A 47,079-nucleotide genomic window follows, 5' to 3' on the forward strand; every position below is an offset into this window, starting at 1 on the left:
CTTTTGTATAATAAAATATATTATACAAGTTTTAACTTATACATATAGATTGGGGGAAGGAAGAATGAAGAGAAAGGCAACAACAATTGCTGCACTTGCGTTATCGACTAGTGTACTGGTTGCGGGATGTGGGAATGGGGAGAAGGCTTCGACAACGAAGAAAGAATCAAGTAAGGGAATGGCAGATAAACAAGTTTTAAATTTGCTAGAAACAGCTGAAATTCCTTCAATGGATACATCTAAATCAACAGATTCTGTATCTTTCCGTGTATTTGTAAATGCAATGGAAGGATTATATCGTCTAGATAAAGATAATAAACCAACTCCAGGTATGGCCAAAGACGTGAAGATTAGTGAAGATAAAAAGACATATACATTTGAATTACGTGATGCAAAATGGTCAAATGGTGATCCAGTTCGAGCACAAGATTTTGTATATGCATGGCAACGTACATTAGATAAAGCAATAGCAGCAGAATATGCATTTATTTTATTTGATGTGAAAAATGCACAGAAAGTAAATAAAGGAGAAGTACCGTCGGATCAATTAGGTGTTAAAGCGAAGGATGATAAAACGTTGGTAGTAGAATTAGAGCAACCAGCACCTTATTTCCTTGAGCTTACTTCGTTCCCTACATTCTTCCCATTAAATGAAAAGTATGTAAAAGGACAAGGGGATAAATACGGATTAGAAGCAGATAAATTATTGTACAATGGACCATTTACAATGAGTGAATGGAAACATGAACAAAGTTACCAGTTAAAGAAAAACCAAAATTATTGGGATAAAGATGCTGTAAAATTACAAGAAATTAATGTGGGTATAGTAAAAGAGACAAGTACTGGGGTGAATTTATATGATAGTGATCAAGCAGACCGTGTCATTTTAAGTTCTGAGTTTGTAGACAAATATAAAAAGAATAAACCAGATGAATTTAAAACGAAGCTAGACCCACGTATGTATTTCCTACGTTTTAATCAAAAAAATGCAACGTTTAAAAATCAAAAGGTTCGTGAGGCGATTGATTTAGCGTACGATAAAAAAGGAATTGCGGATGTAATTTTGAATGATGGATCATTGCCAGCGTATTTCTTAGTACCTGAAAAGTTTACGACAGGACCAGATGGAAAAGACTTCCGTACTGTAAATAAAAATTTCCGTGACAGTAAAGATAATGCTGCGAAAGCAAAAAAACTGTGGGAAGAAGCGAAGAAAGAACTTGGTCAAGATACAATTACAGTAGAATTACTAAATGATGATAACGGTAGTCGTAAAAAAGTGGGCGACTTTATTAAAGAAGAATTAGAGAAAAACTTACCTGGTATTAAAGTGAATTTGAAGCAACAACCATATAAGCAGAAGTTAGATTTAGAAAAGAAATTTGAATATGAATTCTCATTATCTGCATGGAGTCCAGATTATCCAGACCCAATGACATATATTGATATGTTCGTTACTGGAAGCTCATTTAATGAAATGGATTATTCAAATCCGAAGTACGATGATTTAGTAGCAAAATCAAAAGGAGAACTACTAAAAGATGACGCAGCACGCTGGAAAGCACTTGCAGAAGCTGAAAAAATCTTAATTGGTCAAGATGCTGCAATCTCTCCTACGTACCAACAAAGTACAGCTTACTTAGAGAAGACGTATGTAAATGGTATTGCTAACCATACGTTCGGTGGCGACTTTAGTTATAAATGGGCATATATTACAAAGAAATAGTATAATAAAAGATGAGTGAATTTTCGCTCATCTTTTATTTGTTTAGGGAGGAACGTGGAGTGTTGAAAGGAATCAATCATCTTTGTTTTTCAGTATCAAATTTAGAAAACGCTATTATGTTTTATGAAAGAGTGCTAGAAGGAGAACTATTAGTTAAAGGGAGAAAACTTGCATATTTCAATATATGTGGAGTATGGATAGCACTGAACGAAGAGGAACATATTCCCAGAAAGGAGATTCATCAATCTTATACGCACATTGCATTTTCTGTTGAACAAAAAGATTTTGAACGCCTGTTACATCGGTTAGAAGAAAATAATGTTCATATTTTACTAGGAAGAGAACGTAATGTGAGAGATTGTGAGTCTATATATTTTGTTGATCCTGACGGTCACAAGTTCGAGTTTCATTCAGGGACACTACAAGACCGTCTAAATTATTATAGGGAAGAAAAACCACATATGACATTTTACTAGGGAGGAAGAGTATTTGCATGCACTTGTAATCGGGGGAACAGGGATGTTAAAGCAAGTTTCTATGTGGCTTTGTGAGCAAGGATTCCATGTTTCTATTATTGGACGAGATGAAGTGAAATTAGAAAATGTGAAGGGAGCAAGTTCTGCACCAGAAAATATCACATGCCTTCCGTTAGATTATCATAATAATGACGATGTAAAGATAGCTATTAAAGGTACAATTGAGAGAAATGGTCCCATAACATTAGTTGTCGCATGGATACATTCAAGTGCAAAGTATGCGTTATCACTCATTTGTAAGGAGATAGAATTTTCGTCTGAAACATACAGTTTATTTCATATTTTAGGCAGTAAAGCATCGCGTATGACTGCAGAGAAAATAGGTGGTACGCTTTGTCGGTATCATAGAATTATATTAGGTTTTATTTTAGAAGATACATACGGAAGATGGCTTACTCATCAAGAAATATCAGATGGAGTAATTAATGGGATTGAAAGTAATTGCAATGAATGGATTGTGGGGCAAATAGAACCATGGGAATTACGACCAAATTGATAAGGGGGAATGAGAAATGAAAACAACTGTATATGTAACAAGGCACGGTGAAACAGAATGGAATGTAGCGAAGCGAATGCAAGGACGTAAAAATTCAGCTTTAACTGAAAATGGTATGTTACAAGCGAAACAATTAGGTGACCGGATGAAAGATTTAGCTATCCATGTGATCTATAGTAGTCCGAGTGAAAGAACACTTCATACTGCAAAGTTAATAAAGGGCGAACGTGATATACCGATAATAGCGGATGAGCATTTTTATGAAATTAACATGGGTATATGGGAAGGACAAACAATCGATGAGATAGAAAGGCAATACCCAGAAGAAATACAATTGTTTTGGTATGAGCCACATCTTTTTCAGTCAACATCAGGAGAAAATTTTGAGGCCGTTCATAAAAGAGTAATTGAGGGGATGCAGCTTCTTTTAGAAAAGCATAAAGGCGAAAATATACTAATTGTTTCCCATGCGGCAGCGGCAAAATTACTTGTTGGGCATTTCGCGGGTAGTGAAATAGAAAATGTGTGGGATGATCCATTTATGCATAGCGCTAGTCTTAGCGTAATAGAATTTGAAGAAGGTAATGGAAAAGTAAAACAATTTGCAGATATAAGTCATTTTCAATAAACGTAAAAAAGGCCGCAAAACGGCCTTTTTTTGTAGGCATAAAAACTAACAATTACGTTTTTTATACCAGAAGTGGTCGAATTTCTTATTTTTGCAACATGGGAACTTATGTCTACCGCTGCAATCATTCCATTTATGCCCGTCATCGTGACAGTCCTTACCATGATTACATGAATCATCGCAAGAGCGACCGTGTCCGTGAGGGAAGAATTCGCATTTTTTACAGAAACTTCGTTTTGTCCAGAAAAATTTCTTTTCAAAGCGTATGCATTTTGTAACGAAAGTACAATGTTTTCTGCGAGTACGTTTTGTAACTAAAACGCATTCTTTTCTGCGCGTCACCTTCGTAACGAACGTCCATTTTTGAACGCGCACACGAGTACATTTCGTAACAAATGTCCATTTTTTAACATGAGTACATTTTGTAATGAAAGTACAATGTTTCACGCGAGTACATCTTGTTCTTGGACATTTACGTCCTGTTGTACATTTACGCCCTGTTGTACATTTAAACCCTGTTGTACATTTATGATGAGAGAATTTATCATCATCGCACTCAAAAGCACTTGGATCTTGGTGTAAGAAATCCTCCATCCCAGCACTTTTGATTTCTTCAACAGCTTTTCTAATATCACGTTTCATAGAAATCCTCCTTATCGAGTATTAAATTGAAAAGGTATTCTTTTTCCTTAACATGATATGAGATACGGTTTCTTTCTGAACAGGACAAGAGTGTATTTTTATATAAATGGATGATAGCGGATGTATGGACAAGGCGTGGTGCATACATTGAATGAAGAGAACTGAGAAGGGATGAGAAAACATGCTGCTTTCATATGATTTTTTTGTTCATCCAATGTACTTAGTGGAATTGAAAAAAGACATTTGGTCAGATAGTCCAGTGCCAGCAAAATTAACTTATGGGAAAAAGAAGTATGACATTGATATTGTCTACCGTGGTGCTCATATTCGTGAATTTGAGAAAAAATCTTATCATGTTATGTTTTATAAACCGAAAAAATTTCAAGGTGCGAAAGAGTTTCATTTAAATTCTGAGTTTATGGATCCGTCTATCATACGAAATAAATTATCTCTAGATTTCTTTCATGATATTGGTGTACTTTCACCTAAGTCACAACATGTATTTATAAAAATTAATGGTCAAATTCAAGGGGTATATTTACAGTTAGAATCAGTTGATGAAAACTTTTTAAAAAGTAGAGGATTACCGAGTGGTTCTATTTATTATGCGATTGATGATGATGCGAATTTTTCTTTAATGAGTGAGCGAGATAAAGATGTTAAGACAGAGCTCTTTGCAGGATATGAATTTAAATATTCGAATGAAAATAGTGAAGAACAACTGAGTGAATTTGTATTTCAAGCAAATACTTTGTCGAGGGAAGATTATGAAAAAGAAATTGGGAAGTTTCTAGATGTAGATAAATATTTACGATGGTTAGCTGGAGTTATTTTTACGCAAAACTTTGATGGTTTCGTTCATAACTATGCACTATATCATAACGATGAAACAAATTTATTTGAAGTTATACCGTGGGATTATGATGCGACTTGGGGGCGAGATGTACAAGGGAGACCGCTTAATCATGAATATATTCGCATTCAAGGGTATAACACGTTAAGTGCAAGGCTGTTAGATATACCTGTATTTAGAAAGCAATATCGAAGTATTTTAGAAGAAATATTAGAAGATCAATTTACAGTTTCATTTATGAGGCCGAAAGTAGAAGGAATATGTGAATCGATTCGTCCGTATTTACTACAAGATCCATATATGAAAGAAAAATTAGAAACATTTGATCAAGAGGCTGATATGATCTATGAATATATAAATAAAAGAAGAAAGTATATACAAGACCACTTACATGAATTGGATTAATTTTGAAAGAGATTGGAACATTATCAATCTCTTTTTTTGTATAATAAAGATGTACGAAAAAAGTGAAATAGTATGTATTTGATAGAGAATGGGGTTGTGTAGAGATGACGATTAAATGGATTGATTGGGTAAAACAAATACAATCTATAGCCCAAGCGGGTTTAACGTATTCTAAGGATGCGTATGATATAGAACGTTTCCAACAATTACGAGACATTTCGATTTCGATGATGTCACATTACACAAAAACAGATTGGGAAGTAGTAGAGAAATTATTTGCAAGTGGGACGGGCTATCAAACACCAAAAGTTGATATACGAGCAGTTGTTTGTCAAAATGAAAAACTATTATTTGTGAAGGAAAAAAGTGATGGGAAATGGGCGTTGCCAGGTGGATGGGCTGATGTTGGTTATACGCCAACAGAAGTAGCAGCAAAAGAGGTTTTCGAAGAGACAGGATATGAAGTAGATCATTTTAAGTTACTAGCTATATTTGATAAGGAAAAACATCAACCATCGCCTTCAGCAACGCATGTATATAAGATTTTTATTGGTTGTGAGATTGTTGGTGGAGAAAAGAAACTAAGTATTGAAACAGAAGATATAGATTTTTTTAGTGAAAATGAAATACCTGATTTATCAATCGCTAGAAATACAGAATGGCAGATTAAAGAAATGTTTGCGTTTATGAAGGATCGAAATAAGGAAAAGATACTTGATTAATTAAATTAATCAAGTATCTTTTTAGGGTATATTGATGAAGGGCTGTACATATTCTTGTAACAAAAAAGAGTATAGTGTAGTCTTCTTTAAAATCTATGAGTTAGGCGAAGAGATTCACATGATTATATTGGCAGATGGCAATCTTTATGTGATAATGGGGGGTATGTGAAGAAAAAAGGAGATAGAAAAGAATATGTTAGCGAATATAATAGATCAGTTATTGCAATTCTTTGCAAGCTTAGGGTACTTTGGAGTAGCTCTTGCTTTAATGATTGAAGTAATCCCAAGTGAAATTGTACTTTCGTATGCTGGCTTTTTAGTAGCGGATGGTAAAATTAGTTTTGTGGGTGCAGTTATCGCCGGAACTATTGGTGGTACTTTAGCGCAAATCTTTTTATACTGGCTTGGATACTACGGAGGGCGTCCAGTTGTAGAGAAATATGGGAAATATCTACTTATTAATAAACACCATTTAGACATAGCGGAAGGTTGGTTTAAGCGTTACGGAGCAGGCGTAATATTTTCTGCACGCTTTATCCCAGTAGTACGTCATGCTATTTCTATTCCAGCAGGACTAGCTAAGATGCCATTAAAACTATTTACACTTTATACGGTTGTAGCGATCATTCCATGGTCAATTCTATTTATATACTTAGGTGAAAAACTTGGTGGAAATTGGCGTCATATTAAAGAGTATGCATCTGATTACACACATTACATAATTATAGGAGCTGTGCTCTTTATTGCACTATACTTCGGTTTAAAGTATTTGAAAAAGAAAAAAACAACACGTTAAAGTCAATGATGATTCATTGGCTTTTTTATTTGTTTCGGTTCTAAACAAAAGGAGTTGTCCATAATGTGTAATAATAAAGCGTAGCGGAGGAATGTAATGAAAGGGTCACCGTTTATACGTGGAACGATATTTTTAACGATGGCAACGATGATATCTAAAATGTTAGGGTTTATATATATTATACCATTTACAGCAATGGTTGGTACGAGCGGGTACGTTCTATACACATATGCATATCGTCCTTATACGATTATGCTGAGTATAGCGACGATGGGGTTACCGCTCGCTGTTTCAAAGATGGTATCAAAATATGATCAACTAAATGATTATCATACAGTTAAAAGAGTACTAAAGAGTGGTATCGTTTTTATGTTAATAATGGGAGTTGTATCATGTTTCACACTATATGTATTAGCCCCGCATTTAGCTGAACTTGTAGTTGATGGAAGTGATCAAACGGGGAATAGTGTAACTGCAGTCGCTACTAACATTCAAATTGTAAGTTTTGCGTTAATACTTGTACCAGTAATGAGTTTATTAAGAGGCTTCTTTCAAGGGTTTCAGTCGATGGGCCCTTCTGCATTAAGTGTAGTTGTAGAGCAATTCTTTCGGGTCTTAACCATATTGATAGGAAGTTTTGTCGTATTATATGTTTTAAAAGCGTCTGTTTCGCTAGCAGTTGGTATTTCAACGTTTGGTGCTTTCATGGGAGCGATAGGTGGATTAACTGTTTTAACTGCGTATTATGTAAGAAGGAGAAGGCATTTAAAGAAAAAAGAGATGGCAAGTATACCGCAAACGACGAAATCTTTCTTCTCGTTGTATAAGGAGCTCTTTACATATTCTATTCCTTTCGTCGTGGTTGGTTTAGCAATTCCTTTGTATCAGACTATTGATACATTTACAATTAATAAACTACTTATACAAATTGGATATATGCAAGGAGAAGCGGAAAAAATCAATGCGATAATTGGCCTTGTTCAAATGGTTGTACTTATCCCCGTTTCAGTTGCGACTGCTTTTAGTATGTCCCTCGTTCCAGAGATGACGAAAGCTTATACAGCAGGGAATACGAAGTTACTATATAAACATTTTACAAAGACGAATATATTAGTAGTAGGGATTACGGTACCAGCGGCGATTGGAATGATGGTGTTAGCAAAACCAATATATACGCTTTTGTTTAGTACTGGGAATGATCCGGAGATAGGAAGTGTTATTCTACAATATTATGCTCCTGCGTGTATACTATTTTCTCTCTTTACTGTAACGGCCGCCATGCTGCAAGGAATCAATCAACAACAGAAAACAGTATTAGGTTTAGTAATCGGAATTATTGTAAAGATAATATTAAATATTGTATTGCTTCCGTATTTCGATTATGTAAGTTTTATCATTTCAACTTACGCTGGTTATACGATTTCAGTTGGTTTTAACTTGTGGATGCTCTCTAAATATGTTATAAAAGCAACATAAGCTTTTAAGGCAGAGAATCCTCTGTCTTTTTCTACGTTTATAATATTTTTCACGTAAAAGCGTTTTCAAAATAATTTTTCTATTGAAATTTAAACGTATGTTTCATATGCTGAAAATAGCGGTTCAAAAACTGTTGTTTAAGTGAGGTAGATTCCCACATGTAAAAAGAATCGGGGTGATAGTATGTTAAATATGTATTTAACAGACCGAAACGGAAAACTACAAGAGATTGAGGAAATGCAAAAGGGTTGCTGGATTAATGTACTTCATCCAACTGAAGAGGAAATTCAGTATTTAGTACAAACTTTAAATGTAGACTTAGATTTCATTAAAGACCCTTTGGATGATGAAGAACGCTCTCGTATTGAAAAGGAAGACAATAATACCTTAATCATCGTCGATATTCCGACAGTTAGGCATGATGAAGAGGGGAATTCAATTTATGACACGATTCCAATAGGTATGATTGTAATGCCAGATTGTTTCGTTACAATTTGCTTAGAAGAGAATCCAATTTTTGAACGTTTTATTAATCAACGTATTAAAGAATTTTATACGTTTAAAAAAACACGCTTTGCACTGCAGCTCTTATATACAATTTCTACTTATTATTTAAGATACTTAAAGCAAATAAATCGAAAAACAATCGATTTAGAGCACCAATTAAATAAGTCGATGAAAAATAAAGAAATTTTCACATTGCTCGGCCTTGAAAAAAGTTTAGTTTATTTTACAACATCATTAAAGGCAAATAAAATTGTAATTCAAAAATTAATGCGAAACAGTACATTTTTGAAAATGTATGAAGACGATCAAGATTTACTAGAAGATGTATTAATTGAAAATAAGCAGGCTATTGAAATGGCGGAAATATATAGTCACATCTTAAGTGGAATGATGAATACATTCAGTTCGGTTATTTCTAACAATTTAAATAGTGTTATGAAACTGTTGACTTCTATTACAATCATTTTATCATTACCAACGATGGTTTCTAGTTTCTTTGGAATGAATGTAAAGGTTCCATTTGAAGGGGAAGCATATGGTTTTGTAATTGTACTTATAATATGTGTAACATTATCTTTCACTTTAGCATTTGTTTTTTGGAAGAAACGTTACTTTTAATGATAAGAAAGCTGCTCTAGCATAGTTGTCAAACTGCGCTAGAGCAGCTTTTTTTGCTATGAAATCTCAATTTTGGAACAGAATATAACTTGTGAAATGTAATGTGTATGAAGGTTATGAATTCCGTATAACCCTTGTTCAAATAATGAAATGGGGTTAAAATTACATATTGTTAATGAAAAGTTGGAGGAAATACATCATGGAATTGTTTGAATTACCGAAAGCATTCCTGCAAATGAATACAATCTTTATCTCAATATTAATCGAAGCACTTCCTTTTGTGCTAATTGGTGTATTTATTTCAGGATTCATTCAAATGTTTGTGACAGAAGATATGGTGGCAAAATGGATGCCTAAAAACCGATTTCTGTCCGTTTTATTAGCTACTTTTTTAGGTATGATGTTTCCTGGATGTGAATGTGGAATTGTTCCGATTGTAAGACGATTAATCGGAAAAGGGGTTCCACCCTATGCAGGAATTGCATTTATGTTAACTGGACCGATTATTAATCCCGTTGTATTATTTGCAACATATGTTGCTTTTGGAAGTAGTATGCACATGGTATGGTATCGTTCTATTGTAGCGATTATCGTAGCAATTATCGTTGGAATTATATTATCATTTATGTTTAAAGAACATCAATTAAGAGATGATCACTTCCCAGAAGTGAATCATAAGCGTCCGTTACGTAAAAAAATGTGGGATGTATGTACACATGCTGTTGAGGAATTCTTCTCAATGGGAAAATATTTAGTGCTAGGTGCGTTAATTGCAGCTGCGGTTCAAGTATTTGTACAAACTTCAACATTGCTTGCAATTGGACAAGGTCCGTTTTCTTCATCAGCTGTTATGATGGGACTTGCTTTCATTTTATCACTTTGTTCAGAGGCGGATGCATTTATTGCTTCTTCGTTCCAAAGTACATTTTCAACAGCGTCACTTGTCGCGTTCCTCGTATATGGACCGATGGTGGATATTAAAAATATGTTTATGATGCTTGCGACATTTAAAACAAAATTTGTAATTGTTGTGACGGTTACAGTTACACTTGTTGTTTATGCAAGCTCACTACTCATTTATGCGATGGGGTGGTAGGTTATGTTTCGAGCATATATATTACTAGGTTTTACAATTTTAATTGGACAGCTTCATATTTCCGGTAACATTACGAAGTATATAAATATGAAGTACGCCTATTTATCAAAAACTGCAGCTATTATTTTAGGTTTCTTAACGATTATACAAATTATTATCGTTTTCCAGAAAGAGCATCAAAAGGAAAAAGAGAAACAAGATTGTAGTTGTGATCACAGCCATTGTGGGCATGATCATTCAAAAGATGAAAATACATGGTGGAAAAAAGCATTTTCGTACACATTGTTCTGTTTCCCAATTATTTCAGGATTATTTTTCCCAATTGCAACATTAGATTCGGACATTGTTAAAGCGAAGGGATTCCATTTTCCTGTTGCACAAGCGGAAAGTAAAGATCCATTTATGACGAGACAATTCTTAAGACCAGATACGAGTATTTATTACGGAAAAGAAGGATATCGTGGTGTAATGGAAAAAGGGAAGAAAGAGTTTGTTACGAAAGACAATATTGCATTAAAAGATGAAGATTTCCTAAAGGGTATGGAGACAATTTACAATTATCCTGGTGAATTTACTGGTAAAACTTTATCATTTAAAGGCTTTGTTTTCCGCGATGACTCTTCTAAGAAAGAACAATATTTCTTATTCCGTTTCGGTATTATACATTGCGTAGCGGATTCTGGTGTATATGGTATGTTAGTAAAAAAACCAGAAGGTGTAGAGTGGAAAAACGATGATTGGATTCAAGTAGAAGGAGAAATTTCAACTGAATTTTATCAGCCGTTTCATGCGAATATTCCTGTTTTAGAAGTAACGAAATGGAATAAAGTTGAACAGCCGAAAGAACAATATGTATTTAGAGGAGCCGATTGATAAAATCGGTTCTTTTTTGTGGACTAAAAGTTCTAAAAATTGTTAATATTAAACGTGTAGTTCATGAGATGTAGTAAATGCTTGGATATTAGGGATATATAATTAAAGGGGTGATAACAATGACTGAAGTAAAGGGTAAAACAGCTAATGAATCAAGAGTTTTTAAAACGAGTCGAGTATTTCCAACGGATTTAAATGATCATAACACGCTATTTGGTGGAAAGATATTGGCGGAGATGGATATGGTTGCTTCAATTTCAGCAACGAGACACTCGAGAATGGAATGTGTCACAGCGTCTATGGATTGGGTAGATTTCTTATACCCAGTACGTTCTTCAGATTGTGTTAGTTATGAATCTTTCGTAATTTGGACGGGAAGAACTTCTATGGAGATATTTGTGAAAGTAGTAGCAGAAGATTTAATTTCAGGTGAAAAACGTGTAGCAGCAACTTCATTCGTTACTTTTGTTGCGCTTAGTAAGGAGAATAATCCAGTTCCTGTACCGCGTGTTATCCCTGAGACAGAAGAGGAGAAAGAATTGCATCGAATTGCTGTGTTACGTGCAGAACAGCGTCATATTCGTAAGGCGGAGAGTAAGAAGGTAGCTACACTGCTAACTTTTTGATGTAAAATACTTTCCTAGTGGTACTATTTTTGTAATGGGCTAGGGGATTTTATGAAATGAAAAGCGGACACCTAAAAATAGGTGTCCGCTTTTATAGTTTTTTCATCCCCATATCGTATTACAATAACTGCTTAGCAGAAGCAAGCAGCACCGACGATAATTAAGAGGATAAATAATACGACTAGTAGCGCAAATCCATTACCATGTGCGAAGCCCATTGTTATTTCCTCCTTTTATTTTAAGATACAACATACAATATGCAGATGAGCTCTTGTTTGATATGGACGTATATCATGCAATGACATATTTTTTGTATGATAATGTTTAAAAAAAGGAAAGATATAGGAATAACAGTAGTTAGAGAAAGGAACGTATCCATGAAGCACTTTTTAATTGTAATAATTTGTTTTATAGGTGTATTCATATGGATGAACGTTGATGTGGAAATGGGGAAGAAAATGGCTAGTGGATATGAATTAGAAAAAATTCGGTCAGGGGATTTTCAATTATATACGAACGGTGACGAGTTATATAGAAGTTTATTTGAGAATATAAATCGTGCAGAAAAGAATGTGTATATTCATTTTTATATTGTAGGTAAAGATGAGGTAAGCAAAGAATTCTTACAATTATTAGAGAAAAAAGCATCTAGCGGAGTAGATGTGAAATTGTCAGTAGACCGCATTGGCGGATATAAGCTTAAGAAAAAGATAATCAATCAATTAAAAGAAAAAGGCGTGAAGTTTACATTTAGTAAAAAACTTAAATTAAAAAACTTATTTTATTCTTTGCATCAACGTAATCATAGACGCATTGTTACTATAGATGGGAAAGTTTCGTACATTGGTGGCTTCAATATCGGAAAGGAATATCTTGGGCAGGATCCTAAATTTGGTCCGTGGCGTGATTATCATGTACGCATCGAAGGGAATGGAGCTACTGATATGGAACGGAAATTTGCGGAAGATTGGCAGGAAGATACGGGAGAAAAGGTCCCTATACGTCAAGAGTTACCTGTACAAGGAAATGTAAAATATCAATATGTATTTTCGAATGGGAAAGGTTTATGGCAGGAGTATGGAGCGCTTTTAAAGAAGGCAAAACATTCCTTAATTATCGCTACACCATATTTTGTACCGAGTAAAGAGATGGTAAAAGGACTGAAAGATGCATTAAATCGTGGTGTCCGTGTGAAAATTCTCGTTCCATTTAAAAGTGATGCCGTATTGTTAAAACAAGCTGCCTACCCTTATTTGAAAGACATGTTAGATGCTGGAGCGGAGATTTATCAATATCGAAATGGATTTTTTCATGGGAAAGTAACAATCATCGATGAGGAAATCGTTGATATCGGTACAGCAAATTTTGATAATAGAAGTTTTTACTTAAATAACGAATCTAACTGTTTCATATATGACAAGAAAGTCGTTGCTGACGTATGGAGTCGATTAAAAGGAGACTTTCATAAATCAAAACGATTTTCTGAAGAAGATTTTGAGAAAATTAGTAGCTGGGATTGGTTTCTAGCAAGAATATCAAATGTTATCGCATCATATTTATAGTATATAGATGAAAAATAGGAAGGGAGGAGCTTTAATGGATTGTATGAAAGAATTGATGACATATAGTTACACACTTATATATAAAGTTGGAGAGTACACGGGCAAGGTTCGAGATGAAGAATTAAAGGATATTTTACAGCATCATTTGCCGTATATGTTACAAGCATATAATGAACAAGTGAATTTTCAAGAAGGAGAAAATATACAGCATATAACTTGTAAACAAATGTGGCCGGAATTTACAGAAATGGATAGGGAAACAGATAATGAATATACAGGGGATATGGGGATTGCAATTTGTTATATTACACATCTGAAACGATTAGCATTAAAGTTTGCTCAAGTGGCAGTAGAAGTTGCGAACCCGGAGTTTCGTTCTTTTCTGGAAAATTGTTTTGTGAAAATGAATCGTTACGCATATAATGTTTGGCAATATGTTGTGAAGAAGGAATATAAGATTAAACATGTATATGAAAATGAAAAATTCGCGTGAAAAGCTAAGGTGGAATGAAAGGCGCCTTAGTTTTTTTATGTCTAATTAGAGGGGGGATTAAAGATCGGTTATGTTATCTGAAAATTTACAATAGTTTACTGTATCTTTACTATTTTTAAATCTTTCCTTTAAAAATAAAGAGTAATATGGGATTGTACATATTCTATCAAAGGGAGGAAACGCAAATGAACAAATGGGTTAAGTCATTAACTGCTATGGCACTTGCAAGTTCTTTATTAATGGTAGGTTGTAGTAAAGATGAGGATAAAAAGAAAGAGGATGACACAACAACAAAGCAAAATGAAAAGAAAGATAAAGAAACAAGCGGAACAGACAAGTCTTCTGATTCGAAAGAAAAGAAATAAAGTGAAACTTTAATCAGTGGGGGTTTTGTCCATCCCCACTGATTATTAGCCCTCACCAATCGGGCATTTACGGGCAGTTATCTCCCACCTAACTTCCTCGCATTCGCCGAATTTACTGCCCGTTAATGCGGGATAAATGGATAATAGAGCTTCCTCACATATACGAGGAAGCTTTTTTGTTGTATATTTGTATGTTTTACGGAAAAATAGAGAGAAAGAACTGAAGAGGGGATAGTATATGAAAGTATGTATATTAGGAGCGACAGGTAGAGTAGGATCACACATTATGAAATTGGCACTACAAGATTCATATGAAGTAACGGTATTAGTTCGTGATTTGAGTAGAGTAGAAACAGAGCATGAAAGGTTGCATGTTATTAAGGGAAATGTATTAAACGGAGACGATATAAAGGAAGCGATTAAAGGATGTGATATTGTAATTAGTGCTCTTGGAACTGATCGAAATGGGACGTTAGAGAAGAGTGTACCGATTATTATAAAACAAATGGAAGAAGAGGGCATAAAGAAAATTGTTACAATAGGAACGGCTGGTATTTTACAAGCGCGAATAAACCCAAGTATATATCGTTTCCAATCAAAAGAATCGAAAAGAAAAATGACAACAGCTGCGGAAGATCACTTAGCTGCTTATGAAGCGCTGAATAATAGTAAACTATGTTGGACTGTTGTTTGTCCGACGCATTTAATAGATGGTGATGTAACAGGTGTATATCGAACTGAAAAAGATATGTTGCCAACAGATGGATCGAAAATCACAGTTGGTGATACAGCTCATTTTACATGGAGTTTACGTAATAAAAGCTTATACGAGAAAAGCCGAGTAGGTATTTCATATTAAAAAACCATCCCAAAATAGGGATGGCTAAAAAATGATATAGCATACAAAGATGATAATCATAATGATTTGGAGAATGGCTTTGGCTACTGTACTACTTAAAAAACCGACTACAGTTGCAATTCCGACTAAAAGGGCGTCTTTTGGCGCCTTTTTATGCATTAGTTCCGTAATAAATACAGATAAGAACGGTATGATAATAAGACCAAATGGCGGGAAGAAGAACGATCCGACAATGATAGAAACCATACCAACACGTTCGCCCGATTTTGTACTTCCGTATTTTTTTAGGAAGTATCCATTTGCAATAAAGTCAGCAACGAAAATGAAGAGTGTAAAAATGACTTGAATAATCCAAAAAGATGTCGTCAACTCTCCGCCATTTATTCCAAAATGATAAATGAAATAGCCAGCCCATACGGCAAGGATGCCAGGAATAATGGGGTATATAAAGGCAAGAAATGAAACAATGAAACAAGCAATGATACAAATTGTTAGTAAAACAGTCACTTTATAACTCCTTTGTAGTATCTAATTTATGTACAGCAATTTTTTTAATCTGATGCCCATCAAGTTCTAATGCTTTGAATTGAAAACCAGCATATTCAACCGAATAGCCAGCCTCAATATTTAAATCGATTGCTTGAGAGAGAAGCCAACCACCAATTGTATCTAAATCACTTTCATCGATATGTAGGCCAAACATATCATTTACTTCAGAAATGAGTACTTTCCCATCTAAAACAGTAAGCTTAGGAGTACGCTTTTCAATCATCGGTGATTCGTCTGCGTCAAATTCATCTTGAATTTCTCCGATAATTTCTTCAAGAATATCCTCCATCGTTAAAAGGCCAGCAGTTCCACCGTATTCATCCATAACAATCGCCATTTGTACGCGGTTCTTTTGGAGGTGTATTAACGTTTTACGAATGGGAACTGTTTCAAATACAGTTAAAACTGGGTGTATGTACGATTCAAGTGGTTTATAATTTCCTTTTGTTTGATCGTGAAATATTTCTTTCGTATTTATCATCCCAATTATGTCGTCTTTATCTTTTTCAATAATAGGATAGCGTGTATACTTTTCAGTTGCGACGATATCCATATTTTCTTCTAACGTATTTTCAGTAGATAAGCAAATCATCTCGGTACGAGGAACCATGATTTCTTTCGCAACTCGATCATCAAATTCAAAAATATTATTAACATATTTATACTCGGTTTGATTGATTTCACCGCTTTTATAACTTTCACCTAAAATGAGTCGTAATTCTTCTTCAGAATGAGCAAGCTCATTTTCTTTCGCAGGCTCTAAACCGAGTGATTTTGTAAAAAATATAGCTGCACTATTGAGAAGCCAAATGAACGGATACATAATTTTATCAAATAAAATAAGTGGTTTTGCAAATTTTAATGTGATTACCTCTGCTTTTTGGATTGCGAAAGACTTAGGAACTAACTCGCCTAATACAACATGGAAAAAAGTAATCACACTAAAAGCAATAATAAAGGATAACGTGTTAGCCATTGTTCCAGTAATATTGATTTTTTCAAATAATGGTCGCAGTAAATGTTCCACAGTTGGTTCACCAAGCCAACCAAGTCCTAAAGAGGTGATAGTAATGCCAAGCTGACAAGCGGATAAATAAACGTCTAAGTTAGATAAAACGCTTCTTGCAGCCAATGCTTGCTTATTACCTTCATTTGCAAGCTGGTCAATTCGACTTTTTCGTACTTTTACGACAGCGAATTCTGAAGCAACGAAAAAACCAGAAATAAGGATAAGTATAAAGATGAGAAAAATATTTAATATGTCCAAGTGTGTTCTTTACTCCTAATTTGGAATAAAGATGTCACCTCCTGCAATTATGTTATACTTTTATAATAAATCCAAATGAAAAGATTAGTCAAAGAAAATGGGCAAATATTGGTAGGTTTCTATAGTAGTTTTTTAATTTGCTGTTATTTTGTCCTCTATATAATAGGAATAACCGTCTACTTTTAATTTAAGTAGACGGTTATTCTATGTTATGGTTTCGAAATACTTCTAGTTAAAGTATACGTGTTCTGTTTAGGGTAGTTTGTTGTCCATAAAGCTTGGAGAAACGATAAGATGCTATATGGAATATAAAGTAGTAATAAACCAATTGTGACAACTATAGGTGCATTTTTGCCAAATTGGACGATAAATTGTAATAGTCCATTTGTATGAAAAATACATTCCATAAAAACGAATGAAAGAATAATGGAACTCAAAATAGATTTATGATTGGAAGTAAGCGCAATAAATAACGTATCAACAAGGAAAGATGAATTTTTTATTTCGTATTCATTAGTAGTATTTAAGAACGGTAGCCATTTTTTAATTGCTTGCATAACGATTATCATAGAAGTGCTACATACGATGATAAAAGAGGAGAAGAAAGGAAACTTTATGAATTTCGCGATGTAGAGAAGTGATAATAGGACTAAACATTGTAATATCACAGTGCCAAAAGAATACGGTATCCAGCGAAATAAAGAACTACACTTTTTTAATGAGTTTGGTGCTTTTAAAAATAGATGGCCAATTCCTAGACTTATAAAGAAACCGATTACAAGAGTGAATGTGAAACGAACGATCGATAAAAAATATATTTCCCATATGTAGGGGAACAGTGGTGACGAATGGTTAGAGGTATGTATTATATTTTGTGTATGTATAAGCTGATTTGCTGAGAAAAGGATAGGTTCATGCATCCAATCAATTGTTGGAATTGAAATGGAAGAAGACTGCATTAGATTATGGAAAATGCTTACAAATCCAGTTAAGTAGGAATAATTATGTGTAATGAATAATGCTGGAAGAGGACTTATGACAAAAATAATCAAAACACCGGCTATAAATTTACATATATGTGAGCGCAATAAGGACATTCAATCACCTGCTCTTTGAATATTCAGAAAATTCTTATTCTTATTTTAGCTTTTTTCGGATGAAGTTACAACATATTTTTCTTTACGTATTGGTATATGGATAGTTTTAAATTATTTTTAGAAATTTATTATATGTGTGAGATATAAAGCAGAAGAAGGTGTATAACAGCACTAATACAAAAAGCATGAACATTTTAGCATTTTTACGCTTTTTGTATGGAATGAATGATAAAAAATGTAGGGAAAAGTCGAAAGAATTAAATTGATTTTTAAAATTGGAAGGTGATACCATAAAGTTAAACAGTGTTTAAATCATTGTTTAACTAATAAATTCTAGAGGGGGAGATAAGTTGAGGGGAAATGAAAACATATCAACGAAAGAAAAGATTTTAAATACAACATTGGAGTTAATTAAAAACGAAGGTTTCGAAAGTATAACGATAAGGAAAATTGCGGCATTGTCAGATGTAAATATTGCGCTTGTAAATTACCATTTTGGTTCAAAAGAAAAGTTGATTAGTGAGACGATTAAAGTCTTATTAATTAGCTTTCAAGGCACTTTTTCTATTTTAGATGATATTACAGTGCCAGCGAAAGAAAGATTAAAAATATTTTTATTTGATTATGTACTAGTAATTCGGCAATATCCTGAGTTAGTTAGGAAGATTATTGCAATGGGAACTACGGTATTTACATCTCAATACGAATATGGAGATTTTTTGAAGAGGCTAGGTTTTAGTAAAGTGAAGAATATTTTGAGTGAAATAACAAATGAAACGGATCAGGAAATTTTAATGATGATGACAGTGCAAATATTTGGATCTATTTTTCTTCCAGCATTAATGATGCCAATTCTTGAATCAGGGGCAGATATAAGAGTACTGCCTGTAGAAAAACAGATTGATTTCCTATTTGAACGCTATTTTTATAAAAATTGAGATAGTGGGTGATAGAGATGATTAGTTTTATTAGAAAGCATTGGTGTGATGTAGGGTTAGTTGTGGCTATTGTTGTCGTTGTTTGTTTAGTCGCGAATTTGGGAGAAATAAGTGAAATGAAAGTACTGTTAGCGTTAAGTTTTGTGGCCATTTTAGTGCATCAATTTGAAGAGTATCGTTGGCCAGGTTATTTCGCTGGTCTGTTTAATGTAGTTATATTTAAAAGTGATATACCAGATCGCTATCCATTAAATACGCAATCTGCTATGGTAATAAATATTTTGATTGCATATGTTTTTTATTTACTTCCGGTTTTCTTTCAAAATATAATATGGCTTGGGATGGCACCTATTTTAATGGGATTTTTTCAATTCATATGGCATGGTATTTTTGCGAATATAAAAGCTAAAACAATATACAATCCGGGATTAGGTGCGGTTGTATTACTACATGTTCCGATTGGTTATGCATATATGAGATATGTTCTTTTACACAATCTAGCTACAAATTTGGATTGGATATTAGGGCTGATCTATTTTCTAGTAGCTACCTATTTTTTAATTATAAAAGGAAATATGTTAATGAAAAGTAAGGAGACAAATCATTATTTTTCTAAAAAGCAATTAGGTCCGTACAATGATGCATTAAAGTGATCCAGAATTCAGAAGGGATTTTTGATGCTGAAGAGAGTACAAGTGTATGATTAATGAATAAATTATGACGGAAAAAAGAATAATTTTCAGAAAAATAAAATAATATATTTATTTTTTTCTGAAAATATAATATAGTTATGGCACAGAAAGTATTTTAGCATAAGGAGGCTTTTTTTATGAGGATTAAAGGGAATTATGTGCCAAAGAGGGAAGTTTTGTTTTGCTCAAGTTCAATTACGGTAGGGGAAACGCTGGAGCATTTAAATAAGACGGGGTATCGTTGTGTACCAGTTTTAGATGAAAAAAAAGAGAAGTTTTTAGGGAATGTATACAAAGTAGATATTTTAGAATATAAAGGTTCACTTGAAGATAATGTATTACAATTATTGAACGATAAGAATGGGTACGTGAGAGAAGACTCTTCCTTCTTTAAAGTATTTTTTACAATTAAAAAACTACCGTATTTATCAGTAGTTGATGAAAAAGGGGTCTTCCTTGGTATTTTAACTCATAAAAAAGTTTTTGAACTATTAGAAGATGCATGGGGAGTCCATTCTAGTAAATATTCTGTCATGATTGGAACACAAGATTATAATGGGGCCATTCAAAAATTATCGACAGTGCTAAAGAAATACACTGGTATTCAAAGCTTAATGACTTTTGATAATGATGCTTTATTAGTACGTAGAATAATGTTTACATTGGGAGAAGAGTTTGAAGATAGTGAATTAGAAACATTGCTAAAGGATTTAGAAGATCATGGATTTAGAGTTGTGTATGTTGAAGAGATGAATAATCCACGTGAAGTTGAAACGATAGAGTAACAAGTAAAAGCCATCTTATTTTTTGATGGCTTTCATTTTCTTTCGTATAAAAATATTCAAATATAATAAAATGTAAAAATCTTAAATTTCTAAAAAAATTTGTGTAATAGAATAAATAAAGGAGGTATGTGTGGATAATTTTGATTTTCAAAAAATTCTATTTAAAAATATGTTTTTATTTTTCAACCAAATATGTTACTATATGTGTGATAAAAACAAAGAGGTCTGACAACTAAACTCCACGTTATAACACTCTAATAACTTAAATATTCAAAAAAATCAAATTTATTATTTGGAGTAATTAAAAGGGGAATGGAGAAATTATGGAGAAAGACATTGCTTTGTAAGGGGCATATTTTATGATTATGAACAGAGAGGAGGATGCATAGCATATTGTGAGAATAGAGAAAAACAATGAAAAAGTGCTATGCAAATGAAAGAAATGAAGGGACGATTAAGGCCAGGTGATACGTTAGCAATCGGTTTAATGTTATTTGCATTATTTTTAGGAGCAGGAAATTTAATTTTTCCACCAGTTTTAGGTCAACAAGCAGGAGAAAATGTTTGGATTGCTACAATTGGATTCCTAGTAACAGGAGTCGGATTACCCCTATTAGCTGTCACAGCTGTCGCGTTTGTAGAGGGGGACTTGAAAGCGCTATCTTCTAGAGTTCACCCTATATTTGCGTTTATTTTTCCACTAGTTAGTTATTTAGCAATTGGACCATTCTTTGCGATCCCGCGTACTGGAGCTGTTTCGTTTGAAATGGGAATGAAGCCGTTTTTATCAGAAGCAATGGTTTCAGAATGGTACATGCTGTTCCTTTACACTATAGTTTTCTTCGGAGTAACGTGGTATTTATCATTAAATCCATCTAAATTAGTTGATTGGTTTGGAAAGTTCCTTACACCGTTGTTAGTATTAATAGTTGCTGTTATTGTCGGAAAGGCAATTATTGATCCGATTGGAACACCGGCTGCACCACTCGCTGCTTATAAAGAAAATGCTTTCTTTGGTGGGTTTATTCAAGGGTATTTAACGATGGATGCAATTAGTGCTCTTGTGTTTGGAATTGTTGTTGTACAAGTTATTCGCTCAAAAGGAATAAAAGAGAGCGGACAAATCGCAAAAATAACAGTCGTATCAGGAGTAATTGCTGTAATAGGTTTAACGTTAATATATTTATCACTTGCTTATCTAGGTTCAACAAGTACATCACTTGGTGTTTCAGAGAACGGTGGTCTTATATTAACGAATGTTGTAAATGAGTTGTATGGAACGAGTGGGAAAATTTTATTAGGGCTTGTTATTACACTTGCTTGTTTAACGACTTCGGTTGGATTAGCATCTGCCTGTGCTGGCTTCTTTACGAACTTATTCCCGAAATTTTCACATAAAACGATTGTAACAATAGTATGTGTATTTAGTTTAATTGTATCTAACTTAGGATTGACACAATTAATCGCAGTAACTTTACCAGTGTTAATGATCATTTATCCAGTTGCAATTGTATTAATCGTACTTTCATATTTCCATAAATGGATTGGAAAGCGTAATACAATTTATATTGGTGCAATATTAGGTGCATTGTCGATTAGTTTATTTAATGGTTTAGAAAGTGCGAACATCAAAATTGACGCAATTTCAAATGTACTACAAATGTTACCGTTATATAAAGAAGGAATAGGGTGGTTAATCCCATCATGTATTGGCGGAGTTCTCGGTTTCTTCTTCTATAAATCAAATGAATCAAGTGAATTACAAAAGAAAGGTGCCTAGGCGCCTTTCTTTTTTTTGAAGGAGATTTTTATGCTTTGTCTAAGTAATAATTGGGAGGATTGATAAAATGGCTAATTTTGAAGATTTTTTAACTTTGGATTTGCGTATTGGGACGGTAAGAAAGGCAGAGGAATTTAAAGAAGCAAGAATTCCTGCAATTAAGTTAGAAATCGCTTTTGGAGAGTTAGGGGTTAAGCAATCAAGTGCTCAAATTACGAAAAGATACAATCCAGAAGATTTAATCGGTCAACAAGTCGTTGCTATTGTGAATTTCCCACCAAAGCGTGTGGCAGGATTTAAATCGGAAGTACTTGTGCTTGGCGGAGTTCCTGAAGCTGACGATGTTGTTTTACTTCAGCCTAATATGGATCTACCGAATGGAACGAAAATTAGTTAGTGTGAAGGTAGGTGTTAATTTGGATATCGGACGAGAATATTTACAATGTGCAATTTCGAATTTCAAAACAACACAAAACCAAGGAGAACGAGTACTTTCTCAATTATCTTATGAACAGATAATGTGGTCTTCTCATGAGGAGACAAATAGTATTGCGATTATTATTAAGCATTTGCATGGTAATATGCGTTCAAGATGGACGGATTTTTTAACGTCCGATGGTGAAAAAACAGATCGTAATCGAGATGGTGAATTTGAAGGCGGCTACAATTCAAAACAAGAAGCTCTCGCTGCGTGGCAAGAAGGGTGGGAACATGTTTTTAAAACGATGAATACTATAACGCCGGAACACCTATTGAAGACAGTATACATTCGCGGAGAAGCACACACTGTAATGCAAGCGATCGAAAGGCAAATTTCTCATTATGCTTTACATATTGGTCAAATTATCTACATTGGTAAAATGTTAAAAGAAAATGAATGGGAGTGTTTAAGCATTCCTAGAGGTCAGTCTACTAGTTATTTAGAGAAAAAACGTTCAACGTAATAATAGGAAAAAAAACGATATAAAATAGGAAGCAAAAAAATAAGCCAAACGATAGATGGCTCCGTGAACATTAGAATGCTACCAGTAATAAGACCGTATATATTAAGAAGAAAACCCAAAAGTGTATTTATAGGAATAAAACGTGAGACAAATAATTGCTGATTTTTGAAACAAGTGTTGTGAAATAAATAAAAGCGAAAATGCCATGTAGAGGTAATAAGATCTTTCTTTCTCGCTATTCTTTTTTTACATTTATGACAGATGAATGGTGGCTGCATTTCGTTACACTCCATTTTTGGAATTCATTAGTTTCATAATAATGTGAGACAAAATTAAGTGCAAAATGTATATACCTATATATGCTCCTGCAAGTAGAAAAAGTGGATTTAGTAAAATTCCATGAATGCTTGTCATGAAAACTAAATTTTGTATTAAAACATCATATATATTAATAGAAATAATTGTCCCGAGTACATACAGTGCTAAGTATGCGAAAATATGTAGCACAATACGAATTTTAGGATGTAAACCAAGTAAATAAAAAGTAATTGATAGAGCGATTGGTAATGCTCCTATTAGTAGCTTCAATTCATTTCACCTCATTAACAATATAGCCGAAATTTAAGCGGTCTATTCTCTAGAGCTTGTACATAACTTGAAATAGAGAGGGTGATAGTATGAATCGAGGCTTTTTTTATGTGAAATTAACGAGTGTACGCAAGTTAATTTTATTTGTTATTACTACGGTATTGGCGACTTTTTTTCTTATTAGTATGATGGTTACTTCTATGAAAGAGACGAAGTCAACGTATTTATATAATTGGTTAAATGAGTTATCAATGAATGGTTACATGTACGTTATTGGGAAAGAGAATCATTATTTTACACAGGAGTACCGGAATTTGAATCAAGACTTTTCTATTTCTTCATTCCTTTTTTCGATGGCTACGAATATTCGTTTTGATGATGTACGTAGTTTTGTCGGGAAAGAACTTCCGGGATTTGGGAAATATGATACAGAAATCGTTATAGCAGGTGAAGGAACAAATTACTCCAACTTACCAATAGAATCGAGTGTTCCTCTTGAAGAAGTAGTGAAGGAACGGACTGGAGAAGCTGGACAAGTTCCTAAGCCTGATCCGAATAAAGAGAAGAAACAACCATCTCAAACGACGGGAAAAAGACAAGTTGCATTTATTTATCATACACATAGTTGGGAATCTTATTTGCCGTTACTGAACTTAACGAATGATCCAGATCCGAATAAAGCAACGAGTTCTGTAACGAATATTTCAATAGTTGGAGATCGTTTTCGGGAACAACTGGAAAGTGAAGGTATAGGTGCTACTAACGATAAGACTGATGTCGGCCAAAAGTTAATAAGTAAAGGATTAAACAGTAATAGTTCTTATAAAATGTCCCGAGAAATTGTACAACAAGCTATGACTGGAAATAAAGAACTCCAATACTTTTTTGATTTGCACCGTGATAGTGCACGCAAAAACGTCACGACAAAAACAATTGGAGATAAATCATATGCGAAGCTTGCTTTTGTAATTGGGAAAGGTAACAAAAACTATGAAAAAAACTTACAATTAGCAACGGCTTTACATGAGACAATTAGTAAGAAATATCCGGGAGTAAGCCGAGGTGTTATTCAAAAAGGCTTCCAAACAGGGAATGGTGTTTATAATCAAGACTTATCAGGACAGGCGATTTTAATTGAAGTTGGTGGCGTAGATAATACAGATGAAGAATTGAATCGATCAATTGATGCTCTTGCTAAAGCATTTGGAGAATATTTTTGGCAAGCTGAAAAAGTGAATGGATAAACGTAAGTGAGAAGCTTATGTTTATTTTTTTTGAGCATAAGTTATGGTCAATAAGACATGTCACAGTATAGACATAATTTCCTATCATTATAGCAATATCGAAATTTGTCTATTTATAGTAAGGAATTTAAAAAGGAATTTTCGGAATAGTGGAGAAAATCTTTTTACAAGGAAAATTTTTAACTAACAAAATGGATAGGGTGATCAAGGTGATTCGGGAGATTAGAGCAGAAGATGCAGCACTATTTTTACAATTAAGTAAGCAATTAGACGAAGAAACGAAATTTATGTTATACGAACCAGGAGAAAGAAAAACTACAGTAGAGCAACAAGAAAAGATGGTCCATCGTTTTATAGAAAATGAATATGCGACAATATTTGTAGCAGTTGAAGAAGAGAGAATAGTAGGGTTTATTTTAGTTAATGGAAATAATATTCAAAGAAAGAGACATGTGGCAGGCATTGTAATTGGTATTTTGCAAGAGTATAGTGGCCGAGGTATTGGAACGAGTTTGTTTAAAGAAGTAGAGAAGTGGGCAAGATTACATGATGTATGGCGTTTAGAATTAACGGTAATGGCCCACAATACAAGAGCTCAGGCACTATATAGCAAAATTGGATTTGCACAAGAAGGTGTCAAAAAATCTGCTCTTATCATCGATGGAAAAGGTATCGATGAGTATGAAATGGCCAAATTATTAAAATAAGAGGTCGTTATATGAAAAAAAGATGGGCACTACTTGGTACCGTAGCAATGATACTGATCATTGGAGTAGCAGGAATAAATTATAAGATGTACAAGGAGCAAGAGGCGCGGGAAGTAAATGTAAACAATATATTTCCGAAAGCTAAAGAAACGATTGCTAATATGGATGGGGATATCGCAGTCATTAGTAATCCAAATTCGATGCTTGTACTCGTGAATAAAAATAGGCGTTTACCAGATGGGTATAGACCGCCAGATTTAGTTGTTCCGAAAGTACGTTATTCTAGTGAAGGTGATCAGGAGAAGAAAAAGATGAGGAAAGAGGCAGCGGTGGCACTTGAGGAAATGATTCAGCAAGCCGATAATGAGCGGATTTTCCTTTTTGCAGTCTCTGGATTTAGATCTTTTGATCGACAAAAAGCATTAAATACAATGTATAAAAAACAAGATGGAGAAGCAAAGACAGCGATGTCTAGTGCAGTCCCTGGTACGAGTGAACATCAAACAGGACTAGCTATGGATATTACATCTCAATCTGCTAAATTTCAGTTAGAAACTGTTTTTGGGGAGACGAAAGAAGGAAAGTGGCTTTCTGAAAATGCCCATAAGTTTGGTTTTGTTATTCGATATACGAAAGAGAAAGAAGGGATTACCGGCTATCGTTATGAACCGTGGCATGTACGGTATGTTGGGAATCCGCAAGCTACATATTTATATGAAAACCAACTGACGCTTGAAGAAGTAACGCAGTAATGAATTGAGGGGAGAGGGCTAAGATGACGATGTTATATAAGAAAAAGGTACATGCATATATTACGAGAGAAAAAGAAGGGGTTATGCAACTACTCGTTTTTAAACATCGTGATATACGAGAGGCTGGTATCCAAGTGCCAGGTGGGACAGTATATGAAGGGGAAACGTTAGAGGCAGCAATTTTACGCGAAGTACAAGAAGAGTCAGGACTACGCCATTTTTGTATCGAACGCTTCCTTTCTGATTACATTATTTATATGAAAGAAAAAAAGGAATATCAAAAACGTCATTTTTTCCACATTTCATTATTAACAGATGTGAAAGATACGTGGGAACATATAGTAAGTGCCGGTGAGGAAGACAAAGGTTTAGTATTTTGTTATGAGTGGATTGATATTAACAAATGTCCTGAATTAGCGGGTAAACAAGGCGAGTTTTTACATTTGTTAGAAGAGGTATATGTAAAATAATAAAAAGAGTCTGAGGCGATATTGAATTCGTTTCAGACTCTTTTTATTTCTCTGGAAATTAAAGGTTTTTAAACTGGTAAGTTGAAGTCTTTTAAAGGGATTGTAGTTGTTTATGCGAGGAGCGGAGAAAATGAAAAAGTAATAGATATACGTCATATATAAAAGGGCTTATAAAAGGAGAATGAAAATGGAAATTCAGTTCAATACATTATTGCAAAAAGAATTAACAATTCATGATATACAAACTGCAATGGAAGAAGGAAAATTAACGTCGAAAGAATTAGTCATGTATTATCTTTATAGGATCGCAAAGTATGACCAAGATGGTCCGAAAATCAATTCTATTTTAGAAATAAATCCAGATGCTATCTTTATTGCAGAAGCGTTAGATCATGAAAGAAAGACAAAAGGTGTGAGAGGTCCATTACATGGTATACCAGTTTTGCTGAAGGACAATATTGAAACGAATGATTCTATGCATACAAGTGCAGGGACAATTGCCCTAGAACAAAATATAAGTAGTGAAGATGCATTTCTCGTTACAAAACTGCGTGAAGCAGGTGCAATTATAATAGGGAAAGCAAATATGACAGAGTTGGCAAACGGAATGTCTTTTGAAATGTGGGCTGGATATAGCGCTAGGGGCGGTCAAACAATTAATCCATATGGAACGGGCAAGGATGATATGTTCGTTGGTGGCTCAAGTACAGGGTCTGCCGTTGCAGTTGCTGCTAACTTTACAGTATTATCCGTGGGTACAGAAACAGATGCTTCTATTTTAAGCCCAGCTGTTCAAAGCTCTGTTGTAGGTATTAAACCGACTGTTGGTTTAATTAGCCGTAGAGGAATTATTCCGTTCACATATTCGCAAGATACAGCCGGACCATTTGCTAGAACTGTAACAGATGCTGCTATTTTGCTAGGGAGTTTAACTGGGGTAGATGAGAAAGATGTAGCTACTCATAAAAGTGAAGGTATGGCAGAGCCGAATTATACAAAATATCTCGATGTTAATGGCTTGAATGGAGCGAAGATTGGTTTATTTAGCAATGCACCAGAAGAATATTATGAATCTGGAGAATACGATGAAAAATTGTTTAAGGAAACGATTCAAGTTTTACGTAGTAAGGGAGCGACGATAGTAGAAGATATTGATATTCCATCTTTTCATAGAGAATGGAGCTGGGGAGTTCCGCTTTATGAACTGAAGCATAGCTTAGATAACTATCTTTCTAAATTACCTTCTACCACTCCAGTACATTCTATGTTGGAATTAATAGAGTTTAATGAAAATATAGCAGAAAGAGCTTTGAAATATGGACAAACTAAGTTAGAGAGAAGAACAGATTTTCCTAACACGTTAAGAAATCCTGAATATTTAAACGCAAGATTAGAAGATATATATTTTTCTCAGGGACAAGGTATTGATTTTGCTTTGGAAAAATATAAACTTGATGCGATTCTGTTCCCATCCTATATAGGATCCACTATATGTGCAAAAGCAGGTTATCCATCTATAGCAATACCAGCAGGATATATGAAAAACGGGAGGCCTTTTGGTATTACACTTGCCAGTACTGCTTTTAGTGAAGGGACATTAATTAAACTAGCATACGCTTTTGAACAAGCGACAAAGCATAGAAAGGTTCCAAATTTATCATAAATGGAAAAAAGAGAAGGCTGCTCGAAATGGATTTTTAGAGACAGCCTTCTCTTTTTAATAGCTAATATTGTTGTGAATTTTTGTAAAAAAAACGATGTTATTTGTCGAATCGTTGATATATTGTAAGTTGTGATAGATATATTTTAAAAATCTTTCATATAATTTCATTTACTATGGTGCTATGTAGTTGGAAGTTCTACTTTGGGAATACCCATCTATTAAGTTAAACGGAAATATCCTTCTTTTGTTTTTGCTGATACTTTAATAAGCTAAAAGATAAACAAGCAGAACATAAAATAAGAAAAGAAGCAATGATATAAATAGTACGAACACCGAACGTATCTGTAATAATTCCAACGCTAAGCATAGAAAGACCAGAAGCTGTCGAGAGAAGCGTACCATGAGCTGTATACATCTTGGATAATAAAGAAGGCGCGACGCTGGATTGTAAAACCGTCATTTGAGAAATATCTCTAATTTGATAACATGGACCCATTAGAACACATAGGAATAGTGCAATTAACCCGCTACTCGTCATACCATATAAAAATGTAAGAATGCTAAACATAAGAGATCCTATCGCCATAGAGCGTATTAAATTATTTTGAATATATGTACTCATTCTCCATGCCAATATTCCGCCAATTAATGTTCCGACATAATAACTTGTATTAATATATCCCCACCATTCTTCGCCTTTATGTAAAGCAGTAGTTACATATGCCATCGTAATAGCACCGATCCATATCGTTCCCGCGAAAGTTTCAATTAAGTCCATAAGTGTAACGATGCGCAGAGACGGGTGTTGAAATAACAGTTTCCACCCTTCTAATAATGCAGTAGTTTTTGAAGAAGTGGGTTCTGCTACTCGTTCAGCTTGTATAGATTGTAATGAAAGGTGTAATGTAATACATCCGAAAATCATCAATATGTTATTAATCATGAGTGTCGAAGTAACGCCAATGAGAAGAACAATTATACTTGTAAATGAGTAAGCAGCGGCTTGTATAATTTGTGTTGAAAAGGAAAAGACACTATTTACTTTTACTAATTTTTCTTGTGGTGTTAAGCGCGGGATAACGGCGTATAGTAGAGGAGCGCTCCATCCACTACATAATGAAATGAAAATAACAAAAGTTAAAAGAGCAGAAATGTTTGTTGATAGAATAGGAAATAATATCATTAACAATATTAAAAGAGCTGTTTTAATCCATTGCAGAGTATATAGCAATGAATAAGATGGAAAACGATTCATTATAAGTGGTGCAGAGGTGTTAGCGATAAGATTTGTGATGACTTGTAATAATGGGAAAAGCACAGTTATAGTAGCTGATTTAGTTGTGATATAGATGTGAGTGGTAATAATCATTATATACACAATGTCAGCGAGGGTAATACATATTTTGGAGCCTAAATAGTAAACTAGTAAACGATTCCGCAATAAAAATACCACCTTTCAAATCAATACTGCTTTTTAATTATAATTATTATAATCTGTAAGTTATATTTTTGAAAGAATTAAATTTTTTGTCATTTTTTGAAAGGGATTTTCATGTATAATGAAGAATATATTGATATAGTATTTTATTAATGCTTGTTGTAACAGCGAATATATATAATAGCTTGTAGCAAACGCCCTTCTATGAGAAAGGGCGGATAAACCATTCTTTTCTTCATATACATATAGAAAATGAGAAAGAAAGTGAGGGTTGCATATGGCTGGATGGGTGATTTGGTTTATAATAGCGGGTATTTTATTTATTGCAGAAATGTTGTCGATTACTTTTTACATGCTTTGGCTTGGAATTGGAGCTGTTGTCGGAGGTCTTATTGCTTTGTTTGCTCCTGATGCACTATTCTTACAAGTTGTTGTTGGGGCGATTGTAAGTTTAACATTGACCTTCTTTACGAAAAGAATTTCAAAAAACTTTCGAGAAGCAAAAGGTTTTACTGATACAGTAGATAAACTGGTTGGTAAAAATGGAATTGTTATGCAAGCGATTACAAGTGAAGTGAACGGTATTGTGAAAGTGGATGGAGATACTTGGACAGCTATTTCGGATACTCCTATTGATGCTGGAGAAAAAGTCGTTGTTATAAAGAGGCATAGTACTATTTTACAAGTGAAAAAGGAGAGTGAATAAATATGGTAGTAGCATTAACGTTAACGATTATTTTCGCATTGATTGTCGTTGTATTTGTTGCATTGACGATTAAAATTATTTCTCAGCAAAAAGTTGGGGTTGTTGAAAGGTTTGGTAAATTTCAACGGATTATGCACCCAGGATTAAATATTTTAATCCCAATTGTAGATCGTGTTCGTGTATATCATGATTTACGTATTCAACAAACGAATGTACCACCACAAAAGGTAATTACGAAAGATAATGTACAAGTAGAAATTGATACAATTATTTTTTATCAAATTGTTGAACCAGAGCTTGCGACATATGGTATTTCAAACTATGAATATGGTGTTCGTAATATTACATCTGCAACAATGCGTCAAATTATTGGTAAAATGGAGCTTGATGAAACATTATCAGGCCGTGAAAAAATTTCAACAGAAATTCGTTTAGCACTTGATGAAGCGACAGAAAAATGGGGCGTTCGTATTGAGCGTGTCGAAATAGTCGATATTAACCCACCAAAAGATGTGCAAGTATCAATGGAAAAACAAATGAAAGCAGAACGTAATAAACGTGCGATCATTTTAGAAGCTGAAGCAGCAAAACAAGACAAAGTCCTTCGTGCTGAAGGAGAAAAACAAAGTAAAATTTTAATGGCTGAAGGGGATAAAGAAGCCCGTATCCGCGAGGCTGAAGGTATACGAGAAGCGAAAGAATTAGAAGCGCAAGGGGAAGCAAGAGCGATTGAGGAAATTGCAAAAGCAGAACAAAATCGAATTGAATTACTTCGCGCAGCAGATTTAGATGAGCGCGTACTTGCTTATAAATCATTTGAATCATTGATTGAGGTTGCAAAAGGACCAGCCAATAAAGTCTTTATTCCGTCTAATGCAATTGAAACACTTGGTACTCTTGGTGCGATTGGGGAAATTTTTAAAGAGAAACAAGTGAAGAAATTACCTTCGTCAGATACAGAAAAATAACTATACGAGCGAGGAAGAGAAATGGGATGCCATTTCTCTTTTTTGTGCGTATATTACGAAAGGCTTGTACATATCCATGTATAAAGAAGGTGATACAGTGAAAAAGTATGCAACTCATATACATGGGAAAAAACTAGTTTCGTTACTCTTTTTATATGCACTAATAGTAATTATTATTGCGTCGATTTTGACGTCACTTTTACATACAATGAAATCGAATTATGCGAATCAATGGTTTGGAAAAGTATCTATGCAAGGTTTTGTTCAAATGATAGAAAGTGAGAATCGCTATTATGGATTTGATTATTTTAAGCAAAATAAACGAGAATCAGTTGGGAATTTAATGTTCTCTATTGCGACAGATTTGAAAATAAAAGATTTAAGAACATTTGTCGGGAAAGAAGTACCTGGTATGTCAAAGTATTACTCGAATATTATCGTAGCTGGGGAAGGGACAAACTTTACGAATATCCCAAATGAATCTAGTGTACCGATTGAAGAAGTAACGAAAGAGCGAGAAGTAGCAAAAGATAAAGTTACAGAAGCGGAAAAGAATAATCCAATCCAGAAAAAGAACGGAACGAAAAAAGGAGAAAGCGCAGTATACATTTATCATACACATAGCTGGGAATCCTTCTTTCCGTTATTACCAGGGGCTACCGATCCATCAAGTCCAGATGTAAATGTATCCTTACTAGGAGAACGTATGAAAGAGCAACTTGAAGGACAAGGAATTCCGGTAATTCATGATAAAACGAATATGGGGGATTTATTAGCGAGTAAAAAATGGAAATGGTATCAGTCGTATACAGCATCTCATGGATATGTAAAAGAAGCATTAGCACAAAATAATAAAATTGCGTTTCCGATTGATATACATCGTGATGACCAGCGCAAGAAAGTAACAACAAAAGTAATTAACGGGAAATCATATGCAAGAGTATATTTTATTATTGGGATGGAAAACGAAGGGCGTGCTGAAAATGAAAAAATCGCAAGGGCGATCAATAGTTATTTAGATGAAAACTATTACGGGTTAAGTAGAGGGATTTTTCCGAAGTATAAAAAAGACGGAAATGGTGTATATAATCAAGACTTATCTAAAAACGCAATATTAATTGAAGTTGGTGGTGTGGATAATACGTTAGATGAACTATATAATACCATTGATGTGTTAACGGAAGCGTTTAGTAAGTATTATTGGAATGATGCAGAGAAAGTGAATGGGTGAGGAACGGGAAACCGTTCCTTTTTTATTTTTGAAATCCTAAAACGTTATATAATAGAATTTTGTGAATATTAAACAAGGAGTGGGATAAACATGCAAATACTACTAATACGACACGGAGAATCAGAAGCTGATATTTTACATGTACATGAAGGACGAGCGGACTTTGAATTAACAGAAAAGGGAAGACAGCAAGTTCAAAGACTTGTACAGGAAGTGAAAAAGGATTTCCCGCCAGATTTCATTTGGGCAAGTACATTAAAACGTGCTCGCGAAACTGGTGAAACGTTAGCTGAAGCAATTGGTTGTCCAATTCAACTAGAAGAAGAATTAATGGAGTTCAATAATGGAGTGCAAGCAGGCTTATCATTTGAAGAAGCGAAAAAACATCCAGAGCCAAAGTTTCTTCACGATCGTTTTGAAAATGGAGAATCATTTATTGAATTTAGAATGAGAATAGAAGGAATCTTTTCTAAAATCGTGACAGAGAATACATATGATCGAATTGCAATTGTTGCACACGGTGGTGTAATAAATAGTATTTTACGAGCGTTTTTCCAAATGCCAATTAGCATGGACTATTATTTTAAAATGGGAGATACAGGAATTAGTTTGATTGAACTTACAGATAAACAGAAAACTGTACATTTTATAAATGAAACAAATCATTTGGATGGAATGTAAGTAGCTATGTACAAAGTTGTATTTTTCGATGTGGACGGTACGTTGTTAAGCGAGATTGATAGAAGTATGCATGAAAGCACAAAAGAAGCGATACAAGGGTTAATAGATAAAGGAATTCACGTAGTTGTTACAACAGGGAGACCATATAGTTTATGCTCACAATTTAAAGAGCTGGGTATAAATACGTTTATTTCTGCAAATGGTGCACATATAAAATGTGCTGATGAAGTTATACATAAATCGGTACTTTCAAGTGAAATTATTCATGATATTTCAAGTTTTGCTGAATTACATGGTCATAGTGTTTCTTATTTTACAGAAGAATTTGTAATGAATGGTATGGCCTCAAAAGACGAACGTGTAATACGAGCATTAAATGAAACGTTAAATTTAGAGCGTTATCCTGACAAAGTTAGAAACTTATCAGAAGAGATTTATTGTGTATGTCTGTATGCTGATGAAACAGAAGCTCAAAAATTCTTTGAAAGATATCCAGCACTTACGTTTGAACGTTTTCATGGTTACGTTATGAATGTGTTGGAAGATAATAAAGTATCAAAATTAACGGCTATTCAAAAGGTATTGGAGCATTTAAACATTTGTAAATCAGAAGCAATTGCTTTTGGCGACGGTGGAAATGATATTGAGATGTTGCAGTATGTAGGATTAGGGATTGCGATGGAGAATGGTAAAGAAGAGCTAAAGAAAAAGGCGGATTACGTTACAAAGAAATCAAGTGAAGGTGGCATATTATTTGCCTTAGAGAAGTTTAATGTCGTCTAACATACCTTTATTGAAATAAAGGTATGTTAGGATCTTTAACGTGCTCACATAATAAAGTATGAATTTGCCCACGATGATGATAGACGTGGGCAATAATTTCAAGCAACCATTCAAATCGAGAGTAAGAAACACCCCAATAGGCAGTCATAATTTCCGCTAATTCTTCATTGGAATAGGATAAAAAAGTTTTAGAAAGTAAATCGTACCCTTGTATCATCGTTTGTTGCATTTGAGTAATTGTTTCTGGTGTTTGTTCTATATAAAAGGTATGTAATTCTTTTTCCGTAATACCATTTAATATGAGTAAATCAGCATGGCAAATAAGGGAAAGATGTGTACACATTTCAAATAATGACCGCTTTGATTCAATCGGTTTTATTTTTAAATCATTTTCAGTATATTGGTTCAGTATTTGAATGGAAGTATCGATAGCAATTTTAACTTGATTCAGTGCAGATGGAACAAACATTGTAATTATTCTCGCCTCCGTATATAATAATTTCTTAAGGGTATTATATCATACTCAAAATTCCGAAAATTCTAGTAGTTTGACTAGCATAATGAAAAGTATTATATTGTAAAAGGTCATATGAAACGTGAAATAGAATGGAATGCAATTATTGAGTTAGGAGTTAGACCAATGAGTTTGAAATATGGAAGAGATACGATTGTTGAAGTTGACTTAAATGCTGTAAAACATAATGTAAAAGAATTTAAAAAACATGTAAACGATGAAAATATTGCGATGATGGCTGCTGTAAAAGCGAATGGATATGGCCACGGAGCAGTTGAAGTTGCGAAATCTGCAATTGAAGCAGGAATAAACCAGCTTGCAGTTGCATTTGTAGACGAAGCAATTGAATTAAGAGAAGCTGGAATCACTGTACCGATTTTAATTTTAGGTTATACACCAGTAGCAGCTGTAGAAGATGTAATTCAATATGACGTTATGATGACTGTTTATAGAGTAGAAGATTTACATGGTATAGATGAAGTTGCAAATCATCTTCAAAAGAAAGTGCGAATTCATGTGAAAATTGATACAGGAATGAGCCGTATTGGTCTACAGGAAGAAGAAGTTAAACCGTTTTTTGAAGAGTTAAAATGTATGCGATATGTAGAAGTAGTAGGGATGTTTACACATTACTCTACCGCTGATGAAATAGATAAAACTTATACAAATATGCAAACAAGTTTGTTTGAGAAAGCTGTAAATACAGCGGAAGAATTAGGAATTCATTTTCCATATATTCATAGTTCAAACAGTGCAGGATCAATGGAACTTAGTAACACATTTCAAAATATGGTTCGTGTCGGTATTGGAATTTACGGTATGTATCCTTCAAGAGAAGTGGATCATACAGTTGCTTCCTTACAGCCAGCGTTGTCTTTAAAATCAAAAGTAGCTCATGTTAAACATGTGAAGAAAAATCGTGGTGTTAGCTATGGAAATACGTATGTAACAACGGGTGAAGAATGGATTGCAACTGTACCAATTGGTTATGCTGATGGTTATAATCGGCAGTTATCTAATAAAGGGCAGGCCTTAATTAATGGAGTTAGAGTACCTGTTATTGGTCGTGTTTGTATGGATCAGCTTATGCTAGATGTTACAAATGCAATGCCAGTACAAGTAGGAGACGAAGTTGTATTCTACGGCAAACAAGGTGAAGAAGAGATTGCAGTAGAAGAAATAGCTGATATGTTAGGTACAATTAACTATGAAGTTACATGTATGTTAGACAGAAGAATTCCACGTGTTTATAAAGAAAATGATGAAACGACTGCGGTTGTAAATATATTAAGAAAAAAATAAGAAAAAACTGAATCGATATGATTCAGTTTTTTTATTTTTGACAAATGAAAAATGTTCTATTTATACCGTGTAGTTGTATATTGTTACATCCTACAGATTTTAAAGAGGTAATAATTTCGTCTCTAAAATAACATGCTTCCTCGATAGAAAAATCACTCCTATTCCAACAATCCATAATAATCGTACTTTGTCATAATTTCAAAACCACATTGTGTATATAGTTTTAAAGCATTGTTATTTTTCGTTTCGACGTCTAATTCAATTGTTGAAACTCCTTCTGTAATAAGGGTATGTACCATATAACTAAGAATATCTTTACCATATCCTTTACCTTGATAAGAAGGATGAACTGCGAATCCTGATAGTGTAGTAGATTGCTCTTGCTCAGTAACGGTAATCGTTCCAATTGCTTTTTCATTAATAAGAGCAATGTAAACTTGATGAGAAGGTGACTTCATCATTTTTTGTAACCATGTGTATGTATTTGCTGCCGAATCTCCAAAAGCTTCACTAGCGATTTCTATAAGATCAGGAAGTAATTCAGAAGATGCAATGGTAAGGTTAATATTATTTTTCATTGTTTTTTGTGCTTCGTTTGTTTTGAACTCCATACCGTACTCACTATATAAATAAGGCAAGTTCATTTGTTTTGCAAATGATTTCCCTGAAATAGAGTCACCATTAATTATAAGAAGGGCTTCATCCGCTTCTCTTTTTTGTATTTCTTTGATGGCAGTTTGTAAGAGAGTAGTGCCTATATGTTGTTTCCTATAGTTCGGATGAACAAACCCTATTAACTCCAGTTTTGTCGGTCTTTCAAAGTCATACATACTTAAAGCACCGATTAATTGAGTATCATCATAAAATAGAAAATCATTTATCTCTTCTTTATTACGAGCAGTTAAAAAGTTTACATGTAAATCTGACGAGTAATCAATTTGATCATGTTGTCCGCAAATATGAGCTAAGTCTTTCATTTGCTGAATTTCGGTTGCTGTTAAAGATTTCTTTTTTTCAATATTCATTTCATAATCCCTCGCAATCGTTTCTAAAAATAGGTTGGATGACGTAACCACTTTTCTAACTTCACACTACCTTGAACAGATAATAATCGATATAAATATCGATAGGGTTGTCTACATTCTTCAAGACGAGGAATAGGCATAATGGTCTCATAACCTTGTTTAAAAGCACGAGCCTCTTTGTCTGTAAGTACATATTCTAATCCAATAAAATCAAACTCTCGTGGGGCAATTGCATAAGCCTCTGTATCTACTAAACCAGTAATAGATTCTCCATCTGATAAAAACTGAGTAGGATCCATATCAATTAAAACAAGTGTAGATTCCTTCGGTGACGGCAAGGAAGAGAGCTGTGACTCAAAAGTATGAAATGCGTTATGTATACTCATATTATCGGAATAAAACATATTTACAAGGTTCTTGCTTACTTTTAAAATGTGAGATTTAAATTCTTCTAGTGGAACTTGGAAAGCACCAGAAGGGTTTCCTATGATATGAGCTTTAAATGAATGAATCTCTGCTAGTCCTTTTCCAAGGCTGAATAAAATAGAATCAGGTTGACCGATAAATGATTGCAGTGTACTTCCGGTTAGTTTTTCGACGATAACATACTCTCGTCCATTTAAAACATGTTTTTGCAAAATAGTCGGGATGGGTAAGGTAGTATGCTTTTTCAATAATGTGTGAACCGTTTCTAAATGATGTACATTTCTTGGATCAATTCCAAATAGGTTTTGGCATCCCAACCAAAAATCATTGTTTGGCTCTTCAGTCATTTTTGAAGAGCGAACGATAACTTCTTCAGCCGCTGTTTTTACGAGAAACACGTCGCTTGCATGGTCTTCATAGCCTGGATGTAGTGCTTGGGCGGATAGGATTGGAGAAGTGAATAGTTGTTGTAGCATAAAACCCCTCCTTTTTCTGTGAATTCTATAAATTAATTATATAACAGATTATGTACTACGTGGATAATGATAGGGGATAATACAGAACATAAATAAATTTATAGTGAGAAATTAGAATGGAAATTATATTTTTCTAGTTTTGTATGAATTATCAAAATAATTATTCGGGTGATTAACGTGTAAAAATGCTTGAATGTAAAGTACGTATTTAATAGGATATGGCGAGCAAAAGGGGAAATAAGTATTCATTTATAAGCTTTTGTAATCGTAATAGTGCGGGATATAGAAAATATTTCTCAATAATAAAATGAAGAGAAACATATGAAGAAGTAGAATAGATTCCTTTATAATAGATTTAAATTAATTAACTTGATTAATTATTAAGTTTTGTTAGATGGAAAGGAGAGAATGTTATGGCGAACGTACTCGTAATAAATTTTCCTGGAGAAGGCCATATTAATCCGACGCTAGCAGTTGTTAGTGAGCTAATTCGGCGCGGGGAAACAGTTGTGTCATATTGTATTGAAGATTACAGAAAAAAGGTTGAAGCAACAGGTGCTGAATTTCGGGCATTTGAAAATTTTCTCTCTCAAATTAATATTATGGAACGAGTAAATGAAGGTGGTAGTCCTTTAACGATGTTATCTCATATGATAAAAGCATCAGAACGTATTGTTACTCAAATTGTAGAAGAAACAAAAGAAGAAAAGTACGATTATTTAATATATGATAATCATTTTCCAGTAGGACGTATTATAGCGAATATCTCACAATTACCAAGCGTTTCTTCTTGTACGACTTTTGCTTTTAATCAGTACATTACTTTTAATGATGAGCAAGAATCGAGACAAATAGATGAAACTGATCCACTATACCAATCTTGTGTAGTGGGAATGGAAAAATGGAAAGAGCAGTATGGAATGAAATGTAATAGTCTGTATGATATTATGAATCATCCTGGCGATATTACGATTGTATACACTTCCAAAGAATATCAGCCACATTCGGATGTATTTGATGAATCGTATAAATTTGTTGGTCCATCAATTGCTACTCGAAAAGAAGTGGGCAGTTTTCCTATTGAAGATTTAAAAGATGAAAAAGTGATTTTCATTTCTATGGGAACAGTTTTTAATGAACAACCTGCCCTGTATGAAAAATGTTTTGAAGCATTTAAAGATGTAGATGCGACGGTCGTATTAGTCGTTGGTAAAAAGATAAATATAAATCAATTTGAAAACATTCCGAATAACTTTAAGTTGTATAATTATGTGCCACAATTAGAAGTTTTACAACATACTGATGTATTCGTGACACATGGAGGTATGAATAGTTCGAGTGAAGCGTTATATTACGGTGTTCCGTTAGTTGTAATTCCGGTAACAGGAGATCAGCCATTAGTTGCGAAACGATTAAATGAAGTAGGGGCAGGCATAAGACTTAATCGTAACGAATTAACTTCTGAATTGTTACGTGAAACTGTAAAGAAAGTAATGTGTGATGTGACGTTTAAGGAAAATAGTCGTACGGTTGGAAAGTCGCTTCGAAATGGTGGTGGGTATCAAAGAGCGGTTGAGGAAATATTTAAATTAAAAATGAAGCCGTTTTCAAAGCTTAAGTAGATGTTAAAAACACACTTACTACTTTTAATCTGTAAGTGTGTTTCTTGTATTAGCCTTTAAATAAATTACATAAAAACCACTGTAATGGTGAAACTTTTGTGTATATAAACCGGTATCTTTGTATTAGTAGAAAAATTACGGTAAAATAATACTAAGAAAATATATAAGTTTTGGGGGTAATGAATGAAAAAATTATTCGAATACGTATTATTAACAATTGGATCTATTATTGTAGCTGGTTCACTGGAACTTATTTTAGCCCCTAATGGATTAGTAGATGGTGGAGTAACTGCGATTGCTATTATGGCAAATAAAGTTGCAGGATTACCGCTTTACGGAGTTTTTTTAGGACTTAATATTCCTATTTTACTATTTACTGCAAAAGTAATGGGAAAGAAGTTTTTTATCCGTACATCCTATGCAAATGTTGTTACAACACTTGGATTGATCTATTTAAAGCCATTTCCAGCTATTACGACTTCAGAATTATTAATTGTACTTTATGGAGGAGTACTATTTGGTGTTGGTGTTGGAATCGTTGTAAAAATGGGCGGAGCAATTGATGGATCAGAAATGTTAGCTGTTTGGATGAACAAGCATTTTAAAGTACCAATTAGTACATTTTTACTTGCTGTAAATGCAGTTATCTTTGTATTTGTTGCTATTTTATTTTCAATTGAGCAAGCGATGTTCTCATTAGCAATTTTCTATATTGTTACGAAGATGATTGATTTCATATTAGACGGTATTAATCAAGGAAAGAGCGTCATGATTATTTCGAATAAAAATAAAGAAATTGGCGAACTGCTTATGAAAGAATTACAACTGTCTGTTACGTATCTACATGGAGAAGGTGGTTTTTTAGGAGAGCACCAGAGAATTATTTATTGTATTACAAACCGTTTCATTTATCCGAAAATGAAAGATCTCGTTCTCTCTGTAGATCCAAGTGCTATAATTGAAGCTTCTTATTCAACAGAAACAACTGGTGTAAAGCGTCCAGGAAGGACAGCGAGATCAGGGCAAGTATCAGAAAAATAGTGAATAAAAATAACTCCACGTAAGTATAACTTGCGTGGAGTTATTTTTAGTTAGGGAACCAGACTCTTTTCAGTAATTTGACAACAGTTTCGATACAATCTTCTGGAATACTGCCGAAACCGAGTAATACATACGACGCCTCGCTTAAATTATGAACAGAATCGTATGTTGAGAGAGGGTACAACTTAATGCGTTGTTTCGCAGCGGCATGAATAAGTTCTTGTTCGTTCATCCCATTATGAACGTGAAGTACGATATGAAGTCCTGATTGTTCGCCGAGTATTTGAACACGAGATTCCATTTCATTTTTGATAGATTTAACTAGTAATGTATGCTTTCTTTTATATAACGTACGACTACGGTTTAAATGACGCTCCCAATCACCATTGTGAATAAAGGTTGCAAAAGCGAGTTGCTGTATTGTGGAAACAGTTTGTTTAAATTTACCTTCAAGTTCTTTATAGATTTTTAATAGATGAGGTGGTAAAACGATATACCCCATTCGCAAAGAAGGTAAAAAGGATTTCGAGAAAGTTCCCATATAAATAACGCGTTCATTTGAATCTAGTCCCTGTAAAGAGGGGATAGGTTTTCCTACATAACGAAATTCCCCGTCGTAATCATCTTCAATAATATATCCTCCGCAATCATTGGCCCATCTTAATAATTCGAGCCTTCTAGATAATGGCATAATCATTCCAAGAGGAAATTGGTGTGATGGAGTGACGTATGCTACATTGGAATGTGATTCACGTAAAGCTGAAATACGAATCCCTTTATCGTCTAATGAAATAGGGTGAACAGGAAGATCAGCACTTTGAATCATAGCAGTTATACGGTGAAATCCAGGATTTTCGATTCCGTATTCTTTTTTTGAACCAAGAAGTTGAAGTAGTAGCCAAAGAAGAGGCTGCGTACCGGCTCCGATAATAATTTGATCAGGTGAAGAATGTACCCCGCGGGCATGATATAAATATTTTGAAATATGCTCTCGTAGAACGAACTCACCTTGAGGATCTTCTTTAGCAAATAATTCATTTTCATACTGGAATAAAGTTTCTTGTAATGCTCTTTTCCAGTTTGTAATTGGAAAAGCTTTTTGATCAATCAGCCCTTGGCTACAATCATAGTCATATTGTTCTTTTTTTATATTGTTAGCGCTGTTTGACACAACTTGTTGTTTATTTTGAATGACATCAATATCAACTTCTGCAACAAAAATCCCACGTCTCGGTTTACTTTCTACATAACCTTCAGCTAGTAATTGCTGATAAGCAGATTCAACAGTAATACGGCTAACATTAAGTTGTACCGCTAAATTTCTGTGAGAAGGAAGGCGTGTACCGGCAGGTAGTAATCCCAGAGAGATTTCTCGTTTCATATATTCGTAAATTAGTAAGTAAATTGGTGTTTTACTTTCTAATTGCAATGGGATAGTAAGATCCATTTTATGAATTCTCCTTTAAAAACTGGCCATATAAAAAATAATTGAACTGCCACTTAAGTAAGGGGCAGTTACTTCTTATAATAATGATATAACATTTAGAAAATTTTATAAATAGTAAGGAGAGAATCATAATGAATATTAGAGAAGTAGTAACAGAAGCTGATTTACATGATGTATTCCCCGTATTACAGCAATTACGAACGAAACTTTCAAGAGAAGAAGCAAGTTCTTTATTTCAAAAAATGAAAGACGAAAATTATAAACTACTCTCGTTACAGAATGAAGATGACGAAGTTGTTAGTCTAGCTGGTGTAGCAATTTGTACGAATTTCTATAATGAGAAACATGTTTTCGTATATGACCTTGTAACTGCGGAAGCTCACAGATCAAAAGGGTATGGTAAGGTTCTGCTGTCATATGTAGAAAAATGGGGGAAAGAAAAAGGGTGCAGTTCTATCGTTCTTACATCAGCGTTTCCAAGAGTTGATGCCCATCGTTTTTATGAAAGAGAAGGCTATGATAAGGTAAGCTATTCTTTTTATAAAGAGTTATAATACTAAGTAGGTTCTATGTGAGATAACATATAGAACCTACTTTTATTTAGAAGTATAAGATGAAGAGGGGTAATTGCTTATTTTGTCGAATAGTTTCTTTATAATTGAGACGATAAAATTGAATTTAAAGAAGGTTAGGGGAGTTTATACTTGGAAAAAATTCAGAAACTATTAATCCCAAAAGGTGTAAGAGTTATCGTAATATCTGATATTCATGGCGAATTAAATCTTTTAAAGGAATTATTACATAAAGTTAATTTTAAAGATGATGATTATTTAATTATAAATGGCGACCTTTGTGAGAAGGGGAACGATAGCATTGGCGTCGTAAACTATGTGATGGATCTAGTAGTTAGCAAGCCAAATGTTTATGTAGTTGAAGGGAATTGTGAAGTTGTAGTTGAAGCACTTGTAAATGAAAATCCTGCGCTAATAAATTATTTATGTACGCGAAAAAATACAATTTTTAATGAATGGCTAGGGCAATTGAACGTTACCATTAATGAAGAAAGTGACATTTGTGAAGTGAAAAACATATTGATGAGCCATTTTTCTAAAGAAATAATGTGGCTAACAGAATTGCCAACTGTTATTGAAACTGAAGACTATATCTTTGTACATGCAGGGCTTGAAGATAGAGAGGATTGGAAACAAACAGACAGGAAAAATGCGATAGCAATGCCAGAGTTTTTTAATAAGTCACACAGAGCGGATAAGTACGTAATTGTTGGACATTGGCCTGTTGTGAACTATTCCGAGGAGGCGCCGTCTAATAATCCGGTTATCGATAAGAATAAAAAAATTATCGCGATTGATGGTGGTAATGCGATTAAAGAAGCAGGTCAATTAAACGCATTTATCATTCAGAGGACACCTACAGGTGATACGTTTTCTTATACACATGTAGACTATTTTCCAGCGTATGCAGTATTGGCTGATTTTAATGCGAATTCAGTAATGCAGGGCGGGGTTACATATCCGCATTATTACATAGAGCCTGTGGAGAGAATGAAAGATTTTACTATATGTAAACAAATAGGAACAAATGAACTACTTTATGTGAAAAGCGAGTATATAAAGCAACTTGAATCAGGTGAGTATACAGTGAAAACGGATATTTCTTGCGCGCAAATCAATATTAGAAAAGGGGATACAGTTTCTTTAATTGATGGTAGCTGCATGGGATATGATTTAATAAAAAAAGATGGTGTAGAAGGCTGGATAGAGAAAGGGATTCTTCTTGAGATAGAAAAGAAGGGAAATAAAATATTTAGCTAAAATAGGAGGGATATAGCCTCCTATTTTTTATTAACTATGTTACGAGTTCGTACTTCATCTAAATTTTTCCGAAGTTCCGTTTCTAAATTAAACTCGAAAAAATTAGCGAACTTACATAAATAATTCGTATCTTATAACAAAATTATATAATATAGAGTAGAGGTTTGTTTTGATTTTTCAGAAAAAACATTATAATTATATATGAAATAAAGAGAGATGTAGGAGGAAATTATGCAAAACGTTATATTAAAGGGGAAAAAAGTTACGATTCGTACAATAGAAGAATCAGATATAAAAACATTATGGAGTATTGTATATAAAGAAGAAAACCCAGAATGGAAGAAATGGGATGCACCATACTTTCCAATTTCAATGCAAGAATACACGCCATATAAAGAAAATTCACAAAAACGTTTAAAAGAAGAACCGCTATCGAATTTAGTTGTCGAAAATGACGGTCAAATCATTGGGACAGTAGGTTTTTATTGGGAACATAAACCGACGCGTTGGTTAGAGATGGGAATCGTTATTTATGACCCAGCATACTGGAATGGTGGCTACGGTACAGAAGCATTAACACTATATAGAGATTTACTATTTGAAAATATGGAGATTGGTAGAGTAGGGCTCACAACTTGGTCTGGAAATGAACGAATGATGAAAGTAGCGGAAAAAATAGGAATGCGATTAGAAGGTAGAATGCGAAATTGTCGATATTATAACGGAACATACTATGATTCTATTCGAATGGGAATGATTCGTGAAGAATGGGAAGAGCTTTGTGTAACGAAGGGGTGAGGAAGCGTGTACGCTATTATTGCTACATTTGATAGAGTGTTTACTTATAAAATTAGAGAATTGCAAAGTGAATTAACGAATATAATCGGAACAAACCAACTAGCTGGAGTAGAACCCCATATTACATTGGCTGATTATAATGAGTTAGATGTTAATTTATATACGGAGAAATTAAAGGAGTTTGTAGCTTTTCAAGAGAACATTGCTGCTGGAACTTTTCCTTCTGTTGGAACTTTTCCTACTAACGGAACGATCTTTCTAGCACCGACCATTACCAATGAATTATTAAGATTTCATCATTCTTATCATGATTATTTCAAAACTTTTCATGATAATCCAAACTCATATTACGTACCAGAAAAATGGGTTCCGCATTGCACGATTGCTAATCAGTTAAATTCAAATCAGTTTTTAAGTGTAATGGAGTATATATATGAAAAATTTGATGTTACAACAGCTTCGATTGAGAAGTTAGAATTAATTAAAGTAAATTATGAAAATGGTTCTGCCGTTTCTTCTAGTATTTTAGCAGAGTGTAATTTAAAGAGAATGGAGACATCGAGATGACATATGTAATTAGAGAAATGAAGCAAGAAGATATTCATGCTGTACAAAACGTAGCGAAAATAGCTTGGCATGATACTTACGAAGGAATTATTCCGAGAGCGATTCAAGACAACTTTTTAAATGAAGCGTATTCCGATGAAAAAATGAAATATCGCCTTGAAAATACACATTTATTTGTTGCGGAAGAAGAGGGAGAAGTAATTGGCTTTGCAAATTTTTCACCAATTAGACTGCAAAACGAAGCAGAATTAGGTGCAATTTATTTGTTGCCAGATCAGCAAGGGAAAGGGATAGGGACAGCTTTGTTACAAAAAGGGATCACGACGTTAAAAGGGATTCGAAAAATGTACATTCATGTAGAAGCGGAAAATGAAAAAGGAAAACGATTTTATGAAGCAAAAGGTTTTGCGGCTTTAGAGCAATTTGAAGAAGATTTCGAAGGGCATATGCTGCAAACAGTGAGAATGGTTTTATACATATAAGGAGGATCAGAAATGAAAATTTTTGATTTCATTGAAAAAGTGGGAAAGCATATATCAGCATTTCAATCTAACTTTATAATGTCAAAAATATTAAAACATCAAGGGGATATACATATCGGTGCCATGCATTTACAAGAGAATGGAATCATCGGATATCATGAAGCAGTTGTATCTCAACTGCTTCTTATTGTGGACGGCGAAGGGTATGTATGCGGGGCAGATAAAGAAAAAGTGAAGGTAGAAGCTGGACAAGCTGTATTTTGGGAGAAGGGAGAGCTTCATGAAACGAGTACAGAACAGGGGTTAATGGCAATTGTTATGGAAGCGGAGAATCTTGAACAAGCGATATTAATGCCTATTAGTGATGGGGAGTTGTGAAAAATGATAGAAAAGGCAAATCAAGAAGATACAAAAGAAATATTACATTATGCAGCTCAATCGCTTTTTGAAGGAACGAGAGGGAATTGTCAGTTAAGTACAGAGAAAGCGATTGAAATAACAAAGCCAATAGTGGAAAAGGGAGCATATTATTTAGTCATTAAAGAAGAAAATAAAGTAATGGGATGGATATTAATAGGTGAAAATACTGATTATTTTTCTCGTGAAAAACTTGGATTTATATATGAACTGTACGTTTTCCCGGAATATCGCGGGAGAGGATTATCGCGAGAACTTATGGAGGCTGGTATTAAGGAATTGAAGGAGAAGTATTCAGAAATTCGTTTGAATGTATTTGCTGGAAATTTTGCAAAAGAGATGTACGAAGAATTTGGGTTCATTGAAAGACAAGTAATTATGACTTTGAAGTGAGAAAACGATTTTAAGTGGGCGAAGAAACAAGAAAAAGAAAATGAGTATGTAATTTGTAAAGGTTATATTCTGAATTTTGGGTAAAAAAGTTTTCTTTTTATTATAAAATAGAGGTAGAAACGCTTAGCAGTCCTTTTTTAAAAAAACAATAAATTTACATTATATAATATAATGT

General features: G+C 34.0%; 54 protein-coding genes and 1 pseudogene. 42 read left to right on the top strand and 13 right to left on the bottom strand.

Annotated features, from left to right (window positions below):
- Positions 1–64: 64 nt before the first annotated feature.
- Genes ACFWDE_RS19580 through ACFWDE_RS19595 form a run of 4 tightly spaced genes read left to right on the top strand, consistent with a single transcriptional unit; the run spans position 65 to position 3,386 of the window.
- Positions 65–1,726 carry a peptide ABC transporter substrate-binding protein gene (locus ACFWDE_RS19580; protein ID WP_377894107.1) on the top strand — a complete coding sequence of 554 codons (1,662 nt, stop codon included), beginning with the start codon at positions 65–67 and terminating at the stop codon, positions 1,724–1,726.
- Positions 1,727–1,785: 59 nt separating this feature from the next.
- Positions 1,786–2,202 (top strand): FosBx1 family fosfomycin resistance bacillithiol transferase, encoded by a 417-nt coding sequence (fosB, locus tag ACFWDE_RS19585; protein WP_377894109.1) that lies wholly within the window; start codon positions 1,786–1,788, stop codon positions 2,200–2,202.
- A 13-nt stretch (positions 2,203–2,215) separates the two neighbouring features.
- Complete coding sequence (locus ACFWDE_RS19590) at positions 2,216–2,758, top strand: short-chain dehydrogenase (protein WP_377894110.1); 543 nt, start codon at positions 2,216–2,218, stop codon at positions 2,756–2,758.
- A gap of 16 nt (positions 2,759–2,774) precedes the next feature.
- Positions 2,775–3,386 carry a phosphoserine phosphatase 1 gene (locus tag ACFWDE_RS19595; RefSeq protein ID WP_377894112.1) on the top strand — a complete coding sequence of 204 codons (612 nt, stop codon included), beginning with the start codon at positions 2,775–2,777 and terminating at the stop codon, positions 3,384–3,386.
- A gap of 45 nt (positions 3,387–3,431) precedes the next feature.
- Here ACFWDE_RS19595 and exsB read toward each other — a convergent pair whose 3' ends face one another.
- The gene (gene exsB / locus ACFWDE_RS19600) at positions 3,432–4,028 is read right to left on the bottom strand and encodes an exosporium protein ExsB (RefSeq protein ID WP_377894114.1); all 597 of its coding nucleotides are present in this window, start codon (positions 4,026–4,028) and stop codon (positions 3,432–3,434) included.
- A 181-nt stretch (positions 4,029–4,209) separates the two neighbouring features.
- Between exsB and cotH the strand changes: the two genes are divergently transcribed.
- From cotH to ACFWDE_RS19640, 8 genes are all read left to right on the top strand, one after another.
- Positions 4,210–5,286, top strand: a complete 1,077-nt coding sequence (gene cotH / locus ACFWDE_RS19605; protein ID WP_377894116.1) for a spore coat protein CotH — start codon at positions 4,210–4,212, stop codon at positions 5,284–5,286.
- Between the two features lie 104 nt (positions 5,287–5,390).
- Entirely contained in the window at positions 5,391–6,008 is a 618-nt protein-coding gene (locus tag ACFWDE_RS19610) for an NUDIX hydrolase N-terminal domain-containing protein (RefSeq protein WP_377894117.1), read from the top strand.
- A gap of 193 nt (positions 6,009–6,201) precedes the next feature.
- The gene (uptA, locus tag ACFWDE_RS19615; RefSeq protein ID WP_000880689.1) at positions 6,202–6,804 is read left to right on the top strand and encodes an undecaprenyl phosphate transporter UptA; all 603 of its coding nucleotides are present in this window, start codon (positions 6,202–6,204) and stop codon (positions 6,802–6,804) included.
- A gap of 96 nt (positions 6,805–6,900) precedes the next feature.
- Positions 6,901–8,280 (top strand): putative polysaccharide biosynthesis protein, encoded by a 1,380-nt coding sequence (locus ACFWDE_RS19620; RefSeq protein ID WP_264540635.1) that lies wholly within the window; start codon positions 6,901–6,903, stop codon positions 8,278–8,280.
- Between the two features lie 183 nt (positions 8,281–8,463).
- Positions 8,464–9,405: a magnesium transporter CorA family protein gene (locus ACFWDE_RS19625; RefSeq protein WP_000933700.1), complete on the top strand. Its 942-nt coding sequence runs from the start codon at positions 8,464–8,466 to the stop codon at positions 9,403–9,405.
- A gap of 199 nt (positions 9,406–9,604) precedes the next feature.
- Entirely contained in the window at positions 9,605–10,501 is an 897-nt protein-coding gene (locus ACFWDE_RS19630; protein WP_377894121.1) for a permease, read from the top strand.
- Between the two features lie 3 nt (positions 10,502–10,504).
- Positions 10,505–11,374: a TIGR03943 family putative permease subunit gene (locus tag ACFWDE_RS19635; protein WP_377894123.1), complete on the top strand. Its 870-nt coding sequence runs from the start codon at positions 10,505–10,507 to the stop codon at positions 11,372–11,374.
- A 119-nt stretch (positions 11,375–11,493) separates the two neighbouring features.
- Entirely contained in the window at positions 11,494–12,000 is a 507-nt protein-coding gene (locus tag ACFWDE_RS19640; protein ID WP_002200764.1) for an acyl-CoA thioesterase, read from the top strand.
- A gap of 131 nt (positions 12,001–12,131) precedes the next feature.
- Here ACFWDE_RS19640 and ACFWDE_RS19645 read toward each other — a convergent pair whose 3' ends face one another.
- A complete protein-coding gene (locus tag ACFWDE_RS19645) occupies positions 12,132–12,218 on the bottom strand; it encodes a YjcZ family sporulation protein (RefSeq protein WP_000505094.1) in 87 nt (28 codons plus the stop codon).
- Between the two features lie 159 nt (positions 12,219–12,377).
- Here ACFWDE_RS19645 and cls point away from each other — a divergent pair, with 159 nt between their 5' ends.
- The 4 genes from cls (at position 12,378) to ACFWDE_RS19665 (ending at position 15,279) form a co-directional block, all read left to right on the top strand.
- Complete coding sequence (gene cls / locus ACFWDE_RS19650) at positions 12,378–13,562, top strand: cardiolipin synthase (RefSeq protein WP_377894124.1); 1,185 nt, start codon at positions 12,378–12,380, stop codon at positions 13,560–13,562.
- A 34-nt stretch (positions 13,563–13,596) separates the two neighbouring features.
- Complete coding sequence (locus tag ACFWDE_RS19655; protein ID WP_377894126.1) at positions 13,597–14,055, top strand: spore coat protein; 459 nt, start codon at positions 13,597–13,599, stop codon at positions 14,053–14,055.
- A gap of 185 nt (positions 14,056–14,240) precedes the next feature.
- Complete coding sequence (locus ACFWDE_RS19660; RefSeq protein WP_377894128.1) at positions 14,241–14,420, top strand: hypothetical protein; 180 nt, start codon at positions 14,241–14,243, stop codon at positions 14,418–14,420.
- Positions 14,421–14,658: 238 nt separating this feature from the next.
- Positions 14,659–15,279: an NAD(P)-dependent oxidoreductase gene (locus ACFWDE_RS19665; protein ID WP_377894130.1), complete on the top strand. Its 621-nt coding sequence runs from the start codon at positions 14,659–14,661 to the stop codon at positions 15,277–15,279.
- Positions 15,280–15,303: 24 nt separating this feature from the next.
- Here the strand turns inward: ACFWDE_RS19665 and ACFWDE_RS19670 are convergent, their stop codons facing one another.
- The 3 genes from ACFWDE_RS19670 to ACFWDE_RS19680 all read right to left on the bottom strand — a co-directional run bounded on the left by ACFWDE_RS19670 (position 15,304) and on the right by ACFWDE_RS19680 (position 18,192).
- Complete coding sequence (locus tag ACFWDE_RS19670) at positions 15,304–15,786, bottom strand: DUF456 domain-containing protein (protein ID WP_000217328.1); 483 nt, start codon at positions 15,784–15,786, stop codon at positions 15,304–15,306.
- Position 15,787: 1 nt separating this feature from the next.
- Positions 15,788–17,095 (bottom strand): hemolysin family protein, encoded by a 1,308-nt coding sequence (locus ACFWDE_RS19675; protein WP_377894132.1) that lies wholly within the window; start codon positions 17,093–17,095, stop codon positions 15,788–15,790.
- 209 nt (positions 17,096–17,304) lie between these two features.
- Positions 17,305–18,192 carry a hypothetical protein gene (locus tag ACFWDE_RS19680; protein ID WP_377894133.1) on the bottom strand — a complete coding sequence of 296 codons (888 nt, stop codon included), beginning with the start codon at positions 18,190–18,192 and terminating at the stop codon, positions 17,305–17,307.
- A 350-nt stretch (positions 18,193–18,542) separates the two neighbouring features.
- Between ACFWDE_RS19680 and ACFWDE_RS19685 the strand changes: the two genes are divergently transcribed.
- From ACFWDE_RS19685 to ACFWDE_RS19710, 6 genes are all read left to right on the top strand, one after another.
- Positions 18,543–19,130 (top strand): TetR/AcrR family transcriptional regulator, encoded by a 588-nt coding sequence (locus tag ACFWDE_RS19685; RefSeq protein WP_219918087.1) that lies wholly within the window; start codon positions 18,543–18,545, stop codon positions 19,128–19,130.
- 8 nt (positions 19,131–19,138) lie between these two features.
- Positions 19,139–19,783 (top strand): HXXEE domain-containing protein, encoded by a 645-nt coding sequence (locus ACFWDE_RS19690; protein ID WP_377894135.1) that lies wholly within the window; start codon positions 19,139–19,141, stop codon positions 19,781–19,783.
- A 176-nt stretch (positions 19,784–19,959) separates the two neighbouring features.
- Positions 19,960–20,607 carry a cyclic di-AMP binding protein CbpA gene (cbpA, locus tag ACFWDE_RS19695; protein WP_016094211.1) on the top strand — a complete coding sequence of 216 codons (648 nt, stop codon included), beginning with the start codon at positions 19,960–19,962 and terminating at the stop codon, positions 20,605–20,607.
- 442 nt (positions 20,608–21,049) lie between these two features.
- A complete protein-coding gene (gene brnQ4 / locus ACFWDE_RS19700) occupies positions 21,050–22,387 on the top strand; it encodes a branched-chain amino acid transport system II carrier protein BrnQ4 (protein WP_087944608.1) in 1,338 nt (445 codons plus the stop codon).
- A 67-nt stretch (positions 22,388–22,454) separates the two neighbouring features.
- Positions 22,455–22,784, top strand: coding sequence for a chaperone CsaA (csaA, locus tag ACFWDE_RS19705; protein ID WP_377894137.1), 330 nt, complete (start codon positions 22,455–22,457; stop codon positions 22,782–22,784).
- Complete coding sequence (locus ACFWDE_RS19710) at positions 22,765–23,331, top strand: DUF1572 domain-containing protein (protein ID WP_033706697.1); 567 nt, start codon at positions 22,765–22,767, stop codon at positions 23,329–23,331. Before csaA ends, ACFWDE_RS19710 begins: the two co-directional genes overlap by 20 nt.
- Here ACFWDE_RS19710 and ACFWDE_RS19715 read toward each other — a convergent pair.
- Positions 23,304–23,609: a permease gene (locus tag ACFWDE_RS19715; RefSeq protein ID WP_377894139.1), complete on the bottom strand. Its 306-nt coding sequence runs from the start codon at positions 23,607–23,609 to the stop codon at positions 23,304–23,306. The genes ACFWDE_RS19710 and ACFWDE_RS19715 overlap by 28 nt on opposite strands.
- Before the next feature lie 4 nt (positions 23,610–23,613).
- Positions 23,614–23,919, bottom strand: a complete 306-nt coding sequence (locus ACFWDE_RS19720; RefSeq protein ID WP_264540647.1) for a hypothetical protein — start codon at positions 23,917–23,919, stop codon at positions 23,614–23,616.
- Between the two features lie 89 nt (positions 23,920–24,008).
- Between ACFWDE_RS19720 and spoIIP (ACFWDE_RS19725) the strand changes: the two genes are divergently transcribed.
- The 5 genes from spoIIP (ACFWDE_RS19725) (at position 24,009) to ACFWDE_RS19745 (ending at position 28,755) form a co-directional block, all read left to right on the top strand.
- Positions 24,009–25,163 (top strand): stage II sporulation protein SpoIIP, encoded by a 1,155-nt coding sequence (gene spoIIP / locus ACFWDE_RS19725; RefSeq protein WP_377894141.1) that lies wholly within the window; start codon positions 24,009–24,011, stop codon positions 25,161–25,163.
- A 209-nt stretch (positions 25,164–25,372) separates the two neighbouring features.
- A complete protein-coding gene (locus tag ACFWDE_RS19730) occupies positions 25,373–25,870 on the top strand; it encodes a GNAT family N-acetyltransferase (RefSeq protein WP_219918091.1) in 498 nt (165 codons plus the stop codon).
- 11 nt (positions 25,871–25,881) lie between these two features.
- Entirely contained in the window at positions 25,882–26,622 is a 741-nt protein-coding gene (locus ACFWDE_RS19735) for a M15 family metallopeptidase (protein WP_002200752.1), read from the top strand.
- Between the two features lie 23 nt (positions 26,623–26,645).
- Positions 26,646–27,092: an NUDIX hydrolase gene (locus tag ACFWDE_RS19740; protein ID WP_002158140.1), complete on the top strand. Its 447-nt coding sequence runs from the start codon at positions 26,646–26,648 to the stop codon at positions 27,090–27,092.
- A 187-nt stretch (positions 27,093–27,279) separates the two neighbouring features.
- Positions 27,280–28,755 carry an amidase family protein gene (locus ACFWDE_RS19745; RefSeq protein ID WP_377894144.1) on the top strand — a complete coding sequence of 492 codons (1,476 nt, stop codon included), beginning with the start codon at positions 27,280–27,282 and terminating at the stop codon, positions 28,753–28,755.
- A 223-nt stretch (positions 28,756–28,978) separates the two neighbouring features.
- On the opposite strand, the gene ACFWDE_RS19750 is transcribed toward ACFWDE_RS19745, so the two are convergent.
- Positions 28,979–30,208, bottom strand: coding sequence for an MFS transporter (locus ACFWDE_RS19750; protein WP_377894146.1), 1,230 nt, complete (start codon positions 30,206–30,208; stop codon positions 28,979–28,981).
- Positions 30,209–30,470: 262 nt separating this feature from the next.
- Here ACFWDE_RS19750 and ACFWDE_RS19755 point away from each other — a divergent pair, with 262 nt between their 5' ends.
- The 5 genes from ACFWDE_RS19755 (at position 30,471) to ACFWDE_RS19775 (ending at position 34,562) form a co-directional block, all read left to right on the top strand.
- Complete coding sequence (locus tag ACFWDE_RS19755) at positions 30,471–30,899, top strand: NfeD family protein (RefSeq protein WP_002158137.1); 429 nt, start codon at positions 30,471–30,473, stop codon at positions 30,897–30,899.
- Positions 30,900–30,901: 2 nt separating this feature from the next.
- Complete coding sequence (locus ACFWDE_RS19760; RefSeq protein WP_377894148.1) at positions 30,902–31,867, top strand: SPFH domain-containing protein; 966 nt, start codon at positions 30,902–30,904, stop codon at positions 31,865–31,867.
- Positions 31,868–31,964: 97 nt separating this feature from the next.
- Entirely contained in the window at positions 31,965–33,098 is a 1,134-nt protein-coding gene (gene spoIIP, locus ACFWDE_RS19765; protein WP_377894150.1) for a stage II sporulation protein P, read from the top strand.
- 90 nt (positions 33,099–33,188) lie between these two features.
- The gene (locus ACFWDE_RS19770) at positions 33,189–33,779 is read left to right on the top strand and encodes a histidine phosphatase family protein (RefSeq protein ID WP_377894152.1); all 591 of its coding nucleotides are present in this window, start codon (positions 33,189–33,191) and stop codon (positions 33,777–33,779) included.
- 6 nt (positions 33,780–33,785) lie between these two features.
- The gene (locus tag ACFWDE_RS19775; RefSeq protein WP_377894154.1) at positions 33,786–34,562 is read left to right on the top strand and encodes a Cof-type HAD-IIB family hydrolase; all 777 of its coding nucleotides are present in this window, start codon (positions 33,786–33,788) and stop codon (positions 34,560–34,562) included.
- A 7-nt stretch (positions 34,563–34,569) separates the two neighbouring features.
- Here the strand turns inward: ACFWDE_RS19775 and ACFWDE_RS19780 are convergent, their stop codons facing one another.
- Positions 34,570–35,031, bottom strand: a complete 462-nt coding sequence (locus ACFWDE_RS19780; RefSeq protein ID WP_377894156.1) for a DinB family protein — start codon at positions 35,029–35,031, stop codon at positions 34,570–34,572.
- A gap of 171 nt (positions 35,032–35,202) precedes the next feature.
- Between ACFWDE_RS19780 and alr the strand changes: the two genes are divergently transcribed.
- On the top strand, positions 35,203–36,378 hold the full coding sequence (gene alr / locus ACFWDE_RS19785) for an alanine racemase (protein ID WP_377894157.1): 1,176 nt from the start codon (positions 35,203–35,205) through the stop codon (positions 36,376–36,378).
- Between the two features lie 31 nt (positions 36,379–36,409).
- Here the strand turns inward: alr and ACFWDE_RS19790 are convergent.
- From ACFWDE_RS19790 to ACFWDE_RS19800, 3 genes and pseudogenes are all read right to left on the bottom strand, one after another.
- A pseudogene (locus ACFWDE_RS19790) lies at positions 36,410–36,544 on the bottom strand (class I SAM-dependent methyltransferase); the annotation flags it as partial.
- The gene (locus ACFWDE_RS19795; protein WP_377894158.1) at positions 36,537–37,403 is read right to left on the bottom strand and encodes a GNAT family N-acetyltransferase; all 867 of its coding nucleotides are present in this window, start codon (positions 37,401–37,403) and stop codon (positions 36,537–36,539) included. The pseudogene ACFWDE_RS19790 and the gene ACFWDE_RS19795, both read right to left, overlap by 8 nt.
- Positions 37,404–37,426: 23 nt before the next feature.
- The gene (locus ACFWDE_RS19800; protein ID WP_377894160.1) at positions 37,427–38,305 is read right to left on the bottom strand and encodes a protein kinase family protein; all 879 of its coding nucleotides are present in this window, start codon (positions 38,303–38,305) and stop codon (positions 37,427–37,429) included.
- 413 nt (positions 38,306–38,718) lie between these two features.
- Between ACFWDE_RS19800 and ACFWDE_RS19805 the strand changes: the two genes are divergently transcribed.
- Together ACFWDE_RS19805 and ACFWDE_RS19810 are read left to right on the top strand one after the other, a co-directional pair.
- Positions 38,719–39,927, top strand: coding sequence for a macrolide family glycosyltransferase (locus ACFWDE_RS19805; protein WP_377894162.1), 1,209 nt, complete (start codon positions 38,719–38,721; stop codon positions 39,925–39,927).
- Between the two features lie 183 nt (positions 39,928–40,110).
- Positions 40,111–40,968 carry a YitT family protein gene (locus ACFWDE_RS19810; RefSeq protein ID WP_000732301.1) on the top strand — a complete coding sequence of 286 codons (858 nt, stop codon included), beginning with the start codon at positions 40,111–40,113 and terminating at the stop codon, positions 40,966–40,968.
- 46 nt (positions 40,969–41,014) lie between these two features.
- Here ACFWDE_RS19810 and pdxR read toward each other — a convergent pair whose 3' ends face one another.
- Entirely contained in the window at positions 41,015–42,415 is a 1,401-nt protein-coding gene (gene pdxR, locus ACFWDE_RS19815) for a MocR-like pyridoxine biosynthesis transcription factor PdxR (protein WP_377894164.1), read from the bottom strand.
- A gap of 131 nt (positions 42,416–42,546) precedes the next feature.
- On the opposite strand from pdxR, the gene ACFWDE_RS19820 reads away from it, so the two are divergent.
- The 7 genes from ACFWDE_RS19820 (at position 42,547) to ACFWDE_RS19850 (ending at position 46,904) form a co-directional block, all read left to right on the top strand.
- Positions 42,547–42,969 carry a GNAT family N-acetyltransferase gene (locus tag ACFWDE_RS19820; RefSeq protein WP_377894165.1) on the top strand — a complete coding sequence of 141 codons (423 nt, stop codon included), beginning with the start codon at positions 42,547–42,549 and terminating at the stop codon, positions 42,967–42,969.
- Between the two features lie 150 nt (positions 42,970–43,119).
- Positions 43,120–44,247 carry a metallophosphoesterase gene (locus ACFWDE_RS19825; RefSeq protein ID WP_377894167.1) on the top strand — a complete coding sequence of 376 codons (1,128 nt, stop codon included), beginning with the start codon at positions 43,120–43,122 and terminating at the stop codon, positions 44,245–44,247.
- Positions 44,248–44,478: 231 nt separating this feature from the next.
- Positions 44,479–45,045: a GNAT family N-acetyltransferase gene (locus tag ACFWDE_RS19830; RefSeq protein WP_377894168.1), complete on the top strand. Its 567-nt coding sequence runs from the start codon at positions 44,479–44,481 to the stop codon at positions 45,043–45,045.
- Between the two features lie 6 nt (positions 45,046–45,051).
- The gene (locus ACFWDE_RS19835; RefSeq protein ID WP_377894169.1) at positions 45,052–45,612 is read left to right on the top strand and encodes a 2'-5' RNA ligase family protein; all 561 of its coding nucleotides are present in this window, start codon (positions 45,052–45,054) and stop codon (positions 45,610–45,612) included.
- Positions 45,609–46,094, top strand: coding sequence for a GNAT family N-acetyltransferase (locus tag ACFWDE_RS19840; RefSeq protein WP_002200736.1), 486 nt, complete (start codon positions 45,609–45,611; stop codon positions 46,092–46,094). Before ACFWDE_RS19835 ends, ACFWDE_RS19840 begins: the two co-directional genes overlap by 4 nt.
- 12 nt (positions 46,095–46,106) lie before the next feature.
- Positions 46,107–46,472 (top strand): cupin, encoded by a 366-nt coding sequence (locus ACFWDE_RS19845; protein ID WP_377894171.1) that lies wholly within the window; start codon positions 46,107–46,109, stop codon positions 46,470–46,472.
- Between the two features lie 3 nt (positions 46,473–46,475).
- Entirely contained in the window at positions 46,476–46,904 is a 429-nt protein-coding gene (locus ACFWDE_RS19850; protein ID WP_377894173.1) for a GNAT family N-acetyltransferase, read from the top strand.
- Positions 46,905–47,079: the final 175 nt, after the last annotated feature.

This window comes from Bacillus sp. NPDC060175 (assembly GCF_042728695.1).
In the GTDB taxonomy this organism is placed as follows: domain Bacteria; phylum Bacillota; class Bacilli; order Bacillales; family Bacillaceae_G; genus Bacillus_A.

Excerpts from the sequence above, each read along its gene's own strand:
- exsB (WP_377894114.1), bottom strand. The coding sequence starts at position 4,028 with ATGAAACGTGATATTAGAAAAGCTGTTGAAGAAATCAAAAGTGCTGGG.
- ACFWDE_RS19780 (WP_377894156.1), bottom strand. The coding sequence starts at position 35,031 with ATGTTTGTTCCATCTGCACTGAATCAAGTTAAAATTGCTATCGATACT.
- ACFWDE_RS19830 (WP_377894168.1), top strand. The coding sequence starts at position 44,479 with ATGCAAAACGTTATATTAAAGGGGAAAAAAGTTACGATTCGTACAATA.
- cls (WP_377894124.1), top strand. The coding sequence starts at position 12,378 with ATGAAGCACTTTTTAATTGTAATAATTTGTTTTATAGGTGTATTCATA.
- ACFWDE_RS19800 (WP_377894160.1), bottom strand. The coding sequence starts at position 38,305 with ATGCTACAACAACTATTCACTTCTCCAATCCTATCCGCCCAAGCACTA.
- ACFWDE_RS19740 (WP_002158140.1), top strand. The coding sequence starts at position 26,646 with ATGACGATGTTATATAAGAAAAAGGTACATGCATATATTACGAGAGAA.
- ACFWDE_RS19630 (WP_377894121.1), top strand. The coding sequence starts at position 9,605 with ATGGAATTGTTTGAATTACCGAAAGCATTCCTGCAAATGAATACAATC.
- ACFWDE_RS19820 (WP_377894165.1), top strand. The coding sequence starts at position 42,547 with ATGAATATTAGAGAAGTAGTAACAGAAGCTGATTTACATGATGTATTC.
- ACFWDE_RS19680 (WP_377894133.1), bottom strand. The coding sequence starts at position 18,192 with ATGTCCTTATTGCGCTCACATATATGTAAATTTATAGCCGGTGTTTTG.
- pdxR (WP_377894164.1), bottom strand. The coding sequence starts at position 42,415 with ATGGATCTTACTATCCCATTGCAATTAGAAAGTAAAACACCAATTTAC.
- ACFWDE_RS19775 (WP_377894154.1), top strand. The coding sequence starts at position 33,786 with ATGTACAAAGTTGTATTTTTCGATGTGGACGGTACGTTGTTAAGCGAG.
- ACFWDE_RS19645 (WP_000505094.1), bottom strand. The coding sequence starts at position 12,218 with ATGGGCTTCGCACATGGTAATGGATTTGCGCTACTAGTCGTATTATTT.
- ACFWDE_RS19655 (WP_377894126.1), top strand. The coding sequence starts at position 13,597 with ATGGATTGTATGAAAGAATTGATGACATATAGTTACACACTTATATAT.
- ACFWDE_RS19805 (WP_377894162.1), top strand. The coding sequence starts at position 38,719 with ATGGCGAACGTACTCGTAATAAATTTTCCTGGAGAAGGCCATATTAAT.
- ACFWDE_RS19595 (WP_377894112.1), top strand. The coding sequence starts at position 2,775 with ATGAAAACAACTGTATATGTAACAAGGCACGGTGAAACAGAATGGAAT.
- csaA (WP_377894137.1), top strand. The coding sequence starts at position 22,455 with ATGGCTAATTTTGAAGATTTTTTAACTTTGGATTTGCGTATTGGGACG.
- ACFWDE_RS19735 (WP_002200752.1), top strand. The coding sequence starts at position 25,882 with ATGAAAAAAAGATGGGCACTACTTGGTACCGTAGCAATGATACTGATC.
- uptA (WP_000880689.1), top strand. The coding sequence starts at position 6,202 with ATGTTAGCGAATATAATAGATCAGTTATTGCAATTCTTTGCAAGCTTA.
- ACFWDE_RS19625 (WP_000933700.1), top strand. The coding sequence starts at position 8,464 with ATGTTAAATATGTATTTAACAGACCGAAACGGAAAACTACAAGAGATT.
- cbpA (WP_016094211.1), top strand. The coding sequence starts at position 19,960 with ATGAGGATTAAAGGGAATTATGTGCCAAAGAGGGAAGTTTTGTTTTGC.
- spoIIP (WP_377894141.1), top strand. The coding sequence starts at position 24,009 with ATGAATCGAGGCTTTTTTTATGTGAAATTAACGAGTGTACGCAAGTTA.
- ACFWDE_RS19580 (WP_377894107.1), top strand. The coding sequence starts at position 65 with ATGAAGAGAAAGGCAACAACAATTGCTGCACTTGCGTTATCGACTAGT.
- ACFWDE_RS19810 (WP_000732301.1), top strand. The coding sequence starts at position 40,111 with ATGAAAAAATTATTCGAATACGTATTATTAACAATTGGATCTATTATT.
- alr (WP_377894157.1), top strand. The coding sequence starts at position 35,203 with ATGAGTTTGAAATATGGAAGAGATACGATTGTTGAAGTTGACTTAAAT.
- ACFWDE_RS19665 (WP_377894130.1), top strand. The coding sequence starts at position 14,659 with ATGAAAGTATGTATATTAGGAGCGACAGGTAGAGTAGGATCACACATT.
- cotH (WP_377894116.1), top strand. The coding sequence starts at position 4,210 with ATGCTGCTTTCATATGATTTTTTTGTTCATCCAATGTACTTAGTGGAA.
- ACFWDE_RS19640 (WP_002200764.1), top strand. The coding sequence starts at position 11,494 with ATGACTGAAGTAAAGGGTAAAACAGCTAATGAATCAAGAGTTTTTAAA.
- ACFWDE_RS19620 (WP_264540635.1), top strand. The coding sequence starts at position 6,901 with ATGAAAGGGTCACCGTTTATACGTGGAACGATATTTTTAACGATGGCA.
- ACFWDE_RS19710 (WP_033706697.1), top strand. The coding sequence starts at position 22,765 with ATGGAACGAAAATTAGTTAGTGTGAAGGTAGGTGTTAATTTGGATATC.
- ACFWDE_RS19795 (WP_377894158.1), bottom strand. The coding sequence starts at position 37,403 with ATGAATATTGAAAAAAAGAAATCTTTAACAGCAACCGAAATTCAGCAA.
- ACFWDE_RS19755 (WP_002158137.1), top strand. The coding sequence starts at position 30,471 with ATGGCTGGATGGGTGATTTGGTTTATAATAGCGGGTATTTTATTTATT.
- ACFWDE_RS19660 (WP_377894128.1), top strand. The coding sequence starts at position 14,241 with ATGAACAAATGGGTTAAGTCATTAACTGCTATGGCACTTGCAAGTTCT.
- brnQ4 (WP_087944608.1), top strand. The coding sequence starts at position 21,050 with ATGAAGGGACGATTAAGGCCAGGTGATACGTTAGCAATCGGTTTAATG.
- ACFWDE_RS19610 (WP_377894117.1), top strand. The coding sequence starts at position 5,391 with ATGACGATTAAATGGATTGATTGGGTAAAACAAATACAATCTATAGCC.
- ACFWDE_RS19850 (WP_377894173.1), top strand. The coding sequence starts at position 46,476 with ATGATAGAAAAGGCAAATCAAGAAGATACAAAAGAAATATTACATTAT.
- ACFWDE_RS19845 (WP_377894171.1), top strand. The coding sequence starts at position 46,107 with ATGAAAATTTTTGATTTCATTGAAAAAGTGGGAAAGCATATATCAGCA.
- ACFWDE_RS19760 (WP_377894148.1), top strand. The coding sequence starts at position 30,902 with ATGGTAGTAGCATTAACGTTAACGATTATTTTCGCATTGATTGTCGTT.
- ACFWDE_RS19715 (WP_377894139.1), bottom strand. The coding sequence starts at position 23,609 with ATGCAGCCACCATTCATCTGTCATAAATGTAAAAAAAGAATAGCGAGA.
- ACFWDE_RS19770 (WP_377894152.1), top strand. The coding sequence starts at position 33,189 with ATGCAAATACTACTAATACGACACGGAGAATCAGAAGCTGATATTTTA.
- ACFWDE_RS19745 (WP_377894144.1), top strand. The coding sequence starts at position 27,280 with ATGGAAATTCAGTTCAATACATTATTGCAAAAAGAATTAACAATTCAT.
- ACFWDE_RS19635 (WP_377894123.1), top strand. The coding sequence starts at position 10,505 with ATGTTTCGAGCATATATATTACTAGGTTTTACAATTTTAATTGGACAG.
- ACFWDE_RS19840 (WP_002200736.1), top strand. The coding sequence starts at position 45,609 with ATGACATATGTAATTAGAGAAATGAAGCAAGAAGATATTCATGCTGTA.